43 protein-coding genes and 1 riboswitch (1 of these 44 running past the window's edge) are annotated in these 57,671 nt (G+C 72.2%); of the genes, 13 read left to right on the top strand and 30 right to left on the bottom strand.

From position 1 onward, the window contains the following. Positions 1–300: the beginning of a 3-isopropylmalate dehydrogenase gene (locus IDM40_RS25490; RefSeq protein WP_193124611.1), read on the bottom strand. 759 nt of this gene lie to the left of the window's left edge; 300 of the gene's 1,059 nt are visible here — the first part of the coding sequence; it begins with the start codon at positions 298–300; its stop codon lies off the left edge, out of view. Positions 301–630: 330 nt separating this feature from the next. On the opposite strand from IDM40_RS25490, the gene IDM40_RS25485 reads away from it, so the two are divergent. Further along, the gene (locus IDM40_RS25485) at positions 631–2,400 is read left to right on the top strand and encodes an IlvD/Edd family dehydratase (protein ID WP_193124610.1); all 1,770 of its coding nucleotides are present in this window, start codon (positions 631–633) and stop codon (positions 2,398–2,400) included. A gap of 107 nt (positions 2,401–2,507) precedes the next feature. Further along, positions 2,508–3,275: an IclR family transcriptional regulator gene (locus tag IDM40_RS25480; protein WP_193124609.1), complete on the top strand. Its 768-nt coding sequence runs from the start codon at positions 2,508–2,510 to the stop codon at positions 3,273–3,275. Positions 3,276–3,369: 94 nt separating this feature from the next. Here the strand turns inward: IDM40_RS25480 and IDM40_RS25475 are convergent, their stop codons facing one another. Continuing rightward, a complete protein-coding gene (locus IDM40_RS25475) occupies positions 3,370–4,749 on the bottom strand; it encodes a GntP family permease (protein ID WP_193124608.1) in 1,380 nt (459 codons plus the stop codon). A gap of 303 nt (positions 4,750–5,052) precedes the next feature. Here IDM40_RS25475 and IDM40_RS25470 point away from each other — a divergent pair, with 303 nt between their 5' ends. Next, positions 5,053–6,021 (top strand): hypothetical protein, encoded by a 969-nt coding sequence (locus IDM40_RS25470; protein ID WP_193124607.1) that lies wholly within the window; start codon positions 5,053–5,055, stop codon positions 6,019–6,021. 125 nt (positions 6,022–6,146) lie between these two features. On the opposite strand, the gene IDM40_RS25465 is transcribed toward IDM40_RS25470, so the two are convergent. The 13 genes from IDM40_RS25465 to gatB form a co-directional block, all read right to left on the bottom strand. Further along, positions 6,147–6,329 carry a hypothetical protein gene (locus IDM40_RS25465; RefSeq protein ID WP_193124606.1) on the bottom strand — a complete coding sequence of 61 codons (183 nt, stop codon included), beginning with the start codon at positions 6,327–6,329 and terminating at the stop codon, positions 6,147–6,149. A gap of 243 nt (positions 6,330–6,572) precedes the next feature. Beyond that, positions 6,573–6,974, bottom strand: coding sequence for a hypothetical protein (locus IDM40_RS25460; protein ID WP_193124605.1), 402 nt, complete (start codon positions 6,972–6,974; stop codon positions 6,573–6,575). Positions 6,975–7,056: 82 nt separating this feature from the next. After that, positions 7,057–8,430, bottom strand: coding sequence for a hypothetical protein (locus tag IDM40_RS25455; protein ID WP_193124604.1), 1,374 nt, complete (start codon positions 8,428–8,430; stop codon positions 7,057–7,059). Between the two features lie 35 nt (positions 8,431–8,465). After that, entirely contained in the window at positions 8,466–9,857 is a 1,392-nt protein-coding gene (locus tag IDM40_RS25450; RefSeq protein ID WP_235997940.1) for a hypothetical protein, read from the bottom strand. After that, positions 9,854–11,845, bottom strand: coding sequence for a glycosyltransferase (locus IDM40_RS25445; protein ID WP_193124603.1), 1,992 nt, complete (start codon positions 11,843–11,845; stop codon positions 9,854–9,856). The genes IDM40_RS25450 and IDM40_RS25445 overlap by 4 nt, the downstream gene beginning before the upstream one ends. Further along, the gene (locus IDM40_RS25440; protein ID WP_328807126.1) at positions 11,842–12,171 is read right to left on the bottom strand and encodes a hypothetical protein; all 330 of its coding nucleotides are present in this window, start codon (positions 12,169–12,171) and stop codon (positions 11,842–11,844) included. Before IDM40_RS25440 ends, IDM40_RS25445 begins: the two co-directional genes overlap by 4 nt. A 339-nt stretch (positions 12,172–12,510) precedes the next feature. After that, positions 12,511–14,100, bottom strand: a complete 1,590-nt coding sequence (serA, locus tag IDM40_RS25435) for a phosphoglycerate dehydrogenase (RefSeq protein ID WP_193124601.1) — start codon at positions 14,098–14,100, stop codon at positions 12,511–12,513. 231 nt (positions 14,101–14,331) lie between these two features. Next, on the bottom strand, positions 14,332–15,327 hold the full coding sequence (gene ilvC, locus IDM40_RS25430; RefSeq protein ID WP_193124600.1) for a ketol-acid reductoisomerase: 996 nt from the start codon (positions 15,325–15,327) through the stop codon (positions 14,332–14,334). A 73-nt stretch (positions 15,328–15,400) separates the two neighbouring features. Next, complete coding sequence (gene ilvN, locus IDM40_RS25425; RefSeq protein ID WP_026118569.1) at positions 15,401–15,925, bottom strand: acetolactate synthase small subunit; 525 nt, start codon at positions 15,923–15,925, stop codon at positions 15,401–15,403. Between the two features lie 18 nt (positions 15,926–15,943). Further along, positions 15,944–17,719 (bottom strand): acetolactate synthase large subunit, encoded by a 1,776-nt coding sequence (locus IDM40_RS25420; RefSeq protein ID WP_268959399.1) that lies wholly within the window; start codon positions 17,717–17,719, stop codon positions 15,944–15,946. Between the two features lie 383 nt (positions 17,720–18,102). Next, positions 18,103–19,008, bottom strand: coding sequence for an RpnC/YadD family protein (locus IDM40_RS25415; RefSeq protein WP_193124598.1), 906 nt, complete (start codon positions 19,006–19,008; stop codon positions 18,103–18,105). Positions 19,009–19,279: 271 nt separating this feature from the next. Continuing rightward, the gene (locus IDM40_RS25410) at positions 19,280–22,054 is read right to left on the bottom strand and encodes a putative bifunctional diguanylate cyclase/phosphodiesterase (protein WP_216631312.1); all 2,775 of its coding nucleotides are present in this window, start codon (positions 22,052–22,054) and stop codon (positions 19,280–19,282) included. Between the two features lie 543 nt (positions 22,055–22,597). After that, on the bottom strand, positions 22,598–24,094 hold the full coding sequence (gene gatB, locus IDM40_RS25405; RefSeq protein ID WP_193124624.1) for an Asp-tRNA(Asn)/Glu-tRNA(Gln) amidotransferase subunit GatB: 1,497 nt from the start codon (positions 24,092–24,094) through the stop codon (positions 22,598–22,600). A gap of 305 nt (positions 24,095–24,399) precedes the next feature. On the opposite strand from gatB, the gene IDM40_RS25400 reads away from it, so the two are divergent. From IDM40_RS25400 to IDM40_RS25390, 3 genes are all read left to right on the top strand, one after another. Beyond that, positions 24,400–25,554 carry a thioester domain-containing protein gene (locus IDM40_RS25400; RefSeq protein WP_193124597.1) on the top strand — a complete coding sequence of 385 codons (1,155 nt, stop codon included), beginning with the start codon at positions 24,400–24,402 and terminating at the stop codon, positions 25,552–25,554. Between the two features lie 399 nt (positions 25,555–25,953). After that, positions 25,954–27,150, top strand: a complete 1,197-nt coding sequence (locus IDM40_RS25395; protein WP_193124596.1) for a thioester domain-containing protein — start codon at positions 25,954–25,956, stop codon at positions 27,148–27,150. A 193-nt stretch (positions 27,151–27,343) separates the two neighbouring features. Next, positions 27,344–28,132, top strand: coding sequence for a nucleotidyltransferase domain-containing protein (locus IDM40_RS25390; RefSeq protein ID WP_193124595.1), 789 nt, complete (start codon positions 27,344–27,346; stop codon positions 28,130–28,132). A 298-nt stretch (positions 28,133–28,430) separates the two neighbouring features. On the opposite strand, the gene gatA is transcribed toward IDM40_RS25390, so the two are convergent. The 3 genes from gatA to IDM40_RS25375 form a co-directional block, all read right to left on the bottom strand. Then, a complete protein-coding gene (gene gatA, locus IDM40_RS25385) occupies positions 28,431–29,933 on the bottom strand; it encodes an Asp-tRNA(Asn)/Glu-tRNA(Gln) amidotransferase subunit GatA (RefSeq protein ID WP_193124594.1) in 1,503 nt (500 codons plus the stop codon). A gap of 3 nt (positions 29,934–29,936) precedes the next feature. Next, positions 29,937–30,236: an Asp-tRNA(Asn)/Glu-tRNA(Gln) amidotransferase subunit GatC gene (gatC, locus tag IDM40_RS25380; protein WP_193124593.1), complete on the bottom strand. Its 300-nt coding sequence runs from the start codon at positions 30,234–30,236 to the stop codon at positions 29,937–29,939. 183 nt (positions 30,237–30,419) lie between these two features. After that, positions 30,420–32,444 (bottom strand): putative bifunctional diguanylate cyclase/phosphodiesterase, encoded by a 2,025-nt coding sequence (locus IDM40_RS25375; protein WP_193124592.1) that lies wholly within the window; start codon positions 32,442–32,444, stop codon positions 30,420–30,422. Between the two features lie 834 nt (positions 32,445–33,278). Between IDM40_RS25375 and thiS the strand changes: the two genes are divergently transcribed. Both thiS and IDM40_RS25365 read left to right on the top strand, forming a co-directional pair. Then, a complete protein-coding gene (gene thiS / locus IDM40_RS25370; RefSeq protein WP_216631311.1) occupies positions 33,279–33,797 on the top strand; it encodes a sulfur carrier protein ThiS in 519 nt (172 codons plus the stop codon). Positions 33,798–33,801: 4 nt separating this feature from the next. Next, complete coding sequence (locus IDM40_RS25365) at positions 33,802–34,542, top strand: beta/alpha barrel domain-containing protein (protein ID WP_193124590.1); 741 nt, start codon at positions 33,802–33,804, stop codon at positions 34,540–34,542. A gap of 128 nt (positions 34,543–34,670) precedes the next feature. On the opposite strand, the gene ligA is transcribed toward IDM40_RS25365, so the two are convergent. The 4 genes from ligA to mnmA all read right to left on the bottom strand — a co-directional run bounded on the left by ligA (position 34,671) and on the right by mnmA (position 39,945). Then, positions 34,671–36,878, bottom strand: coding sequence for an NAD-dependent DNA ligase LigA (gene ligA / locus IDM40_RS25360; protein ID WP_193124589.1), 2,208 nt, complete (start codon positions 36,876–36,878; stop codon positions 34,671–34,673). A gap of 62 nt (positions 36,879–36,940) precedes the next feature. After that, positions 36,941–37,990 carry a methionine synthase gene (locus IDM40_RS25355; protein WP_193124588.1) on the bottom strand — a complete coding sequence of 350 codons (1,050 nt, stop codon included), beginning with the start codon at positions 37,988–37,990 and terminating at the stop codon, positions 36,941–36,943. Positions 37,991–38,057: 67 nt separating this feature from the next. Next, positions 38,058–38,624 carry a DedA family protein gene (locus IDM40_RS25350; protein ID WP_193124587.1) on the bottom strand — a complete coding sequence of 189 codons (567 nt, stop codon included), beginning with the start codon at positions 38,622–38,624 and terminating at the stop codon, positions 38,058–38,060. Between the two features lie 184 nt (positions 38,625–38,808). Beyond that, a complete protein-coding gene (mnmA, locus tag IDM40_RS25345) occupies positions 38,809–39,945 on the bottom strand; it encodes a tRNA 2-thiouridine(34) synthase MnmA (RefSeq protein WP_235997938.1) in 1,137 nt (378 codons plus the stop codon). Between the two features lie 231 nt (positions 39,946–40,176). Between mnmA and IDM40_RS25340 the strand changes: the two genes are divergently transcribed. The 3 genes from IDM40_RS25340 to IDM40_RS25330 all read left to right on the top strand — a co-directional run bounded on the left by IDM40_RS25340 (position 40,177) and on the right by IDM40_RS25330 (position 44,873). Beyond that, entirely contained in the window at positions 40,177–41,355 is a 1,179-nt protein-coding gene (locus IDM40_RS25340) for a DUF695 domain-containing protein (protein WP_193124586.1), read from the top strand. Positions 41,356–41,462: 107 nt separating this feature from the next. Further along, positions 41,463–42,509, top strand: a complete 1,047-nt coding sequence (locus IDM40_RS25335; protein WP_193124585.1) for a hypothetical protein — start codon at positions 41,463–41,465, stop codon at positions 42,507–42,509. A gap of 687 nt (positions 42,510–43,196) precedes the next feature. After that, positions 43,197–44,873 carry a hypothetical protein gene (locus tag IDM40_RS25330; RefSeq protein WP_193124584.1) on the top strand — a complete coding sequence of 559 codons (1,677 nt, stop codon included), beginning with the start codon at positions 43,197–43,199 and terminating at the stop codon, positions 44,871–44,873. Between the two features lie 3 nt (positions 44,874–44,876). Here IDM40_RS25330 and IDM40_RS25325 read toward each other — a convergent pair whose 3' ends face one another. From IDM40_RS25325 to rox, 5 genes are all read right to left on the bottom strand, one after another. Beyond that, entirely contained in the window at positions 44,877–47,003 is a 2,127-nt protein-coding gene (locus tag IDM40_RS25325; RefSeq protein ID WP_193124583.1) for a hypothetical protein, read from the bottom strand. A gap of 376 nt (positions 47,004–47,379) precedes the next feature. Continuing rightward, positions 47,380–48,399, bottom strand: coding sequence for a FecCD family ABC transporter permease (locus tag IDM40_RS25320; RefSeq protein WP_216631315.1), 1,020 nt, complete (start codon positions 48,397–48,399; stop codon positions 47,380–47,382). 89 nt (positions 48,400–48,488) lie between these two features. Then, positions 48,489–49,607 carry a FecCD family ABC transporter permease gene (locus IDM40_RS25315; RefSeq protein ID WP_193124582.1) on the bottom strand — a complete coding sequence of 373 codons (1,119 nt, stop codon included), beginning with the start codon at positions 49,605–49,607 and terminating at the stop codon, positions 48,489–48,491. A gap of 8 nt (positions 49,608–49,615) precedes the next feature. Beyond that, a complete protein-coding gene (locus tag IDM40_RS25310) occupies positions 49,616–50,698 on the bottom strand; it encodes an ABC transporter substrate-binding protein (RefSeq protein WP_193124581.1) in 1,083 nt (360 codons plus the stop codon). Positions 50,699–50,722: 24 nt separating this feature from the next. Next, positions 50,723–50,906, bottom strand: a riboswitch (cobalamin riboswitch). A 79-nt stretch (positions 50,907–50,985) separates the two neighbouring features. Then, positions 50,986–52,440 carry a rifampin monooxygenase gene (gene rox / locus IDM40_RS25305; protein ID WP_193124621.1) on the bottom strand — a complete coding sequence of 485 codons (1,455 nt, stop codon included), beginning with the start codon at positions 52,438–52,440 and terminating at the stop codon, positions 50,986–50,988. Positions 52,441–52,632: 192 nt separating this feature from the next. Here rox and IDM40_RS28730 point away from each other — a divergent pair, with 192 nt between their 5' ends. Together IDM40_RS28730 and IDM40_RS25295 are read left to right on the top strand one after the other, a co-directional pair. Continuing rightward, on the top strand, positions 52,633–53,832 hold the full coding sequence (locus tag IDM40_RS28730; protein ID WP_193124580.1) for a sensor histidine kinase: 1,200 nt from the start codon (positions 52,633–52,635) through the stop codon (positions 53,830–53,832). A 71-nt stretch (positions 53,833–53,903) separates the two neighbouring features. After that, entirely contained in the window at positions 53,904–54,629 is a 726-nt protein-coding gene (locus IDM40_RS25295) for a response regulator (protein ID WP_193124579.1), read from the top strand. Positions 54,630–54,641: 12 nt separating this feature from the next. Here IDM40_RS25295 and IDM40_RS25290 read toward each other — a convergent pair whose 3' ends face one another. From IDM40_RS25290 to IDM40_RS25280, 3 genes are all read right to left on the bottom strand, one after another. Next, positions 54,642–55,391 carry an ABC transporter permease gene (locus IDM40_RS25290; protein ID WP_193124578.1) on the bottom strand — a complete coding sequence of 250 codons (750 nt, stop codon included), beginning with the start codon at positions 55,389–55,391 and terminating at the stop codon, positions 54,642–54,644. A gap of 2 nt (positions 55,392–55,393) precedes the next feature. Next, positions 55,394–56,116 carry an ABC transporter permease gene (locus IDM40_RS25285; protein ID WP_193124620.1) on the bottom strand — a complete coding sequence of 241 codons (723 nt, stop codon included), beginning with the start codon at positions 56,114–56,116 and terminating at the stop codon, positions 55,394–55,396. A gap of 68 nt (positions 56,117–56,184) precedes the next feature. Then, the gene (locus IDM40_RS25280) at positions 56,185–57,087 is read right to left on the bottom strand and encodes an ABC transporter ATP-binding protein (RefSeq protein ID WP_193124577.1); all 903 of its coding nucleotides are present in this window, start codon (positions 57,085–57,087) and stop codon (positions 56,185–56,187) included. Positions 57,088–57,671: the final 584 nt, after the last annotated feature.

Below are 57,671 nucleotides of genomic sequence, written 5' to 3'. Positions count from 1 at the left end.
GTCGAAGTCGAAGCGGAGCTTGAGCAGCAGGCCGCGCTCCAGGACACCGCTGGGCACCGACGGGTCGCCGACCGCGCCGAGGTAGATGGCCTCCTGCTGGGCGAGCTCGGCCTCGACCGACTCGGGCAGGGTCTCACCGGTGCGGTGCCAGCGCTGGGCTCCGAGCTCGTACTCGGTGGTCTCGAAGGCCAGGTCGTGCTGGGCTGCGACGGCGTCCAGCACCTTGAGGCCCTCGCCGACGACCTCGGGTCCGATCCCGTCGCCGGGGATGACGGCCAGTTTCACGGTGCGCGCTGCCATACGGACTGCCTCTAACTCGGACGCGACCTCATCTCATATGATGAGATCCGAATGAACACTGGATGAGACAACTCTACAGTCTCAGCAGGATTCCCGTGTCCCGACCCCACACGGAGTTCGCACATCCAGGGCGCCGCGGGCCGACCGCCGGGCGCTACTCCCGAGCCACGGGATCCGCATCCGGCGCCCGTTCGGGGGGTTGACGCCCTTCCCGGGGCTTCTTACCGTTTTTCGAGATACTGATCGCTGTTCAACATCTCGAACATCCCCGCATCCCCCGGCTCGTGACCCGCCCCGCGCCTTCCCGCGTACCCCCCGAAGGAGCCCCCGATGCCGCACGAGGACCACGCGACGACCGGAGACGACCGCCCCCGCCGGACCGACGAACTGCGCAGCCGGCACTGGTTCGGCGCCGGAGGCCGCTCCGGCATGCTCTACCGCTCCTGGATGCGCAACCAGGGTTTCGCCGACGACGTCTTCGACGGCCGTCCCGTCGTCGGGATCGCCGTGTCCGGCTCCGAACTGGCCCCCTGCAACGCCCACCTGTCCCGGCTCGCGGAGTCGGTCAAGCGCGGGATCTGGGAGGCGGGCGGGTTCCCGCTCGAGTTCCCCGTGATGGCGCTCGGCGAGACCGTGCTGCGCCCGACCGCGATGCTCTACCGCAACCTCCTGGCGATGGAGGCCGAGGAGCTCTTCCGCGCCAACCCGCTCGACGGCGTCGTCCTGCTGTCGGGCTGCGACAAGACCACGCCCGGCCTGCTCATGGCCGCGGCCAGCGCCGACCTGCCCGCCCTCATGCTCACCGGCGGCCCCATGCTCAACGGCAAGTTCCGGGGCGAGGACATCGGGTCGGGCACCCACGTGTGGAAGTTCGAGGAGGAGGTGCGGGCCGGGCGCATGACCGAGGCCGAGTGCGGCTTCGCGGAGTCCTGCATGTCCCGCTCCAACGGCCACTGCATGACCATGGGCACGGCCTCGACCATGGCGTGCATGGCCGAGGCCCTCGGCATGCAGCCCGCCTACGGCGCCACGTGGCCCGCGGTCGACGCCCGCCGGTACGCGATGGCGCAGAGATCGGGGCGGCGCATCGTCGACCTCGTGCACCAGGACATCCGCCCGTCCTCGATCATGACCCGCGAGGCCTTCGAGAACGCCGTCCGGGTCAACGCGGCCATCGGCGGTTCCACCAACGCCGTCATCCACCTCACCGCGATCGCCGGACGCCTCGGTGTCGACCTCGACCTGGACGACTTCGACACCCTGGTCCGCGACGTGCCGACCCTGCTCGACCTCATGCCCAGCGGCCGGTTCCTCATGGAGGACTTCTGTTACGCCGGCGGGCTCCCCGCGGTGATCGCCGAGCTCGGCGACCTGCTCCACACCGACGCGGTCACCGTCACGGGCGAGCCCCTCGACGCACCTGCCCGCGCCAGGGCCGCCGAGTGTTACGACCGCCGGGTGATCCGGCCCCTGGACGATCCCCTCCAGCGGGCGGGCAGCGGAACGGCGGTGCTGCGCGGCAACCTCGCCCCCGGCGGCGCGGTGCTCAAGCAGTCCGCCGCGAGCGAGCACCTGATGGTGCACCGGGGCCGGGCCAAGGTCTTCGACTCCCCGGAGGAGTACTACGCCGTGTCCGACGACCCCGACCTCGACGTGGACGCCGACACCGTGCTCGTCGTGCGCAACTGCGGACCGGCCGGGTACCCGGGCATGCCCGAGGTCAGCAACGTGGCCCTGCCGTCCAAGCTCCTGGCCGCGGGCGTGACCGACATGGTGCGCGTGTGCGACGGGCGTATGTCCGGCACCGCCTACGGAACCGTCGTGCTGCACACCTCGCCCGAGGCGGCGGTCGGCGGCCCGCTCGCGCTCGTACGCGACGGCGACACGGTCTCCCTGGACGTGCCGGGCCGCTCGCTGTCCCTCGAGGTCGACCCCGAGGAACTGGAACGCCGCGCCGCCGCGTGGAACCGGCCGGAGCCGCACAGCCCCCGCGGGTGGACCAAGCTGTACTGCGACACCGTCCTGCAGGCCGAACACGGCGCCGACCTGGACTTCCTCGTCGGCCACAGCGGCCACGAGGTCCCCCGCGAATCGCACTGACCCCGCCCGCAGCGGACGCCCTCCGCCCGGCGGCCCGCTCTCGAGGCCGCCGGGCACCCCGGTACTCTGGCGGTCGTCCGAGCAGGGAGACGACGAGGAGGTCCCCCGTGGCACGCCGTACGCCGGCTCTGCAGAGGGGGCTGGACATCCTCGAGCTGTTCACCGACGGCCGCGAGTCGGTCAGCGCGCCCGAGGTGGTGGCCGAGCTCGGCCTGCCGCGCACGACCGTGCACGAGTTGCTGCACACCCTGTCCGCCCGCGCCTACCTGACGCGGCACCCCGAGATCCCCGGCCGGTACCGCCCCGGGCTCCAGCTCTTCCGCCTGGGCAGCGCCTACACCGACGGCCTCGACCTGCCCACCCTCGGACGGGAGGCCGCCCGGGAGATGGTCGAGGAGTGCAACGAGACCTCGCACGTGGCGGTGCTCGACGACCGGCACATCGTCTACCTGGCGAAGGTCGACAGCTCACACGCGGTCCGGATGGTCTCCAGCCTCGGCCGGCGCCTGCCCGCGCACTGCACCGCCCTCGGCAAGGTGCTGCTGGCGGCGTTGCCCGACGAGGAGGTGCTCCGGCGCCTGGGGCAGGGACGCCTGGAACCGCTGAGCGCCGACAGCATCACCGACCCCGACCGGCTCGTGCGTGAGCTCGCCGGGGTGCGGGACTCGGGCTCGGCGGTGGAGGTGTGCGAGGCCAACCCGGACGTGTCCTGCGTCAGCGCCCCGGTGCGCGACCGCACGGGCCAGGTGGTGGCGGCGCTGAGCATCTCCGTTCCCCAGCACCGGTGGTCGGACGAGCGCTGCGAACAGCTGCGCGAGCTGGTGCGCGACGGGGCGCGGCGGTTCTCCCTGCGGCTCGGCGCGAGCGGGGCCTGATCCGCTCCGGGGAACCCGACCCCGGGGATCTTGCTACTGGAGCCGGTCTCGGCCGCCGAAGTCGGCGCTGGTAGCAAGATCCCCGCAGACAATCTCAGGTCAGCAGGTAGAGCAGGCAGACCAGGGCGAAGGACAGCAGCCCCACCGCCGTCCCCTGGAGGGTCCACGTCTTGAGCGTGGTCGCGGTGTCCATCTCCAGGAACCCGCGCACGAGCCAGAACCCGGAGTCGTTGACGTGTGAGAGCACGATCGACCCGGCCGCCATGGCCAGCACGATCAGCACGAGCTGGACCCCGGTGAAGTCGCCCGCGGCCACCACCGGCCCGACCAGCCCCGCGGCCGTCGTCACGGCGACCGTCGCCGAACCCTGCGCGACCCGCATGACCACCGCGACCAGGAACGCCGCCAGGAGCACGGGGATCCCCATGCGGTCCAGGCTCTCGGTCATGGCGTCGCCGATCCCGCTGAGGCTGAGCACGTGGCCGAACATCCCACCGGCCCCGGTCAGCACGATGATGCTGCACACAGGCGCCAGCGCGCGGTCCACGATCCGGTTGACGGTGTCGCCGCTGTGCCTGCGCCGCCACCCCAGGAGCCACATCGCCATGAGCACAGTGATGAACAGGGCCGCGGGGGTCTGGCCGACGGCCTGGAGCGCCTGCACCCATCCGGCGTCGGAGTCCACGGTCCCGGTCGCGGCGAGGGTGGACAGTCCGGTGTCCATGAAGATGAGCAGCAACGGCAGCAGGAGCAGGAAGACCAGGACCCCGAGGCCGGGCTGGGGCCCGAGCCGGTCGCCGTCCTCGCGCCCGCCGCCGAGGATCTCGGGCACGGGCAGGTGGAAGCGGTGTCCGAGCCAGAGGCCGAGCAGGTACCCGGCCAGGTACCAGGCGGGGATCCCGACCACGAGCCCGAACACGATGACCAGCCCCATGTCGGCGCCGACGATCTCGGTCGCGGCCACCGGCCCCGGGTGCGGGGGCAGGAGGGCATGCATGACGACGAAGGCGCCGGTGGCGGGCAGGGCGTAGATGAGCACGGATCCGCCCATGCGCCGGGCGACGGAGAAGATCACCGGCAGCATCACGACGAACGCGGCGTCGAGGAAGATCGGAAAACCGAAGAGCAGGGAGGCCACGCTCAGCGCGAGCGGTGCGCGGCGTTCCCCGAAGAGGCGCAGGAGGCCGCCGGCGAGGACCTCGGCGCCTCCGGAGACCTCGATCATCCGGCCGAGCATGGCACCGAAACCGATGAGCAGGACGACGGAGCCGAGCGTCTCGCCCATGCCCTCGGTGAGCGTGGGCACGAGGTCGGCGACGGGGATCCCGGTGGCGAGGGCGGTCGCGGCGCTGACCAGGATCAGGGCCAGGATCGGGTTGAGGCGCACCCTGATGATGAGGAACAGCAGGGTGGCGACGGAGAGTACGGCGATGGCCATGAGCCATCCGACGGGGAGACTCGCGGTGTCGGGCATGGAGGGGACCTGCCTGTCCGGGGCCTGGGCGCGCGTCGGGGGCGGGCGCTGCGCCGTCGGGAGGAGGGGTGACTGCAAGCCGGATGTTCGATATTTCGGACGTTGTCTCTGATGTCGAAGACATTCTGCCACTCGTGTGATCCGGGTCAATGGGTGTAGTGATGTGGGCCACTACCCGGTTCGGCGGGCGTGCGGCCCGACCTCCGTTGACCGCCGGCTCGGCCCGTTCTAGCCTGAATCCGAAATCAGAAACGCTGTTCGATATACAGAACAGTCCGCGCTGTCGCCCGAGAGGACCCCCCGATGCGTGCGCGCGAACACCCCCGCCCGCCCGGCCACAGCACCCTGGAAGAGCTCGGCCTCGCCGGCCCGCCCACTCCCCCGCCCCCGTCCGAGCAGGCCTTCCCCGACGGCGGGGCCTGGCGGGTGGAGATCCCCAGCGTCGAGGGGCCGACCGCCCTGGAGACCGTGTTCGCGGCCGCCGACGGGCTCGCTGTCCCTGTGCACCGGGTCTCGCAGGGCTCGGGGGTCGGCATGCTGACCGACGCGGAGATCACCGCGATGGTCGACCTGTGCCGGAACAGGGGAGCCGAACTGTGCCTGTTCCTACGCCCCGGCGCGGACTGGGACACCGGTGCGGGCCGCACGGCCGCCACCGGTTCCGTCGCGAGCCGGAGCAGGGGCGCGGGCCAGCTCGCCGCCGGTGTGACCCAGGCCGAGCGTGCGGCCGCCCTCGGGGTGGACAGCCTGCTGGTCGCGGACGAGGGACTGTTGTGGACCCTGCACCGGATGCGGACCCGGGGCGACCTGCCCGAAGAGGTCCGCTTCAAGGTGTCGGCGACCGCCGCGCCGGCCAACCCGGCCGCGTTCCGGGTCCAGGAGCTCCTCGGGGCCGACACCGTCAACGCCCCGCCCGACCTGGCCGTGCACCAGCTCGCGGAGCTACGTGCGGTGGGGACCGCCCCGCTCGACGTCTACGTGGAGTCGCCCGACGACACCGGCGGTTTCGTGCGCCACCACGAGATCGCGGGGATCGTGCGGGCGTGCGCGCCGGTGTACGTCAAGTTCGGGCTGCGCAACGCCCCTGGGCTGTACCCGGCGGGCGAGCAGCTGGCGCCGGCGGTGGCGGCCACGGCCCGCGAGCGAGTGCGGCGGGCCCAGCTGGGGCTGGACGAGCTGGCGCGGACGGAGGGGGTTCCGGCGATGTCCCCGGTGGGCTCGCACGGCCTCACGGCGCCGGAGCGCTTCGCCCTGCCCGACCGGAAGGGCTGACCAGGGGCGACGGCCCTCGGTCGGGGCCCGGCGCTTCCGACGGGACCGCGGGCACGGGAGGACCCCGGACACAGGACTGGACCCGCACCCCGTCGCGGGGCGCGGGTCCTCGACGTGTCGTCGTCTCAGTCGCGGCGGTCGAGGGCCTCCTGCAGGGCGCGCTGCAGTTCCTCGTCCGCGGTGTGCTCGACCGTGTCGTACATGGCAGTCTCCAGGATCGCGACGTCACCGGCGTGCGTGCCGGCGGGCGGGTTGGAAGGACCGCGGGGCCCGATCCGTGGGCGGCGCGGCGGAAACGCGGGCGGCATTGTCCGCGCGGAAGAAGGGGAGCTCAGCACCCCGGCCGGTTCGGCCGGGTCCGCCCCGTACCTCCGGTCGGAGGCGCGTGGGGCGCCGGGCGGCGGTACCGGTCTGTGGGGCCGGGCACCGCGGGCTCCTCTGACGTCAGACTATCGGATGTCCAACTATGTGGCCAGAGCATCTCACCCATTGAGACGCCGGGCCTGTCGTCGCAGTTCGACAGGCCCGGCGGACGGGTTCGGCGGACCGGGTCAGTGCACGGGATCGACGTGGGTGCCGGCACTGGACACGGTCACACGCGGAGGCTCGGCCGGGCGCTCCGACGGCTCCGGCCGTTCGGCCATCCGTGCACGCCGCCGAGCCAGGAGCTGGGCCGCGCGGGCGGAGCGCTCCCGCAGGTCGTCGGTGCGGACCACCAGCTCCTCGCGGCTCTCCTCCACCACTTCGGCGCACTCCTGCGCCTGTTCCTCCGCACAGAACTCCGCCTCGGAGAGCTCCGCCTCCAGCCGCCGCAGAAGCAGGGCCAGGTACACGGCCACGGCCAGGACGGACCCGCAGGCGAGCAGTTCGGCGGCGGTCCACGCCCTGATCTGACCCGTGGCGGTCGCCACCGCCAACGCGGCCAGGCAGGCGAGAACGGACCACGATGCCACGGCCACACGATGCTTTCTCAGGAATTGCACAAGCTCCCCCTGGGTGCTCGGTCTTCACCGCGGATCCGCCGCGGGCGGGCTTTCAGTCGGGCCGTCGGCCCAGGACCAGGCGCGCCGCGCGCCCCCGGGTGAGGGCACGGATGCGGCGTTCCCAGCGCAGGGCGTCCTCGCGCAGGTTCTTGGCCTCGCGGCGGGCCGTCCGGGTACGGTCGGGCCCGTCGGCCGGCCAGGGTGGGCCCTGCTCCAGCGCGACACCTGCGTCGACCGTGCAGGACGTCCACGGCGAAGCGATGCCGTCCTCCCCTCCCCCGGTCAGCCGGGCGCGGGCGAGGGCGGCGGTGCGTTCCCAGCGCAGGGAGCCGCGGTCGCCGCACGGCAGGACCAGGCGGCCTGCTGCGTGTTCGTCGGCCGTCTTCGTGAGGGAGCGGATCGCGTCGTGGGCCGGTTCGGCCCCCGCCGGCAGGGTCAGACGGAAGGGCGCACCCGGCACCGGAGCGGGGACGTGGTCGGCCATGTGCACCCGGGGTTCGTACCGGTAGACCTCGCGCAGGAGCCGGACCGTGTCGGCCGTGGCCCGGTCCCGCGCGCCCCACGGTCCGACGAGCGTGAGGCGCAGGTCCCGGTCGGCGCCGCCCAGCAGGAGGTCGGTGGTCAGGCGCACCTCGTCGGCGCTCGCGCGGGAGGCGTCCACCACCACGTCCACGAAGGGGACCTCCCACAGGCGGCCGGGGCGGGCCCGGCGTGCGGGGTGCCAGGGCACACGGTGTTCGAGGTCGGCGTCGCGCCCGCCGGCGTCGTCGCGGCGCCCCCCACCGGACTTCTCGACCGCCTCGCTGCCGGGGCCCGGAACGAGGGCCGCGCCGAACTGGAGCAGGCGGTGCAGGAGTTCCTCGGGCGCGCGGGTGTCCCCGACACCGACCCCGGTGAGCAGGTCGCGCCGGTGCGAGACCGTGCCGTCCGGGTACCGGTCGCGCAGGTGGTCGGGGCGCGGACCGCCGGTCGCGGCCGCGGCGGTGACGCCCCCGACCACAACGGCTGCGTGTTCGGCCAGGTGGGCGCGGACGTGGCCGTCGACCTCCTCGCGCTCGGGCAGGGCGTCGGCGCGGGCGAGCAGCACCACGTCGCCCGCGGCCGCGGCCAGCCCCGCGCGGACGAGCTCCCACCGGTGCACGGGGCCGGGCATCGCCAGGATCCGGACCCCGTGCGGGTCGGGGCGCTCGGCGAACGCCTCGGGGCACGCCTGCGCGCACACCTCCGGCGAGGCGGTGGTGCACACCAGGATCCCCACGTCCTCACCCGGAACGATGCGCTCCCTGGCCCGGTCCACGATCTGCGCGAGCGGGTCGGTGTCGCAGGACCCGGGCCCGCAGTGCACCGGGACCACCACGGTCACGCCGGGCCGGTCCCCCAGGGGCGCGATCCCGCCGCCGTCCGGTGCCTCACGAGTCGCTGTCACGGTCGTCCCCCTCGCAGGTCGGGTGTCGGCACGGGTCAACCCAGGACCCGGCACAGGAACCGGCCCGCGCGGGTGCGGGTGAGCAGGTCGAGCCGGCGCCGCAGCCGCTGCTCCCACTCACGCATCCGGGCCGCTTCCTCTTCTTGCTCGTTCAGGCGCGCCCACTTCTTCGCGCGCCGGCCCACCACGGAGTGCGGGCTGAGCAGGCGGGTCTCCCCGTCGATCCACCGCACGCGGGGCGGGAGCGGGCCCGGGTGCACCACCGGGGCGCCCTCCGCCCGACCGAACGCGGCGCGTGCGTGCGCGGCCGTGCGTTCCAACCGCGGTCCGGCCAGGTCGGAACCGGGCACCGTCGCACGCACCACGTCGGCGCCGGAGCGTTCGGCCTCCTCGACCAGGACACGCACCACGTCGGTCTGGGCCTCCAGCGCACCGGGCACACGCAGCACGAACGGCACCAGCGGGTCGGGGGCGGGCTCGTCCGGGCCGATCCTGACCCTCGGGTCGGCGCGGAAGTGCGCGCGCAGTTCGTCCTCGTCCTGGGAACCGGGCACGGCCACCACGGTGATACGCGCGCCGGTGGTGTCCAGCCCGAGGAGGCGGTCGACGGTGTCGGCCACCGTGGCACTGTCGGCAGCGGCGGTCTCCACGACGACGTCGGCCAGGGGCACTCGCGAGTACGGTCCGGAACGTCCGGGCAACTCAGGGACGGCCGGGACCCAGTGGGCCACGCGCGCCCGTGCCAGCGCGTCCTGACCGCCCGCGCCGTGCCGGGCCCCGGGGCGGTGGCGCACCTCGGGGTCGGTCACCGGGAGCGCGCCGTGCTGGAGCAGCAGGTGGAGCAGGATCTCCTCCTCCGCGGGCAGCGCACCCCCGGCGGCCACCGCGCAGGCCTCCAGCAACGAGCGCGGCGCCGACACACCGCTTCGCAGCGCGCCCTCCCACAGGGGAGCGGTCCGTGCGTGCAGCAGCCCGCGTCCGTCCTCCGGGTCCTCCCCCTCGGCGACGGCCTCGGGTGTGCTGCACAGGACGAGCCCCTCGACCGCGTGGTGGGCGCGCAGGTGCGCCTCGACGAACCCCGGCGGGACCCGGTCGCCCGCGTCCACCCACAGCACCACCGGCGGCGCCGCGGGCCCTCCCCGCCACAGCGCCTCGGAGTCGGCGGGCACCACACGTGTACGGTCGGGCCGCTCCCCCTCCAGCACAGCGGTGTCGACGTCGCCGGCGACCGTGACCTCGGTCAACGGCGACGGGTAGGTCTGCGCGGCCAGGGAGGCCAGGAGCGGGGCCGGGTCGGAGCCGTGTTCGGCCCGGACCACGACGTGCACCCCCAGTTCCGGTTGCCAGGTGCCCAGTGCGGGCAGCGGCTGCGGCTGTACCCCGCCCCGCGGTTCGGCGTTCCGCACCGCCGTCGTACGCACGCTCATCCGGCCTCCACCACCGATCCGGCCAGGGCCGACGCGGGCCCCGGGACCCCCCAGGGCAACGCCACCTGCGTGACCGGCGCGTCCCGGGGATCGGGCTCCAACAGAGGACTGGGACGCCACCCGGGCAGCTGGTCGGTCCCGGCACGGCGCAGGAAGTGCCCGGCCCCGACCGTCCAGGTGTGCCCGTCGCCCTTGCGCCGCACCAGGAAGTTGCAGCCCTGCGTGCGGTAGATGCGCCCGCCCGCCAGGCGCACCCCCACCAGGCACTGGGTGTCGACCGACCGGGCCAGCGGGCGGAACCCGCCGATCTCCTCCAGCACCCCCTGGTCGAGGAAGAGCGTGCACCCGGTGACGTGGTGCTTGTAGACCTCGCTCAGCCCGAACAGGCGGACCGTGGTGTCCAGGGCCTCCAGGTAGAAGAACTCCGGCGAGGACCCCACGAGGTCGGCACCGGAGTAGGTCCGCGCCGACGCGAGGTCGGCGAGGTGGTCGGGGCCGTACCAGTCGTCGTCGTCCATCTTCGCGATCATGTGGCCGCTCGCCAGCGACGCCGACCGGTTGAGCACGTTGCCGAAGACCATGGACGGCCCGGGTTCGTGCACGATCAGCTCTCGCCCGGACGCACGGAAGGCCCGGATCGCCTCGGCCACCTCCGGGATCTCCTGGTCGAAACCGTGCAGGGCGAGCACGGTCTCCGTACGCACCCCGCGCTGGCGTTCCACCTGGCGCAGCGCGAAACCGACCATCTCCGGGCGCCGGGTGCACAGGAGCACGGACACCTCGGGCTCGGTGTCGGCGCACAGTCCCAGGCCGGCGCCCATCCTCTGCCACCGGGCCAGGGCACCGTGCGCGTGCAGGGCGGCCCGGCGCGTGCGGACGCTGTGTTCCTCGCGCACGTGTTCGTCGTCGAGGTCCTCGGTCCGCACGGAGCACAGGCGGGCACGGAGGTCGTCGCCCAGCCCGGTCGCCCAGCTCGGGACCGGGCCGCTGACCAGTGGAACCCCGGCGGCGGCCAGGGCGGCGACGGCGCGCACCGACGACAGCGGGCCGCTGTGCCGCCCCCATTCGACCTCGACCGCGCGCAGGTCGCGGGCCTGCGCGACGTGCACGTCGGTGACGCCCCCGTCGTCGGGCACCCTCCACCGCGTCTGCCCGTCGACGACGAGCGCCCAGCGCCCGTCGAGGTCCTCCAGGCGGCCGGTCAGCGGTTCCGATTCACGGGTGAAGCCGATGGGGTTGACGACCCGTTCGTCCACGGGCGGCACCTCGTCGACGGCGGGCCGCGCGATGGCGTGCACCCCGGGACGGCCGAGGCGTTCCCACGAGGAGTGCCGCAGGGACGCGCGACCGATCCGGGGCGGCGCGTCCTCCGCCAGCGGGTACCCGGCAGCGGTGGTGTCCAGGACCGCGTCGACGTGGTCGGTGCGGCTGCAGTGTTCGTCGCCCGGACGCCACAGCCCGGCGTCGCTCCCGCGTACGGAGGCCAGTGCGGGCAGGGAACGCCGGCGCCGGCCGCCGATCATCCCGCGTACGAGCGCCCCCACGACCGGGCTCACGTGCACCGGGGAGGCGAAGCTCAGATCGGCGGCCCACCCCTGGTCCCCCGCACGCCGGACCCGCGAGTCCACGAGTTCGGCCCAAGGCCCGAGCCCGGGCAGGACGGGGAAGGGCGGGTCCAGGTGGGGTGCGGCGGCGGCCACGAGCACGACGAGGCGCGCCGTCTGCCGGAACCCGCACAGGTGGGCGACGGCGCGCCGCAGGTCGGTGGGTGAGGCGGCCAGGACCACGGTGAGCCCGCTCCGGCCGCCGGTGCCGGCCACCTCGCGCTGCACGTGTTCGTCGGTGACCGAGCGCCCGTCCAGGTCGTGGAGGGCGACCCCCTCGGGCAGCTCCGCGCGGGCCGGACGCTCGACGTCCCCGATGACGCAGACGGCGGCGCGGCCCGGTTCGCGGGTACGCAGCGCTTCCTCGAAGAGCGCGCGGATCACGTCAACACCCTCGGGTCTCCCCCGGCCGGGCCCTCCCCGGGGTCGTCCTCACCGCGCAGGGCGCTCTCCACGGCGGAGAGGCGTTCGGCGATCTCCTCCGTGCGGCCGAGGAGCTCCACCCGGTGCTCACCGGTGATCTCGCGGATCCCCCGCACGTTCCGGTCGAGGGCGGTGCGCAGCTGGCGGACCTGCTGGCCGGTTCGGCGGACCAGCAGGGCCAGGAACGCCGCGACCACGAGCACCGACGTGAACACGAGGACACGGACGGAGTCCCAGAACCCGACGATGCCCATCGCGGTCAGGAACGCCGTGGCAGCAGAAGCCACGGCGAGGAGTGACAGGAGGAGAAGGAGCGAACGTGGACGGCGCAAACGCACGGCATCACCAAACCGGCCCCGGGGCCCGAAGTAGCACGGAAAGAGGATCCGGATCAGAATGCCATGCCACTCGGGCGATCCGGCGCAATGCCAGGTCGGAGCCGACCAATTTACCGAGAATTGCCCGCACCGGAATACGCATGCATTTCCTTGTCACCACAAGGGCGGAATGCGGGAAAAGGTTCGCACGGCGGGTTCCCGTCGCACACACGAACGCCCCGCCGGAACGGGTCCGGCGGGGCGTTGCGCGGTACGTCCTCCGGCCGTCGTGCGACCGGGGCGGGGAAGCTAGTCCTCCAGGTCGATCTGCCGCGTGATGTCGGCCTCGATCGTCTCGGAGATGGAGGCCAGCACGTCGTCGGGCACCACGGTGTCCACGGTCAGGGCGATGAGCGCCTTGCCGCCCTCCTGGTCCCGGATCACCTGCATGCCGGCGATGTTGACGCCGGTGTCGCCCAGCAGGGCGCCGACGCGGCCGACGATGCCGGGGCGGTCCTCGTAGGACAGGAACACCATGTGCTCGGCGAGGCCGATCTCCATCGTGTACTTGTTGACCTCGACCAGCTTCTCGAACTGGCGCGGGCCCGTCAGCGTGCCCGAGACCGACACCTGGGTGCCGTCGGCGAGCACACCGCGCACGGAGATGAGGTTGCGCCAGTCGACGGTGTCGTCGCTGGTTACGAGGTTGACCTCGACGCCGCGCTCCTTGGCGAGCAGCGGCGCGTTGACGAAGGTGACCGCGTCCTCGACGACGTCGGTGAACACACCCTTGAGCGCGGCCAGCTCCAGCACCTTGACGTCGTGCGCGGCGATCTCGCCGCGCACCTCGACGTCGATGCGGGAGGCCAGCGCCCCGGCGAGGGAGGTGAAGACCCGGCCGAGCTTCTCGGTCAGCGGCAGGCCCGGCTTGACCTCCTCGGCGACGCCGGTGCCCTGCACGTTGACGGCGTCGGGCACGAACTCGCCGGACAGCGCGAGCTTGACCGAGCGCGCCACCTGGGTCCCGGCCTTCTCCTGGGCCTCGGCGGTGCTGGCGCCCAGGTGCGGGGCCACGACCACGTTCTCGAACTCGAACAGGGGACTGTCGGTCGTCGGCTCGGTGGAGAACACGTCGATGCCGGCGCCGGCCACACGGCCGTCCTTGAGGGCGCGGTAGAGGGCCTCCTCGTCGAGGATCCCGCCGCGGGCAGCGTTGATGACGCGCACCGAGGGCTTGACCTTGTCGAAGGCCTCGTCCCCGATCAGGCCCAGGGTGTCCTTGTTCTTGGGCAGGTGGATGCTGATGAAGTCCGAACGCCCGAGCAGGTCGTCCAGCGTGGTCATCTCGACACCGAGCTGCGCGGCGCGGGCCGGCTGCACGAACGGGTCGTAGGCGATGACCTCGGTACCGAAGGCGAGCAGGCGCTGGGCGACGAGCGCACCGATGCGCCCCAGGCCCACGATGCCGACCGTCTTCTCGTACAGCTCGACACCCGTGTACTTGGAGCGCTTCCACTCGCCGTTGACGAGCGCGTTGTGCGCGGGGGCGGTGTTGCGGGCGCTGGCCAGGAGCAGGTTGATGGCCTGCTCGGCGGCGCTGACGATGTTGGACGTCGGGGCGTTGACGACCAGTACACCGGCCTTGGTGGCGGCCTCGACGTCGACGTTGTCCAGCCCCACGCCGGCACGGGCGACGACCTGGAGGCGGTCGGCAGCGGCCACGGCCTCGGCGTCGACCTGCGTGGCACTGCGCACGATGAGGGCGTCGACGTCTGCGAGGGCGGGCAGGAGCTGGGACCGGTCGGAGCCGTCGACGTGGCGGACCTCGAAGTCCTCTTCGAGGAGCGCGATTCCGGCGGGCGAGAGCTTCTCCGCTACGAGTACGGCGGGTTTGGACACAACGGTTCCTTTTCGAGTGGTGCGACCCGATCGCGCAGGAACGTCGGCCCTGCCCTGATCGGGTGTGACGGCCGGAGGGAAGTCTACTAGTGGGGTGGGGAAGTAATTAGGGGGTTCCCCCGAAAAACGGGCGTCGCCTTCGCCACCCCCGCCCCGACACGAACGCACCGGGGCGGGCCGTCGACCCGCCCCGGTGCCGGGAAACCCTGTGCCGGCCCCGCCGGCGGGGCCTCAGGCCTTGAGCCAGCTCATGAGCGGGCGCAGCTCGGCGCCGACCTTCTCGATCTGCTCGTTCTGCTCGGCCTCACGGCGCTTGGTGAAGGTGGGCTTGCCCGCGTCGAACTCGTCCATGAGCTCCTTGGCGTAGGAGCCGTCCTGGATCTCGCCGAGGATCTTGCGCATCTCCTCGCGGGTCTGCTCGGTGATGATGCGCGGACCGCGGGTGTAGCCGCCGTACTCCGCGTTGTCGGAGACGGACCAGTTCATCTTGCTCAGGCCGCCCTCGTACATGAGGTCGACGATGAGCTTGACCTCGTGCAGGCACTCGAAGTAGGCGATCTCCGGCTGGTAGCCCGCCTCGACGAGGGTGGCGAAACCGGCCTTGACGAGCTCCTCGGTGCCGCCGCAGAGCACGGCCTGCTCACCGAAGAGGTCGGTCTCGGTCTCCTCGGTGAACGTGGTCTTGATGACGCCGGCGCGGGCGCCGCCGATGCCCTTGGCCCAGGACAGCGCGAGGTCCCACGCCTGGCCGGAGGCGTCCTCCTCGACGGCGACGAGGCAGGGCACGCCGCGGCCGGCCTCGAACTGGCGGCGGACCAGGTGGCCGGGGCCCTTGGGGGCGACCATGGCCACGTCCACGCCCTCGGGGGCCTTGACGAAGCCGTAGCGGACGCTGAAGCCGTGCCCGAAGAACAGGGCGTTGCCGGGCTCCAGGTTCGGGGCGATCTCGTTGGCGTAGAGGTCGCGCTGCAGGTGGTCGGGGACCAGGATCATGATGACGTCGGCCTCGGCGGTGGCCTCCGCGGGAGTGAGGACGCGCAGGCCCTCCTCCTCGGCCTTGGGCCGGCTCTTGGAGCCCTCCGCCAGACCGACGCGGACGTCCACGCCCGAGTCCCGCAGCGACAGCGCGTGCGCGTGGCCCTGGCTGCCGTAGCCGATCACGGCGACCTTCTTGCCCTGGATGAGCGAGAGGTCCGCGGCGTCGTCGTAGTACATCTGTGCTGCCACTTGGGGTAACTCCTTGTTCTTGACGTGTGTGGGGACGCGGAGCGCGGGGTCCCCCGTGTCGGGACCCCGCTGCTCAGGCGCTGCGCTCGACCGCGCGGAGGGACCGGTCGGTGATCGAGCGGGGGCCGCGTCCCAGGGCGACCAGCCCTGACTTGACGAGCTCCCGGATCCCGAAGGGTTCCAGGTTCTTGACCAGGGCATCGAGCTTCTCGGGGTCGCCGGTGGCCTCGATGACGACGACGTCCGGGCTGACGTCCACGACGTGTGCGCGGAACAGCTCGGCCGTCTGCAACACGTGGGTGCGGCTCGACGCGTCGGCCTTGACCTTGACGAGCAGGAGCTCGCGCTGGACCGACGCGGCGGTGTCCATCTCCACGATCTTGACGACGTTGACCAGCTTGTTGAGCTGTTTGGTCACCTGCTCCAAAGGGTGGAGGTCGCAGTTGACCGCGATCGTCATCCGGGACAGGCCCGGATATTCGGTGGTGCTCACGCTCAGCGAGTCGATGTTGAACCCGCGGCGAGAGAAGAGGGAGGAGGCACGAGCCAGGATACCCGGGGTGTCCTCCACCAGAACGGAAAGCGTGTGACTGCTCATGGTGGTGCTCTGCTCCTCTTAGTCCTCGTGCTCCCAGTCCGGCGCCATGTCGCGCGCGTACTGGATCTCGTCGTTGCTGACGCCGGGGCCGACCATGGGCCAGACCATGGCGTCGTGGTTGACGGTGAAGTCGACGACCACGGGCCGGTCGTTGATGGCCATGGCCTTCTCGATCGTGGTGTCGATGTCCTCGGGGGTCTCGCAGCGCAGGCCGACGCAGCCGTAGGCCTCGGCCAGGCGCACGAAGTCCGGGATGCGGACCTTCTCGTCCAGGGGCGAGGTCTGCAGGTCGGTGTTGGAGTAGCGGCCCTCGTAGTAGAGGGTCTGCCACTGGCGCACCATGCCCAGGTTGCCGTTGTTGACGACGGCGACCTTGAGGGGGATGCCCTCGACGGCGGCGGTGGCCAGCTCCTGGTTGGTCATCTGGAAGCAGCCGTCGCCGTCGACCGCCCAGACCACCCGCTCGGGGTCGGCGACCTTGGCGCCGAGCGCGGCGGGCACGGAGAAGCCCATGGTTCCGAGTCCGCCGGAGTTGACGAAGGAACCGGGGCGCTGGTGGCCGATGAACTGGGCGGCCCACATCTGGTGCTGGCCCACGCCGGCGACGTAGGTGGCCTCGGGGCCGGCCAGGGTGCCCAGGCGCTCGATGACGTGCTGGGGCGAGAGGGTGCCGTCCTCGGTGCGGTCGTAGTCCTTGGGGTAGGTCTCGCGCAGACGGCCGAGCTGGGTCCACCAGGCGGTGTAGTCGCCCTCGCGGCCCTTCTCCTGGTCCGAGCGCACGGCCACGACCAGGTCGGCGAGGACCTCGCGGCAGTCGCCGACGATGGGCACGTCCGCGTGGCGGTTCTTGGAGATCTCGGCCGGGTCGATGTCGGCGTGCACGATGCGGGCGCCGGGGGCGAAGCTGTCGAGGCGGCCGGTGACCCGGTCGTCGAAGCGGGCGCCGAGGGCGACGATGAGGTCGGCCCGCTGCAGGGCGCCGACCGCGGAGACGTCGCCGTGCATGCCGGGCATGCCCACGTGCTGGGGGTGGTCGTCGGGGAAGACGCCCCGCGCCATGAGGGTGGTGACCACGGGGACGCCGGTGAGCTCGGCCAGGACCCGCAGTTCCGCGGAGGCCCCGGCGCGCAGGACACCGCCGCCGACGTAGAGGACGGGGCGCTCGGCCTCGGAGATCATCCGGGCGGCCTCGCGGACCTGCTTGCCGTGCGGCTTGGTGACCGGGCGGTAGCCGGGCAGGTCCAGGCGCTCGGGCCAGGCGAAGTCGGTGGTGGCCTGGAGCGCGTCCTTGGAGATGTCGACCAGCACCGGGCCGGGGCGGCCGCTGGAGGCGACGTGGAAGGCCTCGGCGATGGTGTGCGGGATGTCCTCGGCCTTCTTGACCAGGAAGTTGTGCTTGGTGATCGGCATGGTGATGCCGCAGATGTCCGCTTCCTGGAACGCGTCCGTGCCGATCGCGGGCGAGGCGACCTGGCCGGTGATCGCGACCATGGGGACGGAGTCCATGTGGGCGTCGGCGAGGGGGGTCACGAGGTTGGTGGCGCCGGGGCCGCTGGTGGCCATGCACACTCCGGGTTTCCCGGTGGCGTAGGCGTAACCCTCGGCCGCGTGTCCGGCCCCCTGCTCGTGGCGCATGAGGATGTGGCGCACCTCGGACGAGTCGTAGAGGGGGTCGTAGGCGGGGAGGATGGCGCCACCGGGAATCCCGAAGACAGTGTCAACGCCGACGTGTTCCAGCGACCTGATCAGCGATTGGGCGCCGGTCATCTGCTCGGTCATCTCAAGATCCTTCAGCGAGGGTTCAGAGCGCTCGGGGTGCTCTGGACCGTGGTGAATTGCGACTCACGTCCTTGCGGCAATAAAAAAACCCCCACCGCGGTGCGGTTGAGGGGTGGCGCGCAGCAGAACTGACTCAGTGGGCTGCGCGCCGACCAAGTACGAGAATCAGGGTGTTGTTGCTCTGCACGTTGACAACATTGGCCGAACGTGGGGTCGCCCGTCAACAAGAACGACACATTGTCTCGCTATTTGATACGGCCGTGCCACGATCCGGTCAGCATGGACGCCCCAGAACCCCCGCGTACAGGGCGTTCCAGACAAAGGACCCGGGTGCGTGTAACGCAGAACACACACCCGGGTCCACGATGCGGGACGCGCTCCCGACACACGGACGGGGGTCAGTCGAAGAGGTGCTCCGCCTTCTCCACGGTCGCCGCACGGCGCAGCCATACAGCCAGCACCTGGGGATCCGTCTCTGCCTCGATTCGTGTACTCACCGACTCCGGAACGGGCAGTCCTCGGGCCTCCAGAACACCCAGGACACCCTCGACCAGGGTCTCGATCCGCCCCTCGGCCTTCCCCTCGGCCTTCCCCTTGGCCTCGCCCTCACGGAACGGACGGCCGATCAGCTCGGTCTTGAACTGGTAGTCACCGATCGTCATGAGCTTCTCCAGTGGGTTCCCGGTGGCCGCCTTGAGGGCCGCCACTACGTAGTCAGAGTACAGCGACGAGTCAGAGGAATCGATGCTCGTCAGTGCGGTGGCCAGGGCCTTGAGCGCAGCGGTGTCGTCGGTCGGCGACGCGGCCATCGCCATCACCGTCCGGAGCGGGTGGCGTCCGGCCTCGTCCGGGTCGGTGACCGGCCCGAGCGACTCCGTGGAGAAGACCGCCGGCCGGACCTCACCGCACCCGAGGTCGATGGTCTTGGCGAACCTGCGGGCCAGCGCGTTGGTCGGGGTGATGACCATGAGCACGACCGGGCACTGGTTCCGGTGGCGCACGTTCGCCACGTAGGCGGGCCAGGTGTACTGCTTGCGGGCATCCCACTTCAGCTGCGACTCGGTGATGACCGCCATGACCTTGACGTCGTCGGTGCCCTCGTGCTCATGGGGAGGACGCTCGCACACCACCACCGAGTCGCTGACCAGTTCCGCGGGCGCGGTGTGGGTGGCCTCGGCGGCCCCGTCTCTGACGCGTGTGTACTGCGGAAGGGGCATTCCACTGACCTCGCGGTACAGCTCGACCGCGAAGGCCGGGTGATTGCGGATCAGATCGACGGGGAGCTCGTGCGAGGCTGAGGGCATGTCCGGACACCAGGGCCTGCTTGGCGAACACCAATTTCCTGCTGCGCGTCGCCCCAGCGGCACTCTCGCTGCGTTCTCATCAGTCAACGGCACACCCAGGCCGACTCCTTCTTCGGCCTTGCGATAGCACCACTGGATACGCCGCTCGCGACGGAAGGCGTCCACCAAACAGGCCCTAGCGAGATCACCTACTTCTTCGCAGGTGAAAGGCGCTTTGCCCGGAAAAGTCACCCCCGCGCGTGCGACAGGGCGCCCCGCCGCACGCGCGGGGTCAGAGGTCGACGCCGACCTCGCCGCCCACGAGCGCCTCGACACCGTCGGCCGACATGGGCCGGGCCACCAGGAAGCCCTGGCCGTGGTCGCAACCCATCGCCCGCAGCTGCTCCAACTGCTCGGGGCGTTCGATGCCCTCGGCCACCACCTGCACGCCCAGGTCCCGTCCGAGTTGGATGATCGTGTGCGTGAGCAGGGTGACGGTGTCGTCGCGGCCCAGGTCGTCGATGAAGGACGGGTCGATCTTGATCGCGTCCACGCTCAGCTCGCGCAGGTGCGCCAGCGACGCGTACCCCATGCCGTAGTCGTCGATGGCCAGCTGCACGCCCAGGCCCCGAAGCTCGCTCAGGCTCGCGACCGCCTCGGCCCCGTCGTCGAGCAGCAGCTCCTCGTCGACCTCCAGGGTCAGGACCTCGGCGGGCAGCCCGGTCTCGGCGAGCACGCCGGCGACGGTCGAGACGAAGCGGGAGGAGAGCACCTGCTTGGCCGACAGGTTCACCGACAGCCCGATGTCCCAGTCCGAGATGCGCCACACCGCGACCTTCTGGCAGGCCTCGCGCAGGATCCACTCCCCCAGCGGAACGATGAGCCCGGACTCCTCGGCCGCACCGATGAACTCCTCCGGCGGCACCGTGCGCCCGTCGTGGTCCCAGCGCACCAGGGCCTCGACGGAGGTGACCTGCGAGCTCCCCAGGTCCACGACCGGCTGGTACTCGAGGTAGAAGTCACCGGCCGCCAGCGCCTCGCGCAGGTGGATCTGCAGCTCCAGGCGGGACACGACCGTCTCGTGCATGTGCGCGGCGTAGACCTCGACCGTGCCGGCCCCGCGCTCCTTGGCGCGGGTCATCGCCACGTCCGCGTTGCGCAACAGCTCCCCGCTGTCCATACCGGGCTCGGCGAAGGCCACACCCAGGCTCGCGGTGAGCAGGATGTCCCGGTCGGCGACCTGGAACGGGTCGGAGGCGATGACCCGGCCCAGGCGCTCGGCCAGGTCGACCACACGCTGGGCGTTGCCGGTGCCCTCCACCAGGACGGCGAACTCGTCGCCGCCCCACCGGGTGAGCGTCGAAGAGGAGTCCAGCTCCCCCCGCAGGCGCCGCGCCGCCTGCCCGAGCAGGTGGTCGCCGCGCACGTGGCCCGCGGAGTCGTTGACGGCGGTGAACCCGTCGAGGTCGAGGAAGACCACCGCGACCCCGTCGACCGGTTCCTCGCTGATGGCCCGGTGAGCCAGGACGTCGCTGGCGCGCTCCTCCAGGTAGGCGCGGTTGGGCAGCCCGGTGACCCCGTCGTGGAAGGTCAGGTGGCGCACCTCGTTCTGCAGCGCCACCTGCGCGGAGATGTCGCGGGTGGTCACCAGCAGGCGGTCGGGTTCCCCGGGCTGCTCGTACAGGGAGACCGTGGACTCGGTGTGGCGCCAGGTCCCGTCGGCGGCGGCCACCCGCAGGCGCAGGTGCACACCCTGCGAGGACCGCTGCGTGAACAGGTCGAGCACGGGCTTGGTGCGTTCGAGGTCCTCGGGGTGGATGAGGGCGGTGACGGGCGCCGCGAGCACGTCGTCGAGGCGGTACCCGAAGGCCTCCGCGGTCCCCTGGCTGACGTAGTGGACGCTGGCGTCGCGGTTGAGCACGAGGATCACGTCGCCGCTGTTGCGGGCCAGCTCGTTGAAGTGGCCCTCGCGGTTGCGCACCATGCGCGACAGGGTCGCGTTCTCCTCGAGCATGCCCAGCACCCGCACCAGCAGCACGAGCACGGCCGTACCCGCGGCCAGCGGCAGCACGGGGGCCACGTCGCTCAGGCGCAGCGCCGCGACGGTCAGCACGACCGTGGCCACCGAGAGCGCGGCCACGGCGGCGAGCTCGGGCGCGAACCGGTACAGGCCGCGGCCGGTGATGCGCCGCGGGTCGGCCCCGGTGCGGTGCCCGACCAGCCACGGCAGCGCCGCGAGCAGGGCCAGGCCCAGGAACCGGATCGGGTGCTCGATGCCTCCGGCCACGGGCGGCCCGGTCAGGCGGGTGATCGCGCCGAGCATGTCGGAGGTCGCGATGACGATGAGCGCGCCGATCACCATGAGCACGGCCCGCCGGGTGCTGTGCGGCGACATGAACACCAGCGGCACCAGCAGGCACAGGACCACGATGTCGGCGACCGGGTAGACCAGCGCGAACCCGAGCAGCCCGGCGCCCGCCCCGAGCTCCTCGTAGAGCGGGGAGAACACCAGCAGCCACACGATCGCGAAGACCGCGGCCGCGCACACGTAGCTGTCGGTGATGTGCCGGGTGGCGGTACGCAGGCCCCCGGGCCAGGGCGCGAACCGGGTGAAGCCGACCACGAACAGCGGCAGGGCGGCCAGGGAGAACAGGTCGCCCAGGGTCAGGGACAGCACGGAGGTGTTGCTGAACAGCCCGGTGCTGGCGTGCGCGAGCCCGCCCGCGCACCAGGCCAGCGCGGCCAGGCCCAAATACCGCAGGGCCGTGGGACCGTCCGCGCCGTCGGCCTGGCTCTCGGGATCGGCACCGGTGGCCGCCCAGCGGCGCGAGGCCACCAGCAGCGAGACACCGGCGATCCCGGCCATCACGGAGGAGGGCCACTCGGCGAGCTCGGCCGCCAACGTGGAGTCCTCGGCCAGCGGGACGAAAGTCGTGGCGACATAGGCGGCGAAGAGCACGAGGAGAACGAACGCCCACACGCGGCGCGCGACCCTTCCCCGTGGCCCGCCCGGTGGCGCCGCCGGGGGCTCCACGGCACGGGGCCGCCGGTTCGCCTCCTCGGTCATGGAGCACCCACCCTCGCTCTTGATCGGCCCGGGCGCCGTCGTCGGCACCCGGTGGCGCGGCCGTCTCGCACGAATCTCGCGCGGGACCGGATCGGCCCGTCCACCACGCCGGACGTGCCCCTCCGCACGTCCGGGCCCGATGGCTCCACAACGCCCCCCGTGCGTCGCAACCCTACGCAACCGAGGTCACACAGGGATTGAGGAGCGGATGAGAGTTGACCTCCGCCGGCACGCACGCGTGAAGGCCCCGCGTTCCGGGGCTGCCGGTACGGGGGACCCTCCGCGCAACACGGCGCGACAGAGTGTTCCACCTGGGCTGGAGTGCCTGCATCGTGGCCAGGAGCGGGGACCGGAACACGGCACATTAACACCCATGGGACGGACTCACCGCCGGAACCGTGTGCGGCGTCCGGCGGCGATCGGCGGCCACACGGGGTGACCACCGCAACCGGGGGGGGCGGGACGGGCCCGCGCCCCGGGAGGGGACATGGTGCGGAGGGCTTCCGGGCCCGTGGCCCGGGGCCCTCCGCGGGGCCCGGAGGGTCAGGAGGCGCCGAGCTTCTCCAGGATGAGCTCGCGCGCCCGACCGGCGTCGGCCTGGCCGCGGGTGGCCTTCATGACCGCACCGACCAGGGCGCCGGCGGCGGCCACCTTGCCGCCGCGGACCTTGTCGGCGGCGTCGGGGTCGTTGGCGATCGCCTCGTCCACGGCGGCGCCCAGGGCACCGTCGTCGCTGACGACCTTGAGGCCGCGCGCCTCCACGACGTCGTCGGGCTCGCCCTCACCGGCCAGCACACCCTCCACGACCTGGCGGGCGAGCTTATTGGTGAGCGTGCCCTCGGAGACCAGAGCGATGACGCGGGCGACCTGGGCCGGGGTGATGTTCAGGGAGGAGAGCTCGACCTCCTGCTCGGTGGCGCGGCGGGAGAGCTCGTTCAGCCAGAGCTTGCGGGCCTCCTTGGAGGACGCGCCCTGGGTGACGGTGGCCTCGACGACGTCGATGGCGTCGGCGTTGACCAGGTCGCGCAGCTCGGTGTCGTTGAGCCCCCACTCGGCCTTGACGCGGGCGCGCTTGGCGGCGGGGAGCTCGGGCAGGGTCGTGCGCAGCTGCTCGACCCACTCGGCCGAGGGCGCCACGGGGACCAGGTCGGGGTCCGGGAAGTACCGGTAGTCCTGGGCCTCCTCCTTGCTGCGGCCGGAGGTGGAGCGGCCCAGGTTCTCCTGGAAGTGGCGGGTCTCCTGGACCACACGCTCACCGGCCCCGAGCACGCCGGCCTGGCGCTCGATCTCCGAACGCACCGCGCGCTCGACCGAGCGCAGGGAGTTGACGTTCTTGGTCTCGCTGCGGGTGCCCCACTCGGAGGCGCCGCGCTCGTTGATGGAGACGTTGACGTCGCAGCGCATGGAGCCCTCCTCCATGCGCACGTCGGAGATGCCCAGCGAGCGTGTGAGGTCGCGCAGCTCGGCGGCGTAGGCGCGGGCCACCAGCGGGGCGAGCTCCCCGGCGCCGGCGATCGGCTTGGTGACGATCTCCAGCAGGGGGATGCCCGCGCGGTTGTAGTCGACGTTGGAGTGGCTGGCTCCGTGGATGCGACCGGTGGAGCCGCCCACGTGGGAGGACTTGCCGGTGTCCTCCTCCATGTGGACGCGCTCGATCTCGACCCGGAACTCGCGCGGGCCGTCGGGGGTGTCGACCGTGACGTCGAGGTGGCCGTCCACGCAGATCGGCTCGTCGTACTGCGAGATCTGGTAGTTCTTCGGCATGTCCGGATAGAAGTAGTTCTTCCGGGCGAACCGTCCCCACGGGGCGACGGAGCAGTTGAGCGCGAGGCCGAGCCGGATCGCGCCCTCGACCGCCTTCTCGTTGACCACAGGCAGCGAGCCGGGGAACGCCAGGCAGACCGGGCACACCTGGGTGTTGGGCTCGGCGCCGAACACCGTCGAGCACGAGCAGAACATCTTCGAGGCGGTACCCAGTTCGATGTGGGTCTCCAGCCCGAGCACCGGCTCGTACGTGTCCAGAGCCTGCTCGAAGGCCACCGGCGTGGGGCCGTCGTTGGTGGCAGGGCCAGGAGTTACCGCGTGGGCCATCGCCGCAAACCCGTTTCCGTAGAGGGACATACCTTCCTGATCAGCCTACCGAGCTCGGAGGGGTGACCGTCCCGGTACAGGGGGGCAACGGGGTGGTGTTACCGGCAGATGTCACGGCGAGCGCACGATTAGGCCTCTGTCGGACCGTTCGGCCCCGGGACGCCCACGGGGGGCGTTACTGTTGACGCCCGAACGAACGGTTTCGCCGGTCGGCCAACGGTGGCCCGGCCGCCCTGCGCACGGGAGCTGCGGATATGACGGCCATCCTGCGTCGGTGCGCCGCCCTGCTCTCCTCGGCCGCCCTGGTCGGCGCCATGGTGAGCGCACCCGCCGCCGCCGAGGACTTCTCACGCGTGAACGGTACGCCCGTGCACGGCGTGCCCGTCGTGCTCGCCACGGGGGACGAGGTCCCCACCGCGCTGTACGGCCTGCGGGTGGGTGAGCACGGATCGGTGCACGCCTACGCGGCCTCCACCGACCACGAGGTGCAGGGCAATTCCGCCTACGTGGAGTCCGGGTGGGACGGCGTCGAGGGGTGGTCCGGAACTTCCCAGGAAACGGACCCCTCCGACCGGGCGAACTGGATCGTCTCGAACTCCTACCCCAACGTTCCGCTGGCCGAGCTGGCCCGCGAGGCAGACCTGCCGCACCTGGACGAGGCCGAGGCGGTCGCGGCCACCCAGAGCGCCCTGTGGCGGGTACTCGACGGCGTGGAGCTCTCCCTCGAGGCCAACGAACCCGACGTCATCGACGTGCACGACCACCTCGTCGAGCGCAGCACCGACACGGAGGTCGGCGAACCCGCGGCCTCGGTGGACGTCGACCCTCCCCACCTGGAGCTGTCCTCACCCGAAGAGCCCCTGGGCCCGCTGGAACTGAGCAGCACCGGCGACGGTCCCCTGGCGGTGTCGCTGCGCGGCGCCCCCGAGTCCTGGCTGGTCGACTCCGACGGGGAACAGATCGACTCCGCACGCGACGGCGACCAGGTGTACCTGGACGTGGACCCCGACGTCTCCTCCGGTGTGGCCACCCTGCACGTGCGCGGGGACGGCGTTCCCCTGCCCGAGGGACAGCTGTTCACCGGACGCGACGGCGTCAGCACCGCCCCGCTGATCACCGCCGAACCGGGCACCGCCACGAGCACCGCCACGGCGACGCTCACCTGGTACCCGGACGAGGACTCCCCTTCCCCCGAAACGGAGGCGGTGGCCGAGACCGAGCCGCCGGCCGACGAGGTCCCGGAACCGGCCGTGGCCGAGGAACCGCCGCCGTCCGAGAGCGGGGAACACACGTCCGGAAACCGTCTGGCCAGTACCGGGACGTGGTTGAGCGGTCTGCTCGTCATCGCCGGCGCACTGGTCGTCTCCGGCCTGCTCATTCTGGTTCTGGGACGCAAACGCCGCAGCTGAGCGAGGGTTTTCCGGGACCGAACCCGGGCCGGACGCGGCCGGTCCCGCGCTGGGGCGCGCCTTTCTGCGGAACCCGATTCCATGTTCCGTTCCGGAAATACGGACCTGTGCCCATTCGGTCCATTTGCGTCCGGAACCCGGCACATTTTTGTGGAACCGGGTTGGAAGCGGTCCGGGGGGTCGCTAGTATCAGGCGGGCGGTTCAAGCCCTCACCGACGAACGCGCCCCGCTCACGCGTTGGCGGGCCTCTCCCCGCGTCACCTCCATGACCCGGCGCACGCCCCCGGACGGCCCCGCATTTCCCCGTGGAACCGCCGTCGGTGAACACCGCCCCCGCTCGACGACCCTGTCCCCGAGCGGGCTCCATCCGGTTTCCCCTAACCACACCGGGATACAACGTGAAACAGTTCTCACTCCCCCGTTCCGCCGGGCGCGCGGGCCTGTCGGTCACCGCCGCTGCCGCCCTGGCCTTCGGCCTCGCGGCCCCCGCCGCGGCCGACCCGAACACCTACGAGGGCGCCGCGCGCGCCCAGTACACGGGCAACGCAGAGGGCGGCGTGTCCGTCACCATGACCGGTGGCGAGATCACCACCAACCTGTTCCGCCTCGAGCAGGAGGGCGGTGACGCCTTCACCGCGTACTGCATCGACTTCGAGACCAACATCCTCGGCGGTGCCTGGTACCTCGAGGACGAGTGGGCCAACTACCCGGGCCAGGGCGACTTCGCCGAGCCCGGCAAGGTGCACTGGCTCCTGCAGAACGGTTACCCGAGCGTGGGCGCCGAGGACCTCGCCGAGGCGGCCGGCGCCAACGACGGCCGCGCGACCGAGGAGGAGGCTCTCGCCGCCACCCAGGCCGCCATCTGGCACTTCAGCAACGACGAGGACCTGGTCCGCGCTGAAGGCAACGTCAAGATGATCTACGACCACCTCGTCGCCAGCGCCGAGCCCCTCCCCCAGGGTGAGCCGGACGCGACCCTGTCGGTGAGCCCCGAGGGCGCCACCGGGCAGGCGGGCGAGACCGTCGGCGAGTTCACCATCAGCACCAGCGCCGAGGAGGTGCCGGTGACCGCCGACGCCCCCGAGGGCGTGGAGCTGGTCGACCTGGGCACCGGCGAGGCCGTGGACACCGTCACCGACGGCGCCACCGTCGGCTTCTCCGTGCCCGAGGACGCCGACGCCGGCGAGGCCTCCTTCAACCTGGAGACCACCTCCACCGTCGAGCAGGGCCGCCTGTTCAAGGGCGAGGACGCGAACGAGCCCACGCAGACGCTCATCACCGCCGAGGACAGTGACGTCACCGTCTCCGCAGCGGCCGGTGTCGAGTGGAGCGAGGCCGACGAGCCCGCCCCCGAGCCGGAGCCCGAGCCCGAGGAGCCGGAGAAGCCCGAGGAGCCGGAGCCGACCCCCGAGCCCAGCGAGCCGGAGGACGACAAGCCCGCGCCCGAGGACGAGAAGGACGAGCCGGAGCTGCCCGTGACCGGTGGCGCCCTGGCCGGTCTGGTCGCGGCCGGTATCGCCGCGCTCGGCGCCGGTGGCGGTGCGCTCTACCTGAGCCGCAAGCGCAAGGCCGGCATCACCGAGGACGAGGTGTAACCGCCCCGCGCCCGACGAGTGAGTGAACCCCGGCCCGGAGCCCCGCAGAGGGCTCGGGGCCGGGGTTCCGTGTGTTCCCGGGCCGGGCCCGGACCGACGCCGCCCCTCCCGAAAACCACTGGGACCTTCCGCCACCGACCGGTACGCTCACCGGTCGGAAACCGGGAGACCGGCCTCGGCCTGGAAGGACAACATGAAGATCGACGAACGCGTCCACCGCCTCCGCGAAGCGGTCCGCAACGATCCGCGCATCGTGGCGGCCCTGCTCTACGGTTCCTGGACCACCGGGGAGGCGGACGAGCACTCCGACATCGAGGCCTACGTCTTCGTCGCCCCGGGCCAGGAGGTCGAGCCGCGCGCGTTCGCCGAGCAGGTCGCCCCGGTGCGCCTGTGCCACACCAACATGTTCGGCGTGCACTCGGTGATCTTCGACGACCTGATGCGCGGTGAGTTCCACTTCGACCCGGCGGACGAGATCGACAAGATCGCCGCGTGGCAGGGCATGGTGCACCTGCCCGACCCCGAGCGCGCGGTCCTGGTCGACCGCGACGGCCGGCTCACGGAACTCGCGCGCGAGCTCGGCCCCGTCGAACCGCCCTCCGCGGAGACCGCCCAGGTCAAGGCCGACGAACTGGCCAACTGGACGCTCATGGTCTCCCACCTGATCGCCCGCGGGGAGGCGGCCCGTGCGGCCTTCTTCCTGAACTCGGTGGTCGCACCGCACCAGCTGCAGCTCCTGCGCCTGCTCCACGGGTCCACCGACCACTGGCTCACGCCGAGCCGTGCGCTGGAGCAGGACCTGCCGGCCTTCGTCGAGCGCCACGCCGCCACGACCGCGGCCGCGGAGCTCACGGCCGTCGCCCGCGCCGCGCGCGAGAGCTGGGTGTGGAGCCGCGAGTTGGTCGCCGAGGCCCACGGGCGCTGGGGAACGGCCTACGACCCCGGCCTGCACGCGGATATCGCCGCCCAACTGTCCCGCTAGGGCGGCTCCGGGGCGGGCCCGGGCCCCGGACACACACGGGCAGCCCGGCAACGTCCGGCAGGGAACGCACGCGGTCCGCACCAGGAACGCGCGACGTCGGCACCTCCACCGCAGGGCCCTGCACCCCACCGCGGGCAGGGCCACCCGCCGTCGTCGCGCGCCAGGACCGGCCGGCAACCGGTCGACGCGGGGCCGGACGACTGCCCGACCCACCGGTCCCCCGAACCGGGCCCCGGAAAGACGGAGGCCCGCCACCCCCAGGGGCAGCGGGCCTCGCAGTGCCTGCGTCAGATGAGCGTCACGCCGACGCGACGGCGTACGGGCTCCGCCCGAGGAACGCACCGTCCCGCTCGGCCAGCGAACGCTCGACGGCGGCGGCGACCCGGTAGGTCCGCTCGTCCGCCAGCGCGGGCGCCATGATCTGGAAACCGACCGGCAGGCCGTCCTCCGGCGCGGTCCCGCACGGCACCGACAGGGACGCGTTCCCCGCCAGGTTCGAGGGGATCGTGCACAGGTCGGCCAGGTACATCGCCATCGGGTCGCCGGACCGCTCGCCGATCGGGAACGCCGTGGTCGGCGTGGTCGGCGAGACCAGCACGTCCACGTTCTCGAACGCCGCGTCGAAGTCGCGCTTGATGAGCGTGCGGACCTGCTGCGCGCTGCCGTAGTAGGCGTCGTAGTACCCGCTGGACAGCGCGTAGGTCCCGAGCATGATCCGGCGCTTGACCTCCGGGCCGAAACCCTCGGCACGGGTCAGCGACATGACCTCCTCGGCGCTGCGGCTGCCGTCGTCCCCGACCCGCAGCCCGTACCGCATGGCGTCGAAGCGGGCCAGGTTCGAGGAGGCCTCGCTCGGCGCGATGAGGTAGTACGCGCTCAGGGCGGCGTCGAAGCTCGGGCAGGAGACCTCGACGACCTTGGCACCGAGCGACTGCAGCAGCTCGACGGTCTCCCGGAACCGCTGCCGCACCCCGTCCTGGAACCCGTCGCTGTCGAGCTCCTTGACCACACCGATGGTCAGGCCCTCGACGTCACCGAGGCGCGCGGCCTCCGAGACCGCCGGGACCGGGGCGTCGATGGAGGTGGAGTCGCGCGGGTCGTGCCCGGAGAAGGCCTCCTGCAGCAGCGCCGCGTCGAGCACGTTGCGGGCGAAGGGGCCCGGGGTGTCCAGGGACGACGCGAAGGCGATCAGCCCGTACCGCGACGAACCGCCGTAGGTGGGCTTGCCGCCGACGAGCCCGCACACGGCGGCGGGCTGGCGGATCGACCCGCCGGTGTCGGTGCCGGTCGCCAGGGGCGCCTCGAACGCGGCGACCGCGGCCGAGGAACCGCCGGAGGAACCGCCGGGGATCCGCGCGGTGTCCCACGGGTTCCGGGTGATCTTGTACGCGGAGTTCTCCGTGGAGGAGCCCATCGCGAACTCGTCCATGTTGGTCTTGCCCAGGATGACCAGCCCGGCCTCGCGCAGCCGTGCGGTGACGGTCGCGTCGTAGGGCGGCTGCCAGCCCTCCAGCATCTTGGAGGCGGCGGTGGTGGGCATGTCCTTGGTGGTGAACACGTCCTTGTGGGCGATCGGGACGCCGGCCAGCGGGCCGAGCTCCTCGCCGTTCGCACGGCGCGCGTCGACGTCGCGGGCCTGGGCCAGCGCGGTCTCGCGGCGCACGTGCAGGAACGCGTTGATGTCGCCGTCGACGGCCTCGATGCGGTCGAGGTAGGCGGTGGTGGCCTCCTCGGAGGTGACCTCACCCGCGCGGATCGCCGCGCCGAGCTCGGACGCGGTCATGCTGATGACGTCGCTCATCCGTTACTCCTCCTCCCCGAGGATCCGCGGGACCCGGAATCGCTGGTCCTCCACCGCCGGGGCACCGGCCAGGGCCTGGTCGGGGGTGAGGCCGGGGTGGGCCTCGTCGGGACGGTAGACGTTGGTCAGCGGCAGGGCGTGCGAGCTGGGCGGGATGTCGCCCTCGGCGACCTCCTGCACCTTGGCCACTGCGGTGAGGATGTCACCGAGCTGGGCGGCGAGCGTGTCGAGCTCGCTCTCGTCGAGCGCCAGCCGCGACAACCGGGCGAGGTGCGCGACCTCATCGCGGGTGATGGCGGTCATGAATGACTAACCGTTTCTTCGACGGACGGACTATCACGCCCAATCCTATGGCTCCGTCACGGGTCCCGGTGCCGGTCCGGCCCTTCGCGGACCGGGACGAACGCGACCCCGGCGGCCCGGAACGAACACAACCTCAACAGATGCGGTCACCGTCAGCCCTCCGTTGTGGTCAGCGGGCCCCGGTCAGCTCCGGGCGCAGTGCGCCGAGAGCCACACGACGACGTCGCGGGCGGGCAGCGGCGGGGAGAAGTGGTGGCCCTGCGCGGTGTGGCACCCGGCCTCGCGCACGGCGTCGGCGAGCTCGGCGGTCTGCACGCCCTCCGCGGTGGCGCGCATCCCCAGCGCCCGCACCAGGGCGATCGCGGCGCGCACGACCGTGGGTTCCTCGTCCCGCAGCCTCCCGACGAAGGACTCGTCGATGTTGACCTGGTCCAACGGCAACCCGGCGAGCTGGGCGAGCGTGAAGTGCCCGGTCCCGAAGTCGTCCAGTGCCAGACCGACACCCAGGTCGCGCAGCCGGTGCACGGCCTGGGTGGTGCCCTCCTCGTCGCCGATGAGCGCGCTCTCCCCGATCTCCAGCACGAGCCGGTGCGGCGAGACCCCGTGGTCGCGCAGGGCGTTGGCCACGGTCGCGGCCAGGTCGGGGTCCATGAGTTCACGCGCGCCCAGGTTGACCGCCACGGGCAGGTCCCAACCGCGTTCGTGCCACCGGGCCGCTGCGGCCAGGGTGATGTCGAGGACCTGGCCGGTGAACGCGCGGTAGAGGTTGGACTGCTCCACGACCGGCATGAACTCGGCGGGCAGCAGCAGCCCGCGGGTGGGGTGGCGCCAGCGGGCGAGCGCCTCCAGGCCCACGGGCGCGCCGGAGTCCAGGGCGATGCGCGGCTGGTAGTGCATCTCCAGCGCGCCCTCGGCCAGGCCCCGGCGCAGTTCGCTGTACAGGCTCAGACGGGCGGTGGAGTTGCGGTCCTTGGCGGGGTCGTAGGTCTCCACGCCCGTGCGGCCGGACTTGGCGACGTACATGGCCACGTCAGCGCGCTGCAGCAGGAGTTCGTAGTCGGGGGCGTCGTAGGGGTAGAGGGCGATGCCGATGCTGGCGTCGAGGTCGAAGTCCATGCCCTCCAACCGCACGGGTTCGCACAGGGATCCGCGCAGGCGTACGGCGACCTCGCGGGCGGAGGCGGCGTCGCGCACCTTCGGCAGCAGGACCGCGAACTCGTCCCCGCCCAGGCGTGCGACCAGGTCGCCGGGGCGGACGCTGTGGGTGAGCCGGTGCGCGACGGTCTGCAGGAGCGCGTCGCCGGTGTGGTGGCCGAGGGTGTCGTTGACCTCCTTGAACCGGTCGAGGTCGAGCAGGAGCAGCCCGACCTTCTCGCCCCGGTTCTGCGCGTGGGTGATCTCGCGGCGGGAGCGGCGGATGAGGTGTTTGCGGTTGGCGAGGCCGGTGAGCTCGTCGTGGTTGGCCTGGTGGTCGCGTTTGACCGACAGCATCGCGCTCGCGTACAGGGCGCCGAGCGGGAGGGCGAAGAGGGGGACGTAGAGCACGGAGTGGACCATGCTCACCACCACGAGCGGCGCCAGGCTCAGCAACACCCCGTTGACGTAGGACTGCTGGCCGATGCCGGTGAAGAGCACCTGGGAGAGCGGGACCCGCTCGTGCATGGCGACCGCGCAGATTACGAGCATCCGGTTGACCAGGAAGTACGCGGCGCCCGCGGCGGCGACGGCGGCCAGCCCGGCGGGGTCGGAGGGCACCCACGGGCCGGCGTTGACCTCGGGGCGCAGCAGGCGCAGGACCGCGTCGGCGACGCCGAGGGAGAGCGTGTACTGGGCGGCGTTGAACACCGTGCGGTGGACCGCGTGTCTGCGGGCGGCGCCGGCGACCACGGTCGCCACGACCTGCAGGACCGCGGCGACGGGGAGGCCGAAGTGGATGACGAGCGCGAACGTGAAGGGCAGCGAGGTGGCGGCGCCGTTGTCGGAGGGTTGGCCGGGCAGCGAGATCGGTCTGAGCTCGCCGGCCACGATCATGCACAGCAGGATCCAGATGAGGGGTTCCCCGGCGAGGTGGCGGAACTGGTCGGCGCCCAGGCCGGCCGAGGACAGGACGAGCAGACCGGCACCGGCGACGGTGGCGGTGACCATGTAGAGCCACAGCGGTGTTCCGGCGCGGGGGCCGATGTCCCTGGTGCTGGCGGGGTGCTTCATCCGGGGTCCTTCGTCCGGGGAACGGTGCTGGTGCGGGCGGAGCCGAGCGGGGACCGGGCCTGACCTCCACCTTGACCGGAACCGGGCCTTGCTTGCGTCCGAATCTCGGTTGTGGCTGTCCACCTTACGCGCCTTCGTCACCAACTGTCGTTCGGCCGGGACTATGTGTGAAGCCACGCAGCGCCGTGCGCCACCGGGACGGGGGCGCGTGCGCTCGCGGCCCGGACCCACACCCCGAATACGCGCCCATTCTGCAGACTCGGGCACATGACGCACACCCGTGCGCGAATTCCCGGAGACCGGGGTTCAGGACTTCGGACCCTATTCCGTGGGATGCCATTCCGACCGGAGCCAGGGACCGATCGGAACAGTCCGACATCAGGGACACGCGCATTCGAGGAAGAGGAACAGGACGACCCACCCATCACCCGTGAACCCGGGACACGTGCGCCACTTTCAGAGATTCTCCCTTGCCGATACAGTCGCGGAACCTCTCTATCGACACCAGAAAAGATCCAGTTCAGAGCGCCCTCCGACCGGCGAACACCGCACAGGACGCCCCGTGCGACACCTCGAACCAGAACGCACTTGATGCGCAAAAATAAATCCATGAAATCCGTTATTTGTTCTGCACGGCCGAGCAGTACACACCGATCATGCGCCGCCGTGATACGCATGTGATGCGACCCAAGAGGGTGACCACACCGTCACCATAAACCTCCATCTCATTTTCTTGGACACCCGCACCCTCTGTTTTTCCGGCGAATACTCGGGGATATCAGCACCCGTCCATCTGTCGATCCGATGAATCAGGTGAGAACACTGTTTTTGCTGGTGAACACGTATCAGGTCCCCCTGGAGACGATCGACGAGGCGATCCCGGAGCACCGGGCCTGGGTGGTCGGCCACTTCGAACGCGGCGACTTCCTGTTCGGCGGCCGGCGTGAGCCGCGCACGGGCGGGTTCGTCGTCGCTGCCGGGGACGACGAGCACGCGATCCGCGAGATCCTCGCCGGGGACCCCTTCGTCCACAAGGGGTACGCGGAGTGGGAGGTGATCCCGGTCGTCCCCCAGTTCTCCGGGACCCCGGCGCTGCTCGACGCCTTCTCCGCGTCGGGTGTGGCCACGACCCTGCCTGCGCTCTCCGGTGAGCTGGCCGTCCGGGTCAACGAGGAGGCGCACACGCTCCGGGAGGGGAGCAGCGTCGTGGACCTGGTCTCCTCGCTCGAGTGGCCCGCCGAGCGGGTGTCGATCGAACGCAACGGCGCCCTGGTCGAGCCCGAACACTGGTCGGAGACGGTGCTGGCCGCGGGCGACCGGCTCACCGTGACGACCCTGACCCCTGGAGGGTGATCCCATGACCGTCACGACCGAACGCAAGGACGTGTGGCACCTCGGTGGTGTCGAACTGACCTCACGGCTCATGCTCGCCGTTCCCGAGACCGCGCCGATGGAGGACTTCGGGGAGGTCCTGGAGGCGGGCCGCATCCAGAGCGCGACCATCAAGGTGTCCCCGATGGGTGAGTCCGGCGCCGACGGTTCGGCCCTGGCCGTGCTGCGCGAACACGGTGTGCACGTGCTGCCGAACACCGTCGACGCCGGCACGGTCGATGAGGCGGTGCAGGCCGCCCACCACGGTGCCGTGCTCGCGGGGCGGCCATGGGTGAAGCTCATCATGACCGAGGACCACCGGTACAACACCCCGTTGCCCGGCCGGCTGCTGGCCGCGTCCGAGCGTCTGATCACGGAGGGGTTCGAGGTCTTCCCGCTGACCACCGACGACCCGGGCCTGGCCGAGGAGCTGGCGGCGTTGGGGTGTTCCGGCCTCATGCCACAGGGCTCGCCGGCCGGTTCGGGCCAGGGGGTGGCCAACCCGCTCAAGTTCGGGCTGATCAGGGAGCGCAACCGGATCCCGCTGCTCGCGGGCGCCGGTATCGGCACGGCCGCGCACGCCTGTGAGGTGATGGAAGCGGGCTACGACGGTGTGGCCTCGGCGAAGGTCATCTTCTCGGCCCGCGACCGTGTGCGGGCGGCGACGGCGTTGGCCGACGCCGTGGCGGCAGGCCGGGAGATCCACCTCGCCTCCGCCCCGCGGTAGCCCGGAGAGCCGGGCCCGGAACCCCGGGAGGGGGCCATCGCCCCGGTCGCGAGCCCGCACGCGAACCGCTCTGCCCCGGTCGCGAGCGCCCGCCCGTGACCGGGGCAGCGGGGCGCCTCGGCGGGGCCTCAGCCCTCCTCGGGCGGGTTGACCCGCACGGCCTCCGCGGCCTCCGGGCCCTGTCGCAGCAGCACCTCGAACCCCTGCTCGTCCAGGACCGGGACGCCGAGCGAGACCGCCTTGTCGTACTTGGACCCGGGCGCTCCCCCGGCGACCACGAACCCGGTCTTCTTCGAGACCGACGCGGTCGCGCGCCCGCCGCGCTCGGCGACCGCCTCCTTCGCGCTGTCCCGTGAGTAGTTGTCCAGCGACCCGGTCACCACGACGGTCACCCCCTCGAGGGTGCGGTCGGTCTCCTCGGACGCCTCGTCCTCCATGCGCACACCCGCGGCGCGCCACTTCTCGACGATCCCGACGTGCCAGTCCTCGGAGAACCACTCGCGGATGGAGCTCGCGATGGTCGGCCCCACACCGTCGACGGAGGCGAGCTCCTCCTCCGACGCCTCCCGGATCGCGTCCAGCGACCGGAAGTGCCGCGCCAGGTCCTCCGCCGCACGCGGGCCCACATGCCGGATCGACAGGGAGACCAGCACCCGCCAGAGGGGCTTGGCCTTGGCCTCCTCGAGCTGCTCGAAGAGCTTGTCGACCGTCTTCTTCGGCTCCCCGTCCTTGTTGGCGAAGAAGGAGACCACCTTGGGCTCTCCGGTCTTCTCGTCCGTCTTCGGCTCGGTGGTGTCGGGGTCGAGCACATGCGTGCGGATCGGCAGCAGCTGGTCCACGGTCAGGTCGAACAGGTCGCCCTCGTCGGCGAGCGGGGCGACGGCGGGTTCCAACGGCTGGGTGAGGGCGGTGGCGGCCACGTACCCGAGCGCCTCGATGTCGAGGGCCTTGCGGCTGGCGATGAACGCGACCCGCTCGCGCAACTGCCCGGGGCAGCGGCGGGCGTTGGGGCAGCGCACGTCGACGTCGCCCTCCTTCTGCTGCCCGAGTTCGGTGCCGCACTCCGGGCAGTGCGTGGGCATCACGAACTCGCGCTCGCTGCCGTCGCGGCGGTCCACCACCGGCGCGAGGATCTCGGGGATGACGTCGCCGGCCTTGCGCAGCACGACGGTGTCGCCGATGCGCACCCCCTTGCGGGCGACCTCCTGCGCGTTGTGCAACGTCGCGAACTCGACCTCGGACCCGGCGACGGTGACCGGTTCCATCACGCCGTACGGGGTCACGCGCCCGGTGCGACCCACACCCACCTTGATGTCGGTGAGGGTGGTGGTGACCTCCTCGGGCGGGTACTTGTAGGCGATCGCCCAGCGCGGGATCCGGCTGGTGGAACCGAGGCGGCGCTGCAGCGAGAACGCGTCGACCTTCACCACGATGCCGTCGATCTCGTACGCGGGCTCGTGGCGGTGCCCGGCGTAGTAGGAGACGTAGGAACGCACCTCGTCCATGCTGGTGACGACCTTGTACCGGTCGCTCAGCGGCAGCCCCCACTCCCCGACCAGCCGGTAGGCCTGGGACTGGCTGGTGAAGGCCGCGTCCTCGCCGGCTCCGGGGGCGGGGGTGTAGGCGCCGACACCGTGCACGATCATCGTGAGCGGGCGGGTCGCGGTCACCCGGGGGTCCTTCTGGCGCAGCGACCCGGCCGCGGCGTTGCGGGGGTTGGCGAACGGCGGGTGTTCCTTGGTCTCGGTGATGCGGTCGTTGAGGGCGTGGAAGTCCTCGACCTTCATGAAGACCTCGCCGCGCACCTCCAGCAGCTCGGGGGCCGGGCGCACGCTCTCGTCGAGGCGTTCGGGGATGGCCTCGATGGTGCGCACGTTGAGCGTGATGTCCTCGCCGACCCGGCCGTCGCCCCGGGTGGCCGCCCGGGCCAGGCGCCCGTTCTCGTAGACGAGGTCGACCGCGAGGCCGTCGATCTTGAGCTCGCACAGGTACGACTCGACCGGGACCTCGGCGGACGCGCGGTCCGCCCAGGCGTTGAGCTCGTCGACGTCGAAGGCGTTGCCCAGGCTCTCCATGCGCACCAGGTGCTCGACCTCGGCGAAGTCGACGCTGATGGGCGCGCCGACCTTCTGTGTCGGGGAGTCCTGGGTGATGAGGATCGGGTGGCGGTCCTCGATGCGCTGGAGCTCCGCCATGAGCGCGTCGTACTCGGCGTCCGAGATGATCGGACGGCCCATGTAGTACCGGTAGCTGTGGTCGTCCAGCTCACGGACCAGCTCGGTGTGGCGGGCGCGGTCCTCGTCGGGGACGGGGCTGTTCTGGTCGGACGCGCTCACGGCCTGCCTTTCTGCTTCGGTTCTCGCCTGGGGTGACGGGGCGCGGGGACGGGGCCCGCGGCCTACCTGCGGGGTTCGTCCCGCAGGACGCGTGCTCCGTCCCTGGCGGCCGTGAGGGCCGCCCGGGCGTGCGCGGGCGAGGCACCGGCCAGGCCGCACGCGGGGGTGACCGCCACGGCGCGGGAGAGCAGGTCGGGGGTGATCCCCAGCCGGTTCCAGAGCTCGCGTACAGGGTCGACGGTAGCGGCGGGGTCGGACATTCTCGCGTCTGCGCCCGGGGTGTCGCCGGTCGGGGGCACGGCGCCGAGCATGAGCCCGGTCCCGGCCTCGACGGCGGTGCCGAGCATCTCGTCGTCGTCCCTGGTGAGCTGGGAGGTGTCGAGGCCGATGGCGCGGGCCCCGCTGCGGCGCAGGAGGTCGATGGGGGCTCCGGCGGCGCAGCAGTGCGCGGCCGGGATCGCGCCGAGGGCCTCGACGCCGGAGAACAGCTCCCGGAGCGCGCCTTCCACCACGACGCGGTCGACGGCGGGGTGGCGGCCGTACCCGCTGGCGGTGGGCAGGGTGCCGAGCAGAACCGCGGGCAGGGACGGTTCGTCGACCTGCACGAGGAGGCGGGCCGCGGGCAGGCGTTTGTGCACCTCGGCCACGTGTGCGAGCACGCCCTCGCGGTGGGACTCGGCGAGGTCGCGCACGGCTCCGGGGTCGGAGACGAAGCGCTGGCCCGAACGCAGTTCCATGGAGGCGGCGAGGGTCCACGCACCGGCGACCTGGATCTTCAGGGTCCCGGCGTACTCGTGCGCGTGTTCGGTGAGCGCGTCGAGGTCGTGGGAGAGGAAGGTGCCGGCGCGGTAGAGGTCGCGGCCGGGGCGGTCGGCCACGCGCCATCCGGTGGGTTGGACCTCGACGGGCAGGTCGACCAGGAGGCCGGCGGTGCGGCCGATCATGTCCGCCCCGACGCCACGGGCGGGGAGTTCGGGCAGGTGGGGGAGGTCGGGGAGCTCTCCCACGATGGTGCGTGCGGCCTCGTCGGGGTTCTCACCCGGCCAGGAGCCCACTCCGGTCCAGGAAGCGGCGGGCCAGGGGTAGCGGTCGTGCTTACTCACGCTGCCCAAGGTTAGGCGCTGTCGGGTGGAGGGCGGTCACCGTCGGGGCGGGAGCGCCGGGGCCACGCGGGGGACCTCAGGCCTGCGGGGCGGTGGGCGCCGCGGCCTCGGCGGGCAGGGGGCCTTGGCGGGCGTCGCGTGATCCCGCCTCCTCTGCGGCCTCGGCCTGGCGCCGGGCCGACCTGCGGCGGGCCCGGACCACGAGCACACCCACGGCGACGGCGGCGAGCGTGGCCACGCCCAGGGCGGTCCACGGGGAGTTGAGGAAGAGGGCGACCCAGGCCCCGACGAGCCCGGAGATGACCGAGCCCCAGATGCCGGCCCAGGCCAGGCCGCCGACGAAGACCGCCGCGAAGTAGCGGGGGAAGGCCATGCGCACGACGCCCGCGGAGAAGTTGATGGCGGTCTGCATGCCGACGGTGAAGAAGCTGAGCGTGACGACGGGGGCGCCGTACCGGTCGATGCGTTCCTTGGCCTGGTCGAGGCGGGGGCCGAGGCGTTCACCCATGCGGCTGCGGAGCACCCCTGCGCCGAGTCCCCGGCCGATCCAGTAGGTCGCGGGCGCCCTGAGCAGGATCACCACCAGGAGCGTGGCGTAGACGATCCAGAAGGGTTGGCCCTCCAGGAAGGCGAACTGCGGCATGACGGCACCTCTATCCTTGACCCTCCCAACTTTGCATTGCCTTACCTAACTTCGGCAAGCCCTTGGTGCGAGGAATCGAGGGTTATCTGCCCTACATTGCCCGTTTTGCCCCTGCGTACAGGGGCGCACGCCCCGTCGGCCGCGAGGGCACACGGCCCGGCCACGGGGCGCGCGTGCAACGGGCTCAGACGCGCTGCGCGGCCCCGACGCCCGCGGCGTCCTCGGCCCGGTCCGACCGCGCGGTGCCCGAGATCGTCGCCGAACCCAGCACCGTGTCACCGTCGTAGACCACGACCGCCTGACCGGACGCCACACCCTTCGCGGGCTCCGCGAGGTGCACGACCAGCTCCGGCCCGCCGTCCTCCGTTCCGGCCCCGGCCTCGCGCTGCCACACCCGCGCCGGGTACACCTCACCGTGCGCCCGCAGCTGCACGTGGCACTCGGTCGGCTCGGTCAGCGGCGCGCTCCCGCTCCACACCGGCCGCACGCCGGTGATCTCGTCCACCCGCAACGACTCGCGCGGGCCCACCGTCACGGTGTTCTCCACCGGCTCGATCGAGAGCACGTACCGGGGGTCGGGCGCACCGCCGAGCCCCAGGCCCTTGCGCTGGCCCACCGTGAACGTGTGCGAGCCGTCGTGGGTCCCGAGCACGTTCCCGTCCTCGTCCTGGATCGGGCCGGGCTTGGCGCCGATCCGGTCGTTCAGGAACCCCTTCGTGTCGCCGTCGGCGATGAAGCAGATGTCGTGGCTGTCCGGCTTGTCCGCCACCGACAGCCCGCGCCGCTCGGCCTCCGCGCGCACCTCGTCCTTGGTGCAGTCGCCGAGCGGGAACATCGCGTGCTCCAGCTGCTCCGCGGTGAGCACCCCGAGCACGTACGACTGGTCCTTGCCCTCGTCGACGCTGCGCACCAGCCGCCCGTCCAGCTTGCGCACGTGGTGTCCGGTGACCACGGCGTCGAAGCCGAGCGCGATCGCCCGGTCGAGCACGGCCTCGAACTTGATCTTCTCGTTGCAGCGCAGGCACGGGTTGGGGGTGTTGCCGGCCTCGTACTCGGCGACGAAGTCCTGAACCACCTCGCGGTCGAACTCCTCCGACATGTCCCACACGTAGTACGGGATCCCGATGACGTCGGCGGCGCGCCTGGCGTCGTGGGAGTCCTCGACCGTGCAACAGCCCCGTGCACCGGTGCGGTAGGACTGCGGGTTCTTCGAGAGCGCCAGGTGAACGCCGGTGACGTCGTAGCCCGCCTCGGCCGCACGGGCAGCGGCGACCGCGGAATCGACCCCGCCGGACATGGCGGCCAGTACACGGAAAGTCATAGTGCCCTCCAGCGTATGCGCCCGGGCCCGCTCCCGACCACGGATCTCCGGGGTACGGGATGCGGGGTCGGCCACGCGCACACACCGGACGCCCCGACGCGTCTTGCGCCGCCCGCCCGGGCCCGATCCCCCGTGGAAACGCAGGTCCTGGGCCCCGCACACGCGTGCGCGCCCGAAGAGATCCGCGGGGTTCGGCCAGGGTGGTCACGGGGTTCTGCGAAAATCGTAGGTATGGCTCTGTTCCGTCGCCGTCGCCCTGCCGACCCCAGCAACGCAGACACCACCTCCGCCACCAGCGAGTTCTGGGAGGCCTGGCCCGAGGTGCGCGCCGCCCTGGGCGACGCCGTCGCCAACGACCAGCCGGCGCCCTCGGAGGTCTCCGACCGCGTCACCGCCCTGGTGCGCAGGATCCACCCGGACCTCGACTGGGAGGTCGGCCCCGCGCCCCGCTCCACCGGCAGCGCCGAGGAACTGGACCTGTCGCCCGACGTGGACCCCGAGAAGCTCCTGCAGCAGCTCGCCGCGATGGACGACCCCTCGCACCTGACGTCGGCGCCGGAGTACGCCATGACGCTGCGTCCGGGCAGCTCCGACGACGCGCGTGTGCAGTCCGAGCGCTGGGCCCGGTCCGCGCCCGACGACGACCAGTGGGTGTTCCGCCCGGTCCGCACCGCCGACCTGGACCAGCTGACCAGCTCGGTGCGCTGGGACGACCACGAGCTCGACCTGTCCCACGTACTGCTGTCGGTGCGTGTGAACCCGGGCACGTCCAAGATCGACGTGGGCGTCTACCACCCCGACAACATGTTCCTGTCGGACGAGAGCCGCGCCGGGATCGCCGACCACGTGGTGTTGCTCGCGCTGGGCGAGGACGACTACGTGCTGTGGATCGGCCGGGTCTCCGCGCTGGAGGAGAAGCCCGTCGACCCGATCACCCCGGCCAACCTTCCGGCGGTCGTCAAGCAGATGGGCGACATGCTCGGCGGCCAGGACGGGTGGGTGCGCGGGACCTACAAGCTCCCGCTGGTGGGCGGCGGCGAGATCCTGCTGCGCCACCCGCTGCACCGGCGCACGTTCCCCGCGTTGACGCTGGCCACGCACGTCATCGTTCCGTTCACCGAGACCGACGAGGACAAGCAGCCCGCCGGCCGTTCCGAGGACGCGCTGGCGTCGTTGGAGGCGACCCTGGAGTCGCTGCTCGGGGACAACGGTGCGCTGTTCGGCCGCCGCACGGACGGCGGCAAGCGCCAGTACCTGTACTACCTGGACCCGGACTCCGGGGTGCTGCCGCAGTTCGAGAACGCGCTCATGGACTGGCCCGACGGCGAGATCAAGCTGCGCACGGAGCTCGACCCGGGGTGGCGGCACATCTCGCTGTTCCGCAAACCGTTCCGGAACCTGCTCGGCTGAGCTCCCCGGGACGCCCCGAACCCGCTCCCCTTCAGGGTTTCGCACCTGGAATCCGGCTCTGATCAGGCGTAACGTCTCCTGGTAGGAGGCGGATGATTCGGGGTCTGATGGACGGCGTACTGCCACGGACGCCCTCGAACCGTCCCCGGGCCGGCGCGGTCGTCGCGCTCACCGCCCTGTGTCTTGTGGGTGCCCCGCTGATGTCGCTGTTTCCGGGCGGGGTCTGGGCCGCGTTCCGTTCCCTGCCCGTGGACAGTGCCACGGTGGGCGTCCTGTTGCTCGCCCCGGCGGTGGTCGGGGCCCTTCTCGCCATGTTCTGGGTGAGCTCGCGGCTGTTGCGCGCGGCGGGCGTCAACCACCACGTGTCCTGTGCCGGACTGGTGACGGCGGTGTCGGTGGTCGTCCCCGTCTTCACCGCGGTGTTGGCCCCGTTCCCGTACGAGAGCCCGGTGTTCACCGCTGCCCTGGCGGCGTTGATCTGTGCCCTGGCGTTGGGCGCGTGCGCGGTCCCGCACCCTCTCCCCCGCCGCTGGCGGTACCCGGGGGCGGTGCCCGCGGTCGCGGTGACCGCCGTGCTGTTCCTGATGCTGCCCGCCGCCTCGGACCGGGCGATCTCCCACGCGGCGAGCGCCCACGCGCAGGAGCAGATCGCCTCGTTCGGGGACTCGATCACCGTGCTGGAGCACCCGCGGTGGGAGCTGACCGGCGCGTACCGGGTGCACCACGGGCTGCGGCTGACCTACGAGCAGCCGGACCAGGCGGGTGAACCCCACGAGGCGGGCGGCGGGCCGGGCGGGCCGGCCGCCCCGGACCTGTCCGCGGTCCACGTGGTCAGCTGGACCGACCGTGACCTGCACAAGGAGTGCGACTTCCACGACGTGCGCTGTGAACCGTTGGACGAGACGTCGACGGTCGAGCGGCCGGACAGCCAGGCCCGCCCGGACAGCCCCCACTGGCCCGGGGAGGGCATGCTGACCGTGCAGCGCCCCGGCGGCGCGGCGGACGAGATCCGGGCGCAGCTCGCGGACGGTTCTGTGGCGAGCGTGATCGTGAACAGTGCGGAGTTCGACGGGGACCTGGTGGAGAAGGCGGAGCGGCTGCGCGTCGAGGGTCCCGATGATCGGGAGAGCCTGATCGCGGCCTTGGCCGGGTGATCCGGCCGGCCCGGGCGGGTCCGGGTTCGATCGCCCCTCCGACGTGCCCTCGCCGTTGAGGGCTGCCTGCGGGTGTTCCGGGCGGTCCGGGGAATTCCGGGGGGTTCGGAGGGGAATCGGGGAGAGGGGTGCTGATCCCGTGTCCTGCGGGGTCGCCGGTCGAGCGGCGGGGACGACGGGTTCGGGGAACTGCGCGGAGCGTCCGGTTTCCGGTATCAGCGGCAGGTGCGGGCTCGTGCGCCGGGCTCGGGGGGTTCGTTGTCTGTGGGATCCCACGAAGGTGTCGTGGAGGTTCCGCGCATTCGGTTGCGGTGGCCGTGGGGCCGGGGTCCGTGCCTCGGGGTGTGCATCGCGTCGGCCGCCTCGGCCGCGTCCGCCCTGCACAACGCTCGTGCCAGAAGGACGGCTATGACAAGTACTGAGAGAGCGAGCACCCCTATGAAGAGTGGTGACGTGTAGACCATCGGAACACGCTAAAGCACGTGTCAAGCACCTGACCAGCGATGACGTCCGATCACCGGAACACCGGCACACGCGGGGACACAGCCATTCACCCCCTCTTGACGGAGGGGCCCGTCGCCGCGTTCGTGGAGAGCACCGAATTCTTTCCGCCGGACTCGGAGGAATCGACAGTCCGTCCCGCCCACTACCCTGGTTCGGCATGAGCCCCGAGGACAGGGACCACCGTTGACCGCCGCCTCCCCTTACGTACGCGCCAACGCAGGACCCGACGCGCCCCGTTGGCGGACCTTCGACGGCCCCGTCGTCCTCGCCGTGGCGCGCACCTTCACCTCCGCGGTCAAGGTTGTGGAGAGCCTGGCGACGTTCCGCGGCGACCCCCGTGTCCTGGTCGTCTTCGCCTTCGACGACACCTCCGCCTTCAACGCCGGCACACGCGACCTGCTCTGCGACCTCAACGCGTGTGTCGTGCCCTGGGAGGACCGCCTGGACGTCGATCCGGCGCTGGTCCTGACCGCCACCGAGAACACCGACCTCGCCGAGTTCTCCTGCCCGGTGGTCGTCCTCCCGCACGGCATCGGGTTCCAGAAGTACGTGCCCGACCACCGCACCGACGAGGTCCGGCTGTCGGGCGTGCCCAGGCCGGAGTTCCAGGGTTTCCCCAACGTGCGCCTCGTGCTCTCCCACCCAGCGCAGCGCGAGCAGCTGCGGGAGGCGGGGGTCCCCATGGCCGAGTGGGCCGAGGTCGTCGGCGACCTGACCCGCGACCGCATCGCCGGTTCCGACCGCATGCGCGAGGAGTACCGTTCCCACCTGCAGGTCGGCGAGGACCAGCGGCTCGTGGTCGTCACCTCCACCTGGGGCGGGACCGGGCTCATCGGCACCCGCCCGCGCCTGCCGCACGCGCTGGTGGGGGCGCTCCCCCGCGACGGGTACCGGGTGGCGACGATCCTGCATCCCAACGTGTGGTTCGCGCACAGCCCCTGGCAGGTGGAGCACATGCTCGCCGACGCCCAGGACGCGGGGCTCCTGTTGATCCCGCCGGAGGCCGGATGGGGCGCCTCCCTCGTCGCGGCCGACTGCGTCATCGGCGACCACGGCAGTGTGACCCTGTACGGCGCGATGATGGACCGCCCCGTCCTCCTCGCGGCCATGGGAGAGGACTCGGTGCCCGGGACCGCCGCGGCCGAACTCGCCCGGCGTGCTTCCTGGCTGGGGAAGGAGGGGCTGCGTTCCCAGGTCGAGCGCGCGATGTCGGCACACCGCCCTGGACAGTACGCGGACGTGGCCGACCTGGCGTTCGCGTACCCGGGCCGGGGCGGGCACCGGCTCGCCGACCTCCTGTACGGGCTCCTGAACCTGCGCGTGGACAACCCGGGCGCCGCCGACCTCCTGCTGCCCGACCCGACCCCGACCCGGTCGAACCGGGCGCCGACCGCGTTCGAGGTGCACAGCGCATCGGACGCCGACGACGAGGTGCGGATCGAGCGTTTTCCGGCCGCCCCGCGCGAACACCCCGAGCCCGGGCCGGGGGTGTTCCGGCACCTGTCCGCGTACGAGGACGAACGCCGGAACCCGCTGGTCACCTCGGCCGCGGTGGTGTGCCGTTCGTCCCGGCACGGGGCCGAGAGCGGCGCCGCGGAGGAGACGTGGACCCGGCGGGCCCTGGCCCGGTACCAGGGTGCGTACGCGGTGGCCGCGCCGGTGCACGAGGGGGCGCTGGTGGCGCTGGTCGACGGGCGTTCCTACCTCGTGCGCGGTGTCCCGGACGCGAACCTGCCCCTGGCCGCGGCGGTCGTGTACACGCTGGTGCGCGCGCACGGGGAGCCGGCGCGGGTGTGCAAGGCCGAGGTGGCGGGGCAGCAGCCGTGGGAGTGCCGGATCGAGCCCGTGCACCCCGGCTGAGCCTCACCCGTCGCGCAACCGGTCCTGGATCGCCCGGGCCCGGGGGCTCCCCACGGTCCGGTAGATCTGCTCGGCCTCCTCCAGCCGGGTGCGGGCCTCCTCGGGCTGCGCCAGCCGCTCCAGCACGCCCGCCAGCTGCTCGCAGGCCTCGGCGCGGTAGTAGTGCCACTCCCCTTCGGCGAGCTCGTGTTCGGCGGTGCGCAGGGTCTGCAGCGCCCCGTCCAGGTCGCCGGCGTCCGCCTGGGCCCGTCCCAGCGCGGCACAGGCGCGGGCGGCCATCCTGCGGTCCGGGCCCTCGGGCAGGCCGAGCAGCCGCTCGCGTGCGTCGCGGATGTCCTCGACCGCGCTCTCGTGGTCCCCGGCCCTGCTCCGGGCGGTGCCGCGGAAGAGCACGGACAGCGCCGATCCGCGCACGGCCATCGGGCTGTCGCTGGCCTCGTTGTGCCGCACGGACCGGTCGTAGGCGCCGATGGCGGCGCGGAGGTCGCGGCCCTCCAGGTGGCGCCCGTAGAACTCCCACACGGAACCGCTCAGCAGCGCGTCCCCGACCTGTTCGGCCAGCTCGACGGCGCGTTCGATGCGCTCGGCCGCCCACTCGGTCCGGCCCAGGTCGGTGAGGGGGCGCGAGACCAGGGAGGACAGCCGGGCCTCGGCCGCCGCGTTGCCGGCCAGGCGGGCGGCGTCCGCACCGGCCTCCCCGGAGGAACGCCAGTCGTGCAGGAACCGCTGGTCGAGGTAGAGCGATGTGGACAGTTCCGAGAACGTCCACGCGTGCTCGTTCAGGCCCAGGTCGGCGCTGCGCAGCACCACCGCGAGCAAGGTGTGGCGTTCGCGCGCCAGCCACCGGCGGGCGGCGTCCCGGTCCCCGCCGAAGGGGTCCTCGGAGCCGGCGAGGAGCGCGTCGAGGTCGACCACGCGCAGCCGTTCCCCGCGTGCGGCCCGTTCGGCGAAACCGAGCACGACCAGGTAGGCGTCGAGCATGCGGACGAGGGTCTGCTCGCGCTCGTCCGAACCCTCCTCGGCCTGCGCGCGTTCGCCCGCGTGCGTGCGCATGAGGTCGTGCCGGAACCGGAGCGAGCCCGCGCTGTCGGACCCCACGAGGTTGGCGTCGACCAGCTCGGACGCGGCCTCCTGGGACGCGACCGCCCGCACGACCGACGCGTCGCAGTGCGGCCCCGGCCACGACGCCAGCGCCCGGTACAGGGCGGCGGCCTCCGGCGAGAGCTCCTGGTAGGCGGTGTGGAAGAGCACGTCGAGGTTGGTCCTCTCGTCGCCGATGGCCTTCAGTGCGCCCCGCGTGCTGCGGAGCTTGGCGGCCAGGGCACGTGCGCTGCCCGGGCCCTCGTTGTGGAGCTGGGCCCCGGCCAGCACCAACGCGAGCGGGAGCCCGCCGCAGACGTAGGTGATCAGGTCCAGGGCCTCGGGGTCCTCCGAGCCCAGGTCCCGTTCGGCCCGGTTCTGGAGCAGGGCGCGGGCGTCGGGGCGGGCCAGCGGGTCGAGGTCGCGCATGCGCGCTCCCGGGTGGAGCTTGAGTTCTCCCAGGTCGGGGCCGTCCCCGGAGACCAGGACGAGACTGCCGCGGCCGGTGGGGACGAGGCCGCGGACCTGGGCCGGTTCCCAGGCGCCCTCGACCACGACGAGCATGCGCTTGTCGCGGGTGCGGGTGCGGTACTCGTCGGCCCAGGCACGGGGGTCGCGGGGCAGCGCGTCCTGGTGCACGCCCAGGGCGCGGAGGAAGCGCTGGAGTGCGGCGTCGCTGTCCTCCTGGGCCCCGCGCACGTACTCGTGGGTGAGCTGCCCGCCGGTGAAGTAGCCCTCCATGGCGTAGGCGGCCTTGCTCAGGAACGCGCTCTTGCCGATCCCGAGCGGCCCGGAGCAGACCATCACCACGGGCGGGCCGTCGGGGTCCAGGTGCCGCCGGATCCAGGCCAGGGTCTCCTCGTGGTTGACGAAGTCCATGGGCGGCGTGGAGACGAGCATCGGACGCTGCGACGGGGGCTGCACGGGAGGTTCCCCGTAGTAGTGGTTGTGCACGTCCCGCATTGTCCCGGCCATGGTGACCTGGCCGCCGTTGACGTCACCTGCGAGTGAGTTGGAAGTGCTGGGCGTCCGCGAGGGGTCGGCGCTCATGCTTCTCCTGGCGTGGGGGCGGCACCGGTCGTGGCGGCAAGCTTACCGACATCCGCGGCGGGGGTGGGGACGGTGTCCCACAACGGCCACCGGAGGCCGGCTGCGCGACACGGCGAGAAAAATCCGGGGCCCGCGGAATACCGACCGGGGCCGTACCGTTGCACGCGGCGAGGGTCGGTGCGGTAGCAAGTGTCCCCCGGGCTCCACTCGAAGCCTTCACGGAATACCGCGCCCTCAGAGGCGGTCTCGGAACCGTGTTGTGCCACGCGCCGAGAGGCGACCGCCGCACCGGCCCTCCCTTGAACAGCGAAGGCCCTGCGCAGGCGGAACCGCGCAGGGCCTTCGTCGTGCGTGTCCCCACCCCTCGGGCAGCGGGTCACCCGCCCCGGCCCGAACGGTTGCTCCGGGCCAACAAATACAGCAGGTACGGCGCGCCCAGGATCCCGGTGACCACCCCGACCGGCAGCTCGCTCCCGCCGAACGCCGTGCGTGCGATCAGGTCGGCCACCGCCACCAGCAACGCACCACACGCGGCAGCGGGGAACAGCCCGACCGCCCGGCCCCGCAACAACCGGCGCACGATCTGGGGGGCCACGAGCGCCACGAACGCGACCGGCCCGGCCACCGCCGTCGCCATCGCCGCGAGCGCGGCCGAGGTGAACAGCAGCGCTCCCCGTGACAACACGGCCCGGTTGCCGAGTGCGGTCGCGGTGTCCTCGCCGAGTTGCAGCAGCCCGAGCGGGCGGGCCAGGGCGAACGCGACCGGCGCCAGCACGGCCAGCGCGATCAGGATCGTGGCCACGTGCGGCCAGTCCCGGTTGGCCAGGCTCCCGGTGATCCAGATCATCGCGCGCTGGGCGGTGCCGATCTCCGCGCGGGTGAGCAGGTACGACGTGACCGCGCCCAGCATCGCCGTCACCGCGATCCCCACGAGCACCAACCGCTGCCCGGACACCCCGCGCCGGTACGCGAGCAGGTACAGCAGCAGTGCGGTGGTCACCGAGCCCACGAGCGCCCCGGACGCGATGGTCACGGCCGAGCCGCCGAACAGAACGATGACCAGCACCGCCGCGGTCGTGGCCCCCGCGCTGACACCGATGATGTCCGGGCTCACGAGCGGGTTGTGCGCCAGCCGTTGCAGCAGCCCGCCGGAGATCGCCAGCGCCGCCCCGACCCCGAGCGCGGTGAGCACACGCGGGAGCCGCAGGTCGACGACGACGTGGGTGGTCAGCGGGTCCCCGTGTCCGGCGAGGGCCGCCACGACCTGGTCGACGCCCATCGGGAAGTCCCCGAGCGCCAGGGAGAGCACGGCCATCCCGGCGGCCAGCGCGCTCAGCACGGCCCCGAGCAGGACCGACGGCGCGTACACCCGCAGGGACAGGGGCCCGGAACGCAGGACCCGGGTCGCGGTACCGAGGACCGTCGACGTCCCGGGTGTGCCGGTCGCCTCGGTGCCGGCCGCGTCGGGCTTCTGGGTCGGCCGGCTCACAGCCCCGCCACCTTCCTCCGTCGCACCAGCAGGATGAAGAACGGCGCCCCGATGAGCGCGGTGACGATCCCGACCTGCAGTTCCTCCGGGCGCACCACGACGCGGCCCACGATGTCGGCGACCAGCAGCAACAACGGGGCCAGGACCGCCGACCACGGCAGCAGCCACCGGTGGTCCGGGCCGACGAGCGCCCGGGCGATGTGCGGGACGGCGACCCCGACGAACCCGATCGGCCCGGCCAGCGCGGTCGCGGTCCCGGCGAGCAGCACCACCGCCAGGGCGCTGCCCGCGCGTACGAGCCACAGCCGGGTGCCCAGGGAACGCGCCAGGTCGTCGCCGAGCGCGACCACGTTGAGCGGGCGCGCCAACGCCAGGGCCAGCACCAGACCCACGGCCAGGAACGGCAGGGCCTGGGGCACCGAGGTGCTGTCCGCACCGACGAGCGACCCCACGACCCAGAACCGGTACTCGTCGAGCGTCGCGCGGTCCTGCAGGACGATCGCCGAGGTCAGGGACCCGAGCAGCGCCGAGATCGCGGCCCCGGCCAGTGCGAGCTTGACCGGGCTCGAGCCGTCCGGCCCCAGTGACCCCACGGTGTGGACGACACAGGCCGCGAGCGCCGCACCCACGAACGCGAACCCGACGTAGCCGAGCAGCGCCGTCGCCCCGAAGAAGGAGATGGCCAGGACCGCGGCCAGGGCGGCGCCGGCGTTGATGCCGAGGAGCCCCGGGTCGCCGAGCGGGTTGCGGGTCACGCCCTGCACCAGCACCCCGGCCACGCCCAGGGCGGCCCCGACGAGGATGCCGGCGAGCGTGCGCGGGACCCTCAGGTGGCGGATCACCAGGTCGGTGTCGGAACCGGTGTAACCCGCGTACGCGAGTTGGACCTCTTCCAGGGTGAACCGCTGGTACCCGATGAGCACCGAGGCCATGGCAACACCGGCCAGGAGCGCCAGGGCCGCCACCAGCCCGAGGCTGCGGGCGGCGGAGCTGCCGAGCAGTCCGGGCCCGCCCGCGCGCGCCGTGCGGGTACGGGCCGGGGGCCGCGCGGACCTGGGCTCCGGCCGGGTGGTCGCGTGGCGGTCGGCCGTGTGTTCGGCCGTGCGGTCGGCCATCCCCATCCCTAGAAGAGGTCGGGGTGGATGGTCTCGGCGACCGTCTCGACCGCCGGGGCGCTGCGCAGGCCGGCCGAGCGGTCGGCGAAGGTGAACTCCGCGACCTGGTCCTCCTCCACCGCGGTGACGTTGGCCAGCACCGGGTCGTCGAGGATCGCCTGCACGTCGGGGGCGGCGTCGGCGGCGGTCATCTCCGCGTCGCAGCACACGTCGACGAGGATGAAGTCGGGGTCGCGTTCGATGATGTCCTCGGCGGAGGCGTCGTGGTTGCGGCCCCCGTCGAGGTCCTCGAAGGCGTTGACCCCGCCGGCGAGGCCGATGATCTCGGTGGAGAAGTCGGGGCCGCCCGCGACCCGGAAGCCCTCGTCGTCGGGGCGGGCGATCGCGACGGTCGGCCGGTCCTCCTCGTCCATCTCCTCGAGCGCGCCGAACTCGCCCTCGAGGGTGTCGGTGACGTCGGCGACGGTGGCCTCCATGTCGGCGACGACCTCCTCCGCCCGGTCCTCGGCGTCGAAGAGGGCCCCGAGGTCGCGCAGGTCGTCGTAGATGTGCTCCATCGTGACCGTGGACGGGTCGATGGATTCGTCCGACCGCCCGTCCTCGCTCGGGCACAGCGGCGACGGGACCCAGCTCTCGATACCGAGTTCGCGCAGGGAGGCCCGGGTTCCGAGGCTCTCCTCGGTGAAGGTGTCGTTGAACCCGGACAGCACGAAGTCGGGGTTGTGGCTGAGCAGCTCCTCCCGGCTGGGCAGGCCCGGGTAGTACTCCTGCTCCGCCTGGACGTCGACGTGCTCCTCGGGGACCTGGGCGTCGAGGAAGGCCGTCCCGACCAGCCGGTCGCTGATGCCGAGGGCGTGCGCCGTCTCGATCGCCGGCTGGTAGGCGGCGAAGACCCGCTCGGGCGGGTCGTCCGCGGGGACCTCGACGTCGCAGTTGGCGATGGTCTCGTCCGCGGCCTCGGGATCGGCGGCGCCCTCCTCGGCACCTCCGCCGCACGCGGTGGCCACGAGCAGCAGGGCGGACAGGAGAGCGGTCATGCGCACAGAAGTGCGGGCAGGCCGGAGCGCCGCCCACGCATCGCTGGGCTTCATCGAGGAACCATCCTTCGTGGTCCGATGACGCGGACGTGCGCAGCCGGTCTCCTGGCTCCCGGGGCGGGCCGTGACTTTCGGCCCCGCGCTCTCCCGCCTTCCCAGGCACAGGGCCCAGTGGCATGTGGGAGGCGCACCCCGGTCACAGTGGCGAGGACCGCACCGGATTCACACCGGACTTCCCGAACACTGCGACGTCGACGACAGGGGTGATGTCGGTTGTCGAGGCCTCACCCTAGTACACGGGGTTCCGGCGGGTTCGGAGGGCTCTGTGCACCCCGGCCGCCTCATGCGGAGGCAGCACCGAACCACCTGGTCAACGAAGCGCGCAGGCCCTGTTCGTCGTCGCCCACCCAGGCCACGTGGCCGTCGGGGCGCAGGAGAGCGGCGGGGAGATCCGGCGCATCGGTCCTGTGCCCGTTCGGGACGTCGGCGAGGTGATCGACCCGGTCGGCCCAGCCCTCCACCGAGAGCCGCCCGGTGCGGTCCAGGAGGAGCCCGCGGCCGGCCCGCATGTGTTCGTAGAGGCGCCCGCCCCCGGCCAGGCCGAAGTCACGCATGCGCCGACCCACCAGGGCGTGGTCCTCGCCGTCCCCACCGAAGTCGTACCGGACCCCGATCGCGGTGATCTTCTCGATCAGGTACCGGTTGACCTGCTCGAAACCCATGAGCTCCGTGACCAGCCGCCGCACCGCCCGCGCCCCCGGTTCGGAGGACAGGAGCTCCGTCTGCGCGCGGGTGTTGTCGAGCACGGACGCGGCGACGGGGTGGCGCTCGTCCTGGTAACTGTCGAGCAGGCCGTCCGGGGCCCGCCCGTCGACCTGCGCGGCCAGTTTCCACCCGAGGTTGAAGGCGTCCTGGATGCCCAGGTTGAGCCCCTGTCCCCCGGTGGGCGGGTGTACGTGCGCGGCGTCGCCTGCCAGCAGCACCCTTCCGTCGCGGTAGCGCTCGGCCTGGCGCGTGGCGTCGCCGAAGCGGGAGAGCCACCGCGGGGAATGCACACCGAAGTCGGTCCCGGACACGGCCCGCAGTTGCCGCCGGAAGTCCTCGAGGGTCGGCGCCTCGGCCCGGTCCTCCGACACCCCCGCGGCGGGGACGATGACGCGGTACACACCGTCGCCGAGCGGCATGGTTCCGAACCGCACCTGGGTCTTGCGGACCTCGGCGATCACGGCGTCCATCTCCTCCTGCGAGGCGTCCACCTCCATCTCGCCGAGCAGCGTCTCGCTCCTGGACGGCTCCCCCGGAAAGTCCACACCCAGCAGCTTGCGGACCGTGCTGCGCCCGCCGTCGCACCCGACCAAGTACCGCGAGCGCAACCGGGTCCCGTCGGCGAGCTCGAGGTCCACCCCCGTGCCGTCCTGCTCCATCCCGACCAAGGCCCGGCCGCGCCGGATCTCCGCCCCGAGCTCGGCGGCGTGCTCGGCCAGCAGGCGTTCGGTGCGGGTCTGGGGTATCGCCAGCACGTAGGAGTGCGCGGTGTCCAGGCCCTCGGGCCAGGGCTCGGTGATGCCGGCGAAGAACCCGCCGGCCACGACCTTCTCCCCCCGGGCCAGGAACCGCTCCAGCAGGCCGCGCTGGTCCATGATCTCGATGCTGCGCACGTGCAGGCCGAGCGCGCGCACGTGCGGGGTCGGCTCCGGTTCGCGTTCCAGGACCACCGTGCTCACGCCGTGCAAGCGCAGCTCGGCCGCCAGCATCAGCCCAGTGGGGCCCGCGCCCGCGATGGCCACGTCGATCATGTTCTCCCCGATCACACCGTTCCCCCGTCCGCGCCCGAGCGCCCCCGCGTCGCCGCAGTTCACGGCTCCGGCTGTGCATTCTCCGCCACGACCCGGGGCTTGCCACAAGCCCCGGGGGCAGCTATAGCTTGAGAGTGGAAGGGGTTGAACTCTCTCCCCCGGCCCCGCCTCCCAGGGATTTGGACTGCGCGCGTGTTCGGCACGGCACGGAACTGGTCGAGGCGCCACGAGACCCTGGTCGACACGGTCACCGTCGCGCCCCTCCTACTGCTGCACGCGAGCGGCGCGCTCGCCGGCGGCCTCTCCGCTTCCGCCCTCTCCCCCGCACACCTGGCCGTCGGGTTCGCGCTGCTCCTGCCGTTGGTGGTCCGGCGCCGCTTCCCGGTGGCGGTCTTCGCGGCCGTGGCCGCCGCTGCGGCGGTGCAGATGGGGCTGGGCGTCGGCCTGATCCTCGCCGATGTGGCCGTGCTCGTCGCCCTGTACACCGTCGCCGCCCACGCCCGTACCGTCTGGGCCACAGGAGCGCTGGGGGTCGTCGAGGCCGGCCTCCTGCTGGCCCTGGTGCGCTCCCCCTACACCGACCGGGGCGACTGGGACGTCCTCGCGCTCTACACGTTCCTGATCCTGCTGTGCTGGGTGACCGGCCTGTACATGAAGCTGCGCCGCCGTTACGTCCTGGGCCTGGAGGAGCGCAACCGGTGGCTGGAACGCGAGCGCGACGCCCGGGCGCGGGCCGCGGCCGCCGAGGAGCGCGAGCGCATCGCCCGCGAGATGCACGACGTGGTCGCGCACAACATCAGCGTGATGGTGGTCCAGGCCGAAGGCGCCACGTACGCCGTCGAACACGACCCGGGGCGGGCCCAGGGCGCGATGCGGACCGTGGCGGAGACCGGAAGGTCGGCGCTGTCCGAGGTCAGGGGGATCCTGGGCGCCCTCCGCGGTTCCGATGACGATCCGGAAGGCGGCGAGGGCCCGGGCCACGAGGGCCACGACGCGTACGCACCGAGCCCGGGCATCGACAGTCTGGACCGCGTGGCCGAGCAGGTGCGCGCGGCCGGGGTGCCGGTGGACCTCACCTTCACGGGTGAGCAGCGCCCCCTGCCCGCCGGGGTGGAACTGGCCGCGTTCCGGGTCGTGCAGGAAGCCCTGACCAACGCGCTCAAGCACGCCGGGCCCGGGACGAGCCGGGTCCGCGTCGAGGTGGAGTACGGCGCGCGGGCGTTGACGCTGCGGGTCCGCGACGACGGACGGGGGCTTCTCGCGCCCGGGCACGACGGACGCGGTCAGGGCCTGGTCGGGATGCGGGAACGGGTATCGGTGCACGGAGGTTGGCTGCGGGCCGGCCCCTGTTCCGACGGCGGTTTCGAGGTCGTGGCGACCCTGCCGGTGTGAGCGCGGGGGTGGCCGTTCCCGGCCGGAGGACAGCACACAGGAGGACAGCACACACGTGGGGGGCAAGAGCCGTGGACACAGCGCACGAACCGGGCGGCCCGGCCACCGAGTCCGAACGGCCCGCAATCCGGGTGGTGCTCGTCGACGACCAGGAACTCGTGCGGACCGGGTTCCACATGGTCCTCGACGCGCAACCGGACATGCAGGTCGTCGGGGAGGCCGCCGACGGTGTCCAGGCCCTGGAACTGCTGGGGTCGGTGGAGGCCGATGTCGTGGTGCTCGACGTGCGCATGCCGCGGATGGACGGGGTCGAGGCCACCCGCCGCATCTGCGCGGCCGGTGACCATCCCCGGGTGCTGATCCTGACCACGTTCGACCTCGACGAGTACGTGTACGCGGCGTTGCGCGCGGGGGCCGGCGGGTTCTTCCTGAAGGACGCACCCGCCGCCGACCTGCTGTCCGCCGTCCGCGCGGTGCACTCCGGCGACGCCGTGGTCGCCCCGAGCGCCACCCGCAGACTCCTCGACCGGTTCGTCGGCCACCTGCCGGAAGGGGACGACGCCGCTGCGGGCGGACCGGCCCGGCTCGAGGCCCTGACGCCCAGGGAACACGAGGTGCTCGTGCTGATGGCCCGGGGATCCTCCAACGCCGAGATCGCCGAGTCCCTGTACGTGTCGGCAACGACGGTCAAGACCCACGTGCGCCGGATCCTGACCAAGCTCGACCTGCGCGACCGGGTGCAGGCGGTCGTCCTGGCGTACGAGACGGGGCTGGTCGGAACGCAGGGCCCGGGGTGAACGGCCGCGCCGTCAGTGCACGTCCCGACGTTCCAGCAGGGACGCCGTTCCCGCGATCACCACGACGGTCAGGGCCGAGGCCACGGCCACCAGGACGGCCACACCCGCCGCGGTGACCGTACCGTCGTCGCCGAAGACGCCCGTGCCCAACTGGGTCGCCCGGGTCAGCAGCGCGTAGGGCAGCGCGGCCGTCAGCGGGCCGTGGCCGATCAGCACCACCAGCGCCCCGGCGGTCGAGCCCGCCACCGCCACGACCACGGGGGCCGCGAAGGAACGCATGAGCATCGACAGGGCCGACTGCAGGGCGGCGACCGGAAGGCAGGCCACGACGATCACCGCGCTCACCAGCAAGTAACGGGGCGGCAGGACGCCGGGGAGGCCGAAGACCGCCTTGCCCACCACGAGCACACCCGCGACCAGCACGGCCTGCACCGCCGCCGCCAGAACCGCCAGCACCACGACCTTGGCGGCCGCCACCGCGAAACCGGACGTCGATCGCCCCATCAGCGCGTTCCAGTTGCCGCCCTGGTGCTCGACCCGCCACAGCAGCGACGCCAGGACGGCCACCCCGGCGGCCAGGGGGAACAGGCCGTGGAAGACCACGGTCCGCAGCCACAGGGTGTGCCATCCCTGTTCCAACGCCGGCCCGGAGACGACCGTGTTGACCACCCCGGTGAGCACGGCCATGAGCGGGAGCACGGCCACGACGGTCCAGCTCAGTGAACGCTTCAGCTTGCAGAACTCGGCTCGGACGGCCCCCATGGTCAGGCCTCCCCTCGGTCGAGCAAACGGGTGGCGGCCAGGAACAGGGCACCGCCGACCACACCGAGCGCCGCGATACTGAGGTGGTGCGGGTCGAGGTCGACCACCCCGGAGTGCACCGAGTCGACCGGGGTCGCGAGCCCGTAGTACCCCCACGGCGGGACCAGGTGGGCGAGCCACGGCGGCATCCCGCTCCCGGACACGGTCACGAACACGCCCAGTACGCCCACTCCGAGCCCGACGAGCTGGTTGGGCACACAGGCCGAGAGCACCGTGTGCAGGGCGAGGAGCACGAGGTTGATGACCACGAGCGCGGCCGTGTAACTCAGCCAGGTCTCAGCGGGGAAGGCGACCGAGATGCCCGCAGCCAGGCCCACCGCCGCCACGAGCGCGCTCTGCAGGGCGGTGGCGGCAACGACGAGCGCACCCGTCGCGGCGAACTTCGCTCGGCACAGCCGCCCCGGTGGCAGCCCGGAGGTCTGCTGGAAGAGCCATCCGTTGCCGCGGTGCTCGATGTCCACCTGTCGGCTGGCCAGGACCGCCAGCAGGACCGGCGAGACCAGGGCGGCGGCCAGCGCCAGGCCCTCGATCAACCGGTGCCAGGGGCGTGCGGCGGGGTCGTGGAGGGTGCCGGCCGGGTCGGCCCCGAAGAAGGCGAGGGACGACAGCACGACCACACCGGTGACCAGCACCGCGACGGAGGGTGCGGCCCGCAGGCGGCGCATCTTGGCGAACTCGTTGGCCACGGCGCGGGTGGTCCCGGCGGCGTCCACGGCACGGTCGGCGCGGGTGTTCACAGGCCGCCTCCCCCGGTCAGGTCCATGAAAACGTCCTCGAGGGACTGCTCCTCACGGCGGACCCCGTACACGGCCACACCCTCGCGCACGAGGCGGGCGACCAGGTCGGCGGTGGTGGCGTGGTCGAGCCCGGGCACGCGCACACCGGCCCCGTCGCGCACGCCGCCCCAACGGCGGGTCAGCGCTGCCGCCCGGTCGGGGTCCGCGGTGTCGACGAGCACGTCCGGGACGGAGCGGGCGAAGAGCTCGGACCGCGTGCCCTGGAAGAGCATCCGCCCCCGGCCGAGGATGCCCAGGACCTCGGCCGTGCGGTCGATCTCGCCCAACAGGTGGCTGGAGACCATCACGGTGATGCCGCGCTCGGCCAGGTGGGTGAGCAGCTTCCGCATCTCCTCGATACCGGCCGGGTCGAGCCCGTTGGTGGGTTCGTCGAGCACGAGGATCCGTGGTTCGCGGGCGAGTGCGAGGGCGATGCCCAGGCGCTGTTTCATGCCGAGGGAGTAGCGGCTCACCCGCTGACCGAGGTGGTCCTGGAGCCGCACGGTCTGCACGGCCCTGCGCACCTGGCCGTCGGACAGGCCGAGTAGGCGCTGCACCAGCCGCATGTTCTCGCCGCCGGTGAGGTGGGCGTAGGCGGGCGGGGCCTCGATGAGCGAGCCGATGTGGCGCAGGAGGTCACGCCGGGTCGACCGTTCCATACGGCGGCCCATGATGCGGACCTCGCCCGTGGTGGGTCGGACCAAGGAGAGCAGCATCTTCATCGTGGTCGACTTGCCCGACCCGTTCGGGCCGAGGAAGCCGTAGACGCAGCCTTCCGGAACCCGGAGGTCGAGGTCGCGCACGACGGTCCGGTCGCGGTAGGTCTTGCTGAGGCCGTGGGTGGTGATGATGTGGGACACGGATCCACGGTCGCTCGGGCGGGGGTGGCCGGTCATCGACCCAAGGGGTGATCTCCAGGGGTCCGGGTCCTCCTCGAGGACGACCCGCTTTCCGGTGGGGCCTCGGGGTGGGTAACGGGGGCGTGGGTGTGTGGGGCGGGGTGTACGAGGCGGGGTGCAAGGGGCGGGGTGCATCAGGCGGGGTGTTCTGTGGTGTTGCCTCGGGGGTGGTGGTTCGTCGGGGCCGGGATCGTAGCCCGGCCGGGCCTTCTCGCAACCCACATCGGCGCCACCCCCGACACTTTCTCTGAGCGGTGACGGTGGCGGCGTTGTGCGTGGTTGTTCGCGGCGCCTCGGGGTGTGCGTTCCGGCCCTGTTCGCCGGGCTGACCCGACCCGCATCGACGAACCCCCTTCACCCCCGAGGCCCCCTGGCAGCCCAAAGGAACATGGGCAAGGGCAACTGCTACTGCCACCCCCTGGGGTGCTTCATTGTGGCCAACGGTTCAGGGGTGGGGGCGGTGGCTCGCTCCTGCGACGACCAACGGCACAAGCACGCCCCGCGCACTCCCGGCCAAGCATTGAGTCCCAGGGGTGGCACGTGTG

This window comes from Nocardiopsis coralli (assembly GCF_014892575.1).
GTDB lineage: Bacteria > Actinomycetota > Actinomycetes > Streptosporangiales > Streptosporangiaceae > Nocardiopsis > Nocardiopsis coralli.
The sequence above is the reverse complement of the archived record's forward strand: the minus strand, read 5'-3'. Positions and strand labels throughout refer to the sequence as shown.

Excerpts from the sequence above, each read along its gene's own strand:
- IDM40_RS25365 (WP_193124590.1), top strand. The coding sequence starts at position 33,802 with ATGACCGTCACGACCGAACGCAAGGACGTGTGGCACCTCGGTGGTGTC.
- IDM40_RS25415 (WP_193124598.1), bottom strand. The coding sequence starts at position 19,008 with ATGCCCTCAGCCTCGCACGAGCTCCCCGTCGATCTGATCCGCAATCAC.
- IDM40_RS25410 (WP_216631312.1), bottom strand. The coding sequence starts at position 22,054 with ATGACCGAGGAGGCGAACCGGCGGCCCCGTGCCGTGGAGCCCCCGGCG.
- IDM40_RS25350 (WP_193124587.1), bottom strand. The coding sequence starts at position 38,624 with ATGCCGCAGTTCGCCTTCCTGGAGGGCCAACCCTTCTGGATCGTCTAC.
- IDM40_RS25465 (WP_193124606.1), bottom strand. The coding sequence starts at position 6,329 with ATGCCGCCCGCGTTTCCGCCGCGCCGCCCACGGATCGGGCCCCGCGGT.
- IDM40_RS25485 (WP_193124610.1), top strand. The coding sequence starts at position 631 with ATGCCGCACGAGGACCACGCGACGACCGGAGACGACCGCCCCCGCCGG.
- IDM40_RS25310 (WP_193124581.1), bottom strand. The coding sequence starts at position 50,698 with ATGAAGCCCAGCGATGCGTGGGCGGCGCTCCGGCCTGCCCGCACTTCT.
- IDM40_RS25475 (WP_193124608.1), bottom strand. The coding sequence starts at position 4,749 with ATGCCCGACACCGCGAGTCTCCCCGTCGGATGGCTCATGGCCATCGCC.
- IDM40_RS25315 (WP_193124582.1), bottom strand. The coding sequence starts at position 49,607 with ATGGCCGACCGCACGGCCGAACACACGGCCGACCGCCACGCGACCACC.
- IDM40_RS25325 (WP_193124583.1), bottom strand. The coding sequence starts at position 47,003 with ATGAGCGCCGACCCCTCGCGGACGCCCAGCACTTCCAACTCACTCGCA.
- IDM40_RS25335 (WP_193124585.1), top strand. The coding sequence starts at position 41,463 with ATGGACGGCGTACTGCCACGGACGCCCTCGAACCGTCCCCGGGCCGGC.
- IDM40_RS25290 (WP_193124578.1), bottom strand. The coding sequence starts at position 55,391 with ATGGGGGCCGTCCGAGCCGAGTTCTGCAAGCTGAAGCGTTCACTGAGC.
- IDM40_RS25375 (WP_193124592.1), bottom strand. The coding sequence starts at position 32,444 with ATGAAGCACCCCGCCAGCACCAGGGACATCGGCCCCCGCGCCGGAACA.
- rox (WP_193124621.1), bottom strand. The coding sequence starts at position 52,440 with ATGATCGACGTGGCCATCGCGGGCGCGGGCCCCACTGGGCTGATGCTG.
- IDM40_RS25390 (WP_193124595.1), top strand. The coding sequence starts at position 27,344 with ATGAAGATCGACGAACGCGTCCACCGCCTCCGCGAAGCGGTCCGCAAC.
- ilvN (WP_026118569.1), bottom strand. The coding sequence starts at position 15,925 with ATGAGCAGTCACACGCTTTCCGTTCTGGTGGAGGACACCCCGGGTATC.
- IDM40_RS25400 (WP_193124597.1), top strand. The coding sequence starts at position 24,400 with ATGACGGCCATCCTGCGTCGGTGCGCCGCCCTGCTCTCCTCGGCCGCC.
- gatC (WP_193124593.1), bottom strand. The coding sequence starts at position 30,236 with ATGACCGCCATCACCCGCGATGAGGTCGCGCACCTCGCCCGGTTGTCG.
- mnmA (WP_235997938.1), bottom strand. The coding sequence starts at position 39,945 with ATGACTTTCCGTGTACTGGCCGCCATGTCCGGCGGGGTCGATTCCGCG.
- IDM40_RS25450 (WP_235997940.1), bottom strand. The coding sequence starts at position 9,857 with ATGAGCGTGCGTACGACGGCGGTGCGGAACGCCGAACCGCGGGGCGGG.
- IDM40_RS25285 (WP_193124620.1), bottom strand. The coding sequence starts at position 56,116 with ATGCGCCGCCTGCGGGCCGCACCCTCCGTCGCGGTGCTGGTCACCGGT.
- IDM40_RS25340 (WP_193124586.1), top strand. The coding sequence starts at position 40,177 with ATGGCTCTGTTCCGTCGCCGTCGCCCTGCCGACCCCAGCAACGCAGAC.
- gatA (WP_193124594.1), bottom strand. The coding sequence starts at position 29,933 with ATGAGCGACGTCATCAGCATGACCGCGTCCGAGCTCGGCGCGGCGATC.
- IDM40_RS25470 (WP_193124607.1), top strand. The coding sequence starts at position 5,053 with ATGCGTGCGCGCGAACACCCCCGCCCGCCCGGCCACAGCACCCTGGAA.